At 69.6% G+C, this 57671-nt stretch carries 47 protein-coding genes and 4 pseudogenes (1 of these 51 running past the window's edge); 18 read left to right on the top strand and 33 right to left on the bottom strand.

Annotated elements, in window-relative coordinates:
• Positions 1–890: 890 nt before the first annotated feature.
• Positions 891–3500, top strand: a complete 2610-nt coding sequence (locus tag N8I84_RS31990; RefSeq protein WP_263232877.1) for an ATP-dependent Clp protease ATP-binding subunit — start codon at positions 891–893, stop codon at positions 3498–3500.
• A 22-nt stretch (positions 3501–3522) separates the two neighbouring features.
• Here N8I84_RS31990 and ggt read toward each other — a convergent pair whose 3' ends face one another.
• Positions 3523–5334, bottom strand: coding sequence for a gamma-glutamyltransferase (gene ggt, locus N8I84_RS31985; RefSeq protein WP_263232876.1), 1812 nt, complete (start codon positions 5332–5334; stop codon positions 3523–3525).
• Between the two features lie 297 nt (positions 5335–5631).
• Between ggt and N8I84_RS31980 the strand changes: the two genes are divergently transcribed.
• The 3 genes and pseudogenes from N8I84_RS31980 (at position 5632) to N8I84_RS31970 (ending at position 8538) form a co-directional block, all read left to right on the top strand.
• Complete coding sequence (locus N8I84_RS31980; RefSeq protein WP_263232875.1) at positions 5632–6381, top strand: hypothetical protein; 750 nt, start codon at positions 5632–5634, stop codon at positions 6379–6381.
• A gap of 108 nt (positions 6382–6489) precedes the next feature.
• A pseudogene (locus N8I84_RS31975) lies at positions 6490–8051 on the top strand (CocE/NonD family hydrolase).
• A gap of 331 nt (positions 8052–8382) precedes the next feature.
• Positions 8383–8538 carry a DUF6131 family protein gene (locus N8I84_RS31970; RefSeq protein WP_263232874.1) on the top strand — a complete coding sequence of 52 codons (156 nt, stop codon included), beginning with the start codon at positions 8383–8385 and terminating at the stop codon, positions 8536–8538.
• An 82-nt stretch (positions 8539–8620) separates the two neighbouring features.
• Here the strand turns inward: N8I84_RS31970 and N8I84_RS31965 are convergent, their stop codons facing one another.
• Entirely contained in the window at positions 8621–9397 is a 777-nt protein-coding gene (locus tag N8I84_RS31965; RefSeq protein WP_263232873.1) for an HAD family hydrolase, read from the bottom strand.
• Between the two features lie 278 nt (positions 9398–9675).
• Entirely contained in the window at positions 9676–10545 is an 870-nt protein-coding gene (locus N8I84_RS31960) for a ScbA/BarX family gamma-butyrolactone biosynthesis protein (protein ID WP_263232872.1), read from the bottom strand.
• 137 nt (positions 10546–10682) lie between these two features.
• On the opposite strand from N8I84_RS31960, the gene N8I84_RS31955 reads away from it, so the two are divergent.
• Entirely contained in the window at positions 10683–11324 is a 642-nt protein-coding gene (locus N8I84_RS31955) for a ScbR family autoregulator-binding transcription factor (RefSeq protein ID WP_263232871.1), read from the top strand.
• A 39-nt stretch (positions 11325–11363) separates the two neighbouring features.
• Here N8I84_RS31955 and N8I84_RS31950 read toward each other — a convergent pair whose 3' ends face one another.
• The 5 genes from N8I84_RS31950 to N8I84_RS31930 form a co-directional block, all read right to left on the bottom strand.
• On the bottom strand, positions 11364–11804 hold the full coding sequence (locus tag N8I84_RS31950; RefSeq protein ID WP_200418057.1) for a DUF6278 family protein: 441 nt from the start codon (positions 11802–11804) through the stop codon (positions 11364–11366).
• A 71-nt stretch (positions 11805–11875) separates the two neighbouring features.
• Complete coding sequence (locus tag N8I84_RS31945; RefSeq protein WP_263232870.1) at positions 11876–12655, bottom strand: exodeoxyribonuclease III; 780 nt, start codon at positions 12653–12655, stop codon at positions 11876–11878.
• 67 nt (positions 12656–12722) lie between these two features.
• The gene (locus N8I84_RS31940) at positions 12723–13358 is read right to left on the bottom strand and encodes an MBL fold metallo-hydrolase (protein ID WP_263232869.1); all 636 of its coding nucleotides are present in this window, start codon (positions 13356–13358) and stop codon (positions 12723–12725) included.
• Between the two features lie 71 nt (positions 13359–13429).
• Positions 13430–14728, bottom strand: a complete 1299-nt coding sequence (gene pcaDC, locus N8I84_RS31935; protein WP_263232868.1) for a bifunctional 3-oxoadipate enol-lactonase/4-carboxymuconolactone decarboxylase PcaDC — start codon at positions 14726–14728, stop codon at positions 13430–13432.
• A 109-nt stretch (positions 14729–14837) separates the two neighbouring features.
• A complete protein-coding gene (locus N8I84_RS31930; protein ID WP_263232867.1) occupies positions 14838–15791 on the bottom strand; it encodes an IS110 family transposase in 954 nt (317 codons plus the stop codon).
• Positions 15792–16999: 1208 nt separating this feature from the next.
• On the opposite strand from N8I84_RS31930, the gene N8I84_RS31925 reads away from it, so the two are divergent.
• Positions 17000–17620 carry a hypothetical protein gene (locus N8I84_RS31925; protein ID WP_263232866.1) on the top strand — a complete coding sequence of 207 codons (621 nt, stop codon included), beginning with the start codon at positions 17000–17002 and terminating at the stop codon, positions 17618–17620.
• Between the two features lie 371 nt (positions 17621–17991).
• Here N8I84_RS31925 and N8I84_RS31920 read toward each other — a convergent pair whose 3' ends face one another.
• Entirely contained in the window at positions 17992–18120 is a 129-nt protein-coding gene (locus tag N8I84_RS31920; RefSeq protein WP_263232865.1) for a hypothetical protein, read from the bottom strand.
• Positions 18117–19256, bottom strand: a complete 1140-nt coding sequence (locus tag N8I84_RS31915) for a PucR family transcriptional regulator (protein WP_263232864.1) — start codon at positions 19254–19256, stop codon at positions 18117–18119. Before N8I84_RS31915 ends, N8I84_RS31920 begins: the two co-directional genes overlap by 4 nt.
• Positions 19257–19343: 87 nt before the next feature.
• Between N8I84_RS31915 and N8I84_RS31910 the strand changes: the two genes are divergently transcribed.
• Together N8I84_RS31910 and N8I84_RS31905 are read left to right on the top strand one after the other, a co-directional pair.
• The gene (locus N8I84_RS31910; protein WP_263232863.1) at positions 19344–20399 is read left to right on the top strand and encodes a ferredoxin reductase; all 1056 of its coding nucleotides are present in this window, start codon (positions 19344–19346) and stop codon (positions 20397–20399) included.
• A gap of 7 nt (positions 20400–20406) precedes the next feature.
• Entirely contained in the window at positions 20407–21525 is a 1119-nt protein-coding gene (locus tag N8I84_RS31905; protein WP_263232862.1) for a fatty acid desaturase family protein, read from the top strand.
• A gap of 456 nt (positions 21526–21981) precedes the next feature.
• Here N8I84_RS31905 and N8I84_RS31900 read toward each other — a convergent pair whose 3' ends face one another.
• From N8I84_RS31900 to N8I84_RS31880, 5 genes and pseudogenes are all read right to left on the bottom strand, one after another.
• Positions 21982–23667, bottom strand: a complete 1686-nt coding sequence (locus N8I84_RS31900) for a ribonuclease J (protein ID WP_263232861.1) — start codon at positions 23665–23667, stop codon at positions 21982–21984.
• Between the two features lie 191 nt (positions 23668–23858).
• A complete protein-coding gene (locus N8I84_RS31895) occupies positions 23859–24107 on the bottom strand; it encodes a hypothetical protein (protein WP_263232860.1) in 249 nt (82 codons plus the stop codon).
• A 415-nt stretch (positions 24108–24522) separates the two neighbouring features.
• Positions 24523–24867 (bottom strand): helix-turn-helix domain-containing protein, encoded by a 345-nt coding sequence (locus N8I84_RS31890; RefSeq protein ID WP_263232859.1) that lies wholly within the window; start codon positions 24865–24867, stop codon positions 24523–24525.
• A gap of 503 nt (positions 24868–25370) precedes the next feature.
• Positions 25371–25832: an ATP-binding protein gene (locus N8I84_RS31885; protein ID WP_263234946.1), complete on the bottom strand. Its 462-nt coding sequence runs from the start codon at positions 25830–25832 to the stop codon at positions 25371–25373.
• Positions 25833–26085: 253 nt separating this feature from the next.
• Positions 26086–26241, bottom strand: a pseudogene (locus tag N8I84_RS31880) (MerR family transcriptional regulator); the annotation flags it as partial.
• 207 nt (positions 26242–26448) lie between these two features.
• On the opposite strand from N8I84_RS31880, the gene N8I84_RS31875 reads away from it, so the two are divergent.
• Positions 26449–26808 (top strand): hypothetical protein, encoded by a 360-nt coding sequence (locus N8I84_RS31875; RefSeq protein WP_263232858.1) that lies wholly within the window; start codon positions 26449–26451, stop codon positions 26806–26808.
• An 83-nt stretch (positions 26809–26891) separates the two neighbouring features.
• A pseudogene (locus tag N8I84_RS31870) lies at positions 26892–28156 on the top strand (IS30 family transposase).
• Between the two features lie 72 nt (positions 28157–28228).
• On the opposite strand, the gene N8I84_RS31865 reads toward N8I84_RS31870, so the two are convergent.
• From N8I84_RS31865 to N8I84_RS31800, 13 genes and pseudogenes are all read right to left on the bottom strand, one after another.
• On the bottom strand, positions 28229–28555 hold the full coding sequence (locus N8I84_RS31865; RefSeq protein WP_263232857.1) for an SCO5918 family protein: 327 nt from the start codon (positions 28553–28555) through the stop codon (positions 28229–28231).
• A 50-nt stretch (positions 28556–28605) separates the two neighbouring features.
• A complete protein-coding gene (locus N8I84_RS31860) occupies positions 28606–29001 on the bottom strand; it encodes a CBS domain-containing protein (protein ID WP_263232856.1) in 396 nt (131 codons plus the stop codon).
• A gap of 45 nt (positions 29002–29046) precedes the next feature.
• A complete protein-coding gene (locus tag N8I84_RS31855) occupies positions 29047–30543 on the bottom strand; it encodes a DEAD/DEAH box helicase (RefSeq protein WP_263232855.1) in 1497 nt (498 codons plus the stop codon).
• A 346-nt stretch (positions 30544–30889) separates the two neighbouring features.
• Positions 30890–31093: a cold-shock protein gene (locus N8I84_RS31850; RefSeq protein WP_043505040.1), complete on the bottom strand. Its 204-nt coding sequence runs from the start codon at positions 31091–31093 to the stop codon at positions 30890–30892.
• 959 nt (positions 31094–32052) lie between these two features.
• The gene (locus N8I84_RS31845) at positions 32053–32295 is read right to left on the bottom strand and encodes a DUF5302 domain-containing protein (RefSeq protein WP_263232854.1); all 243 of its coding nucleotides are present in this window, start codon (positions 32293–32295) and stop codon (positions 32053–32055) included.
• 212 nt (positions 32296–32507) lie between these two features.
• Positions 32508–32879 (bottom strand): annotated as a pseudogene (locus N8I84_RS31840) (DEAD/DEAH box helicase); the annotation flags it as partial.
• A gap of 1116 nt (positions 32880–33995) precedes the next feature.
• Positions 33996–36434: an ATP-binding SpoIIE family protein phosphatase gene (locus N8I84_RS31830; RefSeq protein WP_263232853.1), complete on the bottom strand. Its 2439-nt coding sequence runs from the start codon at positions 36432–36434 to the stop codon at positions 33996–33998.
• Positions 36435–36501: 67 nt separating this feature from the next.
• Positions 36502–38964, bottom strand: a complete 2463-nt coding sequence (locus N8I84_RS31825) for a SpoIIE family protein phosphatase (RefSeq protein ID WP_263232852.1) — start codon at positions 38962–38964, stop codon at positions 36502–36504.
• Between the two features lie 321 nt (positions 38965–39285).
• Positions 39286–39759 carry a diacylglycerol kinase family protein gene (locus N8I84_RS31820; protein ID WP_263232851.1) on the bottom strand — a complete coding sequence of 158 codons (474 nt, stop codon included), beginning with the start codon at positions 39757–39759 and terminating at the stop codon, positions 39286–39288.
• Positions 39760–39870: 111 nt separating this feature from the next.
• Complete coding sequence (locus tag N8I84_RS31815; protein ID WP_263232850.1) at positions 39871–40914, bottom strand: NAD(P)-dependent alcohol dehydrogenase; 1044 nt, start codon at positions 40912–40914, stop codon at positions 39871–39873.
• A gap of 23 nt (positions 40915–40937) precedes the next feature.
• The gene (locus tag N8I84_RS31810) at positions 40938–42212 is read right to left on the bottom strand and encodes a cytochrome P450 (protein ID WP_263232849.1); all 1275 of its coding nucleotides are present in this window, start codon (positions 42210–42212) and stop codon (positions 40938–40940) included.
• Positions 42213–42274: 62 nt separating this feature from the next.
• Positions 42275–43678, bottom strand: coding sequence for an NAD(P)/FAD-dependent oxidoreductase (locus tag N8I84_RS31805; RefSeq protein ID WP_263232848.1), 1404 nt, complete (start codon positions 43676–43678; stop codon positions 42275–42277).
• Positions 43675–43893 (bottom strand): ferredoxin, encoded by a 219-nt coding sequence (locus tag N8I84_RS31800; protein WP_263232847.1) that lies wholly within the window; start codon positions 43891–43893, stop codon positions 43675–43677. Before N8I84_RS31800 ends, N8I84_RS31805 begins: the two co-directional genes overlap by 4 nt.
• 642 nt (positions 43894–44535) lie before the next feature.
• On the opposite strand from N8I84_RS31800, the gene N8I84_RS31795 reads away from it, so the two are divergent.
• The 3 genes from N8I84_RS31795 to N8I84_RS31785 all read left to right on the top strand — a co-directional run bounded on the left by N8I84_RS31795 (position 44536) and on the right by N8I84_RS31785 (position 45985).
• Entirely contained in the window at positions 44536–44949 is a 414-nt protein-coding gene (locus tag N8I84_RS31795; protein WP_263232846.1) for a hypothetical protein, read from the top strand.
• Between the two features lie 243 nt (positions 44950–45192).
• The gene (locus N8I84_RS31790) at positions 45193–45615 is read left to right on the top strand and encodes an SsgA family sporulation/cell division regulator (RefSeq protein WP_263232845.1); all 423 of its coding nucleotides are present in this window, start codon (positions 45193–45195) and stop codon (positions 45613–45615) included.
• A gap of 40 nt (positions 45616–45655) precedes the next feature.
• Positions 45656–45985 carry an NIPSNAP family protein gene (locus N8I84_RS31785; RefSeq protein WP_263232844.1) on the top strand — a complete coding sequence of 110 codons (330 nt, stop codon included), beginning with the start codon at positions 45656–45658 and terminating at the stop codon, positions 45983–45985.
• Positions 45986–46681: 696 nt separating this feature from the next.
• Here the strand turns inward: N8I84_RS31785 and N8I84_RS31780 are convergent.
• The 4 genes from N8I84_RS31780 to N8I84_RS31765 all read right to left on the bottom strand — a co-directional run bounded on the left by N8I84_RS31780 (position 46682) and on the right by N8I84_RS31765 (position 50164).
• A complete protein-coding gene (locus N8I84_RS31780; protein WP_263232843.1) occupies positions 46682–47461 on the bottom strand; it encodes a D-Ala-D-Ala carboxypeptidase family metallohydrolase in 780 nt (259 codons plus the stop codon).
• A gap of 23 nt (positions 47462–47484) precedes the next feature.
• Complete coding sequence (locus N8I84_RS31775) at positions 47485–47712, bottom strand: hypothetical protein (RefSeq protein WP_263232842.1); 228 nt, start codon at positions 47710–47712, stop codon at positions 47485–47487.
• A gap of 72 nt (positions 47713–47784) precedes the next feature.
• Positions 47785–48852: a S1 family peptidase gene (locus tag N8I84_RS31770; RefSeq protein ID WP_263232841.1), complete on the bottom strand. Its 1068-nt coding sequence runs from the start codon at positions 48850–48852 to the stop codon at positions 47785–47787.
• Between the two features lie 658 nt (positions 48853–49510).
• A complete protein-coding gene (locus tag N8I84_RS31765; protein ID WP_263232840.1) occupies positions 49511–50164 on the bottom strand; it encodes a TetR/AcrR family transcriptional regulator in 654 nt (217 codons plus the stop codon).
• Positions 50165–50402: 238 nt separating this feature from the next.
• Between N8I84_RS31765 and N8I84_RS31760 the strand changes: the two genes are divergently transcribed.
• The 3 genes from N8I84_RS31760 (at position 50403) to N8I84_RS31750 (ending at position 55586) form a co-directional block, all read left to right on the top strand.
• Positions 50403–53621, top strand: a complete 3219-nt coding sequence (locus tag N8I84_RS31760) for a bifunctional cytochrome P450/NADPH--P450 reductase (RefSeq protein WP_263232839.1) — start codon at positions 50403–50405, stop codon at positions 53619–53621.
• A gap of 159 nt (positions 53622–53780) precedes the next feature.
• Complete coding sequence (locus N8I84_RS31755; RefSeq protein WP_263232838.1) at positions 53781–54827, top strand: zinc-binding dehydrogenase; 1047 nt, start codon at positions 53781–53783, stop codon at positions 54825–54827.
• 108 nt (positions 54828–54935) lie between these two features.
• Positions 54936–55586, top strand: coding sequence for a TetR/AcrR family transcriptional regulator (locus N8I84_RS31750; protein WP_263232837.1), 651 nt, complete (start codon positions 54936–54938; stop codon positions 55584–55586).
• On the opposite strand, the gene N8I84_RS31745 is transcribed toward N8I84_RS31750, so the two are convergent.
• Entirely contained in the window at positions 55552–56190 is a 639-nt protein-coding gene (locus tag N8I84_RS31745) for a TetR/AcrR family transcriptional regulator (protein ID WP_263232836.1), read from the bottom strand. The genes N8I84_RS31750 and N8I84_RS31745 overlap by 35 nt on opposite strands.
• A 137-nt stretch (positions 56191–56327) precedes the next feature.
• On the opposite strand from N8I84_RS31745, the gene N8I84_RS31740 reads away from it, so the two are divergent.
• Complete coding sequence (locus N8I84_RS31740; RefSeq protein WP_263232835.1) at positions 56328–57473, top strand: VOC family protein; 1146 nt, start codon at positions 56328–56330, stop codon at positions 57471–57473.
• On the top strand, positions 57470–57671 hold the 5' portion of the coding sequence (locus tag N8I84_RS31735; RefSeq protein WP_263232834.1) for a fumarylacetoacetate hydrolase family protein. The gene runs 776 nt beyond the window's last position; the window shows 202 of its 978 coding nt (coding positions 1–202); it begins with the start codon at positions 57470–57472; the stop codon falls past the right edge of the window. Before N8I84_RS31740 ends, N8I84_RS31735 begins: the two co-directional genes overlap by 4 nt.

Raw genomic sequence — 57671 nt, 5'->3', positions numbered from 1 at the left:
ACGCAGTTCCGCACAGCGGGCCGTGGCGCGGTCGTGGTCGTCCCGCGCCCAGGCCAGGTCGATCCGGAGCGACGCGGCCTCCTCCCGGGTGGCGGCCGATCCCAGCCTGCGCGTGAGGTCCGCCCTGCGCTCCGCCGCGAAGCGCTTCTCCCGCAGCATCACGTCGAGCCGGTCGCCGAGCGCCTCCCGGGCGCCCGGCCGGGCGTCGTACGCGGCGAGTGAGGCTCCGTGCAGCGCCCGCGCCCGCTCGGCCTCCGGCGCGGCGACCGCGGGCCCGTATGCGGCGGCGAGGTCCTGCAGCAGCGCCTCCACCACGTCCCAGGGCGGCACCTCCCGGCCCTCCAGGCAGGCCCGCATGCCGTCGGGGTCGCGCTGCCAGAAGACTCCGCACCAGCCGCCGCCCTGGTCGAGCCGCGCCAGCAGCCCGTTCAGGTAGCTCGCGTACTCCCGCACGGCTCCCGGGAGTTGATCCACCGCCATTCTCAGCTCCCGCCCCGAGTGGAGTCCTCCGGTCCGGTAGAAAACACCAGTCGTGTTACGGAAGGGCTACAGGCGGTTTTCAGAGGGGACGCAGTGCGCTCCGCGGGGACATTGGCACCCTGTGCGCGCCCCGCCCCGCCCCGCCGCGCCGGCGCCGCCGCTCGAGGGTCGGCCACCCGCCCGCCCGAGGGCGTCCGTCTTGCTGAACATGCCCCTGAACAACGATCGTGCGATGGTGTTCTAAGCGTCAGGGCACGCACCGCACGTGCACGTACGCACCGCAGACGAGAGCGCACGCAGCGCAGGTGCGCGCACGCACCACAGGTGCAAACGCACGCACCGCAGGTGTAACTCGGACAACCCCGGGCACCCGCGACGGACCGGCATGTACATCAGCGGAACGGAAGGCCATGACCAGCGGATTCACGGGTCCGCAGGGCTACGGCTCGGACCCCTTCGCAGAGTTCTTCGCACGTATCTTCGGTGGGCAGCGTCCCGGTCCCCGGCAGATCGACCTGGGGCGGCTCCTGAGCGAGCCGGCCCGGCAACTGGTCGCCGGTGCCGCGCGCTACGCCGCCGAGCACGGCAGTCGCGACCTGGACACCCAGCATCTGCTGCGCGCCGCGCTCGCCACCGAACCGACCCGGAGTCTGCTCAGCCGCGCCGGAGCGGACCCCGACTCGCTGGCCTCGGAGATCGACGAACGCTCCGGCCCGGTCCAGCAGAGTTCGGGCGACGCGCCGCCGCCCACCTCGCTCTCCCTGACGCCCGCCGTCAAGCGCGCCCTGCTGGACGCGCACGAACTGGCCCGGGCCAGCGGCACCGGCTACATCGGCCCCGAGCACGTGCTCAGCGCGCTCGCCGCGAACCCCGACTCGGCCGCCGGGCACATCCTCCACTCCCACCGCTTCACCCCCTCTCCCCTGCCCCCGGAGGCAGGGGACCACGTGGCGCAGCGGCCCGAACGGCCGCGCCCCACGTCGACGCCGACCCTGGACAAGTACGGTCGCGATCTCACCGACCTGGCGCGGCAGGGCCGTATCGACCCGGTGATCGGGCGGGAGGAGGAGATCGAGCAGACCATCGAGGTGCTCTCCCGACGCGGCAAGAACAACCCGGTGCTCATCGGTGACGCGGGCGTCGGCAAGACCGCCATCGTCGAGGGGCTCGCGCAGCGCATCGCCGACGGCGACGTGCCCGACGTCCTGCTCAGCCGCCGGGTCATCTCCCTGGACCTGACCGGCGTGGTGGCCGGCACACGCTACCGGGGCGACTTCGAGGAGCGGCTGAACAACATCGTCGGCGAGATCCGCGCGCACTCGGAAGAGCTGATCGTCTTCATCGACGAGCTGCACACCGTGGTCGGCGCCGGTGGCGGTGGCGCGGAGGGCGGCTCCATGGACGCGGGCAACATCCTCAAGCCCGCCCTGGCCCGCGGTGAACTGCACGTGGTGGGCGCCACCACGCTGGAGGAGTACCGCCGGATCGAGAAGGACGCGGCGCTGGCGCGCCGGTTCCAGCCGATCCTGGTGCCCGAGCCGTCCGTGCAGGACGCCATCGAGATCCTGCGCGGGCTGCGCGACCGCTACGAGGCCCACCACCAGGTCCGCTACACCGACGAGGCGCTGGTGGCCGCAGTGGAGCTGTCCGACCGCTATCTCACCGACCGGCACCTGCCGGACAAGGCGATCGACCTGATCGACCAGGCGGGCGCCCGGGTGCGGCTGCGGGCCAAGACCAAGGGCACGGACGTACGGGCGCTGGAACGGGAGGTCGAGCGGCTGACCCGGGACAAGGACCAAGCGGTGGCCGACGAACAGTACGAGCAGGCCACGCGGCTGCGCGACCGCATCGTCGAGCTGAAGCAGCGGATCGAGGAGGCGAGCGGCGAGCCCGAGGCCGACGAGGGGCAGCACCTGGAGGTCACCACGGAGGCCATCGCCGAGGTGGTGTCCCGGCAGACCGGCATCCCGGTGAGCCGGCTCACCGAGGAGGAGAAGGAACGGCTGCTCGGCCTCGAGGAGCACCTGCACCAGCGGGTCGTCGGGCAGGACGAGGCTGTCGCCGTGGTCGCCGACGCGGTGCTGCGCTCGCGGGCCGGGCTGTCCAGTCCCGACCGGCCGATCGGCAGCTTCCTGTTCCTCGGCCCGACCGGTGTCGGCAAGACGGAGCTGGCGCGGGCGCTCGCGGAGGCGCTGTTCGGCAGCGAGGAGCGCATGGTCCGGCTCGACATGAGCGAGTACCAGGAGCGGCACACCGTCAGCCGGCTGGTGGGCGCCCCGCCCGGGTACGTGGGCCACGAGGAGGCCGGGCAGCTCACCGAGGTCGTACGGCGCCACCCGTACTCGCTGCTGCTGCTCGACGAGGTGGAGAAGGCTCACCCGGACGTCTTCAACATCCTGCTGCAGGTCCTCGACGACGGGCGGCTGACCGACTCCCAGGGCCGGACCGTGGACTTCACGAACACGGTCATCGTGATGACGAGCAACCTTGGCTCCGAGGCGATCACCCGGCGCGGCGCGGGCATCGGGTTCGGTGCGGGCGGTGCCGAGGCGGACGAGGACGCGCGGCGGGAGCGGATCCTGCGTCCGCTGCGCCAGCACTTCCGGCCGGAGTTCCTCAACCGCATCGACGAGATCGTCGTCTTCCGCCAGCTGACGCCCGAGCAACTGCGGCAGATCACCGACCTGCTGCTGGACAGGACGCGGCGCCAACTGCGCGCCCAGGACATCGACGTGGTGTTCAGCGAGCGGGCCGTCCAGTGGCTGGCGCAGCGCGGCTACCAGCCGGAGTACGGCGCCCGCCCGCTGCGCCGCACGATCCAGCGGGAGCTGGACAACCGGCTCTCCCGTCTGCTCCTGGACGGCCGGATCGAACGCGGCAGCCGGGTCGAGGTCGACGTGGAGGACGACCGACTCGCGTTCCACCCGCGGCCGCGGGCCTCGGCGCGGGCTACCGCCAACGGGGATCCGGGTGGCGGTGCGGCCCGCGCCCCGGAAGGCGGGACCGCACCCTGGTGAGGGGTGAGCCTCCTGGCGGCCGTCAGGGCGCCGGGGTCACCACCATCGCCGAGCCGCCGCCGCGTCGCACCTTCTCGGCGGCGGCCAGCCACTTGCCCCCTGGCAGGCGCTGCACGCCCGTCGCCGCACCGATCTCGGGGTTCAGCGTGAAGGAGTGCCCGATGGCCTCCAGTTGGGCGCGCAGAGAGCTGTTGTAGAGGGCGGGTTCGAGTTCCGTCTTCGCCGCGTTGCGCTGGCTGGCGCGCGGCGCGGCGATCGCGTCGACCAGCGGCAGGTGCCGGTCCAGGAACTCGGTGAGGGTCTGCAGCACGGTCGTGATGATGGTCGCGCCGCCGGGCGAACCGAGCGCGACGACCGGGCGGCCCTGCTTGTCGAGGACGATGGTCGGGGAGATCGAGGAGCGCGGACGCTTGCCCGGGCCCGGCAGGTTCGGGTCGTGCACGGCCGGGTTGGCGGGCGTGAAGGAGAAGTCCGTGAGTTCGTTGTTGAGCAGGAAGCCTCGGTGCGGGACGGTGATGCCGCTGCCGCCGGTCTGCTCGATGGTGAGGGTGTAGGAGACGACGTTGCCCCACTTGTCGGCGACCGTGAGGTGCGTGGTGTTCTCGCCCTCGTACGTCGTCGGGGCCGCCGTGCCGCCGGTCGTGCAGGGCGCCGGGTGGCGCGGGTCTCCCGGCGCGAGTGGGCTGGTGAGCACCGCGTCGTCCTTGATCAGGCACGCGCGTGAGTCGGCGTACTTCTGCGACAGCAGGTCCTTGGTCGGCACGTCCTCGAAGGCGGGGTCACCGACCCAGCGACCGCGGTCTGCGAACGCGATGCGGCCGGCCTCGATGAAGTGGTGCAGGTACTGCACCTCGCTCGCCTTCGAAAGGTCCGTCCTCTCCAGGATGTTGAGCGCCTCGCCGACGGTCGTGCCGCCGGAGGACGAGGGCGCGATGGAGTAGACGTCGAGGCCGCGGTAGGACGTCTTCGTGGGCGCCTGGAGCTTGGCGCCGTAGACCGCGAGGTCCTTCTCCGACAGCTTGCCCGGGCGGGCGTTCCAGCCCGAGGCCGGGTCCACCGGGGGCTTGTCGACCGTGGCGACGATGTCCTTGCCGAGGTCGCCGTGGTAGATCGCGCCTATGCCCTTGCGGCCCAGCTCCTCGTAGGTGCGGGCGAGGTCGGGGTTCTTGAAGGTGGAGCCCACGACGGGGAGTCGGCCGCCCGGCAGGAACAGCTCGGCGGTGTCCGGGAAGTACCGGAAGCGGGTCTCGTTGGACGCGGTCTGGGAGCGGAAGGTGTGGTCGACGGTGAAGCCGTCGCGGGCGATCCGCTCGGCCGGCTTCAGCACCGACCCCAGCCGCTTGGTGCCCCACTCGTCCAGCGCCTTCTGCCAAGTGGCGGGCGTGCCGGGGGTGCCTACGCTCAGGCCGCTGCTGACGGCGTCGGCGAAGGCGAGCGGCTTGCCGTTCTCCACGAACAGGTTCGAGTCGGCGGTCAGCGGTGCCGTCTCACGGCCGTCGATGGTGTGCACCGTACGGGACTTGGCGTCGTAGTAGACGAAGTAGCCGCCTCCGCCGACGCCCGCGGAGTACGGCTCGGTGACGCCGAGCGCGGCGGCGGTGGCGACGGCCGCGTCGACCGCGTTGCCGCCCTTCTTGAGGACCTCGATGCCGGCGGCGGACGCGTCGGCGTCGACACTGGCCACGGCCCCGCCGTAGCCCACGGCCACGGGCACTTTCGCCGGAGTCGACTTCTCCGGCGCCGAGGCGGCGTGCGGCGGCGCCGCCGCTCCCACCGACACCAGGGCGGCCGAGACCGCCGAAACCGCCAGTTTCCGCGCGACAGGGCGACGCATTCGTACCTCCAGTGACGTGCGTCCACGCAGGGTAACCACATTGCCATGGCCCCGTCAGTACCGCCTCGGCCAGTGGTCCGAATGGGGGACCAGTGCCCCGGCAGGCAACGTTTGCCCATCAAGGAGCGGCGTCCGGTGCGTTCTCCGGGGGTACCCCCTGCTCGAAGAGCTTGGGGGAGTGCCGGCCGGAAGCCCTCGTACTGGACGCACTTGGGCTTTCGGTCGGTGCGGCGAGAGGGCGTGCCCGGCGTCGCGACGGGGCCAACGTCGCCTGTCGGGGGACTAGCATGCGCGGCCATGAACGACGACGTGCGCAACATCGTCCTCGGGGTGATAGCCGCCGGTATCAGTGCCTCGCTGGGCTGGCTCGCCCGAACGTACCTGTGGAGGCGCAGGCTGCGGCGCAAGCAGGCGTTCTTCGGGCTGCCGGACCACTCCGAGTCGCTGCTGGTGGTCAACCGCGCGGCAGGTGGACCGGAGCTGTCGGTGAAGCGCTACGACGTGTTCGCCCTGCTCGAACTCTCCGCTCTGATCAAGGACTGCCACGCGCGCGCCCAGGTCTTGGCGCACGACGCCACTCAGCAGGGCTTCGGCGAGCGGACGGAGTTCTGCGTCGGCGGCCCGTACTCCAACCGCCGGATGGCGGCCCATCTTTCGTCGCTGCTACCGGGTGTGCGGATCGACACGGACCCCGAACCTGCGGCGGAACGGGGCACCTTCCGGATCGGCGGGGAGGACTACCGCATGGAGCGCGGCCGGAGCGAGTACGTCCTGCTCGCCCGGCTCACCGCGGACGGGCAGGAGGAGTCCCGCCCGGTGTTCCTCTTCTGCGGTCAGCGGGCCGTCGACAACCAGGCCGCCACCCGCTATCTCGCCCGTCACCACGAGCGGCTGCACCGCAAGTACGGCACCGGATCCTTCGTGTTGCTGCTGAAGGTGGTCAATTCGCAGGCGTACGGGCCGGATGTGGTCGAGCTGGTCGCGGACGTCACGCGGGCGGCGCGGACGCCGCTGCCCGAGCCGACCTCGGCCGACACGACCGCTTAGCGGTTCAACAAACGTTACTGGTACGTAACTTACCGACGGGTTACCACTGGTAAGGGCGCACGGTTACCGTCGGGTCACTTTGCACTGACACGAGTGAAGGAGTGACCCATGGGACACGGTCGCACCCCTCTGCGCACCGCCGCCGTAGGAGCCGTGTCGGCGGCGCTTGCTGCCGGTGCCGTCGTCGGCCTCGCGCCCGCCGCCCAGGCCGGCAGCGTCCGCTTCGTCGACATCTCCGGCGACGGCGGCACCGTGCTGAAGGCGAACGTCGTCACACCCGCCGGCGCCGACGGCTCGCGCCGCTACCCGCTCGTCGTGCTGCCCACGAGCTGGGGCCTGCCGCAGGTGGAGTACCTGACGCAGGCCCAGAAGCTCGCGGACACCGGCTATGTGGTGCTCACCTACAACGTGCGCGGCTTCTGGCAGTCCGGCGGACAGATAGAAGTGGCCGGTCCGCCGGACATAGCGGACGCCTCCAAGGTCATCGACTGGGCCCTCGCGCACACCCCGGCCGATCCGGCGCACGTCGGCATGGCCGGGGTGTCGTACGGCGCCGGGATCAGCCTGCTGGCCGCGGCGCACGACAAGCGCATCAAGGCGGTGGCCGCCCTCAGCGGCTGGGCCGATCTCATCGACTCGATCTACTCGGGCCGCACCCAGCATGTGCAGGCGGCGGCCGTCCTGGACGGCGCGGCCACCCTCACGGGCCGGGAGAGCCCCGAACTGCGCGAGATCTTCGACAACCTGTACTCCTCGAACCTGTCGAAGGAGCAGCAGATGATCGACTGGGGGCGGAAACGTTCCCCGCGACCTACGTCGACCAGCTGAACAAGAACGGCGCGGCCGTCATGCTCGCCAACGCCTGGGGCGACACGGTCTTCCCGGCCAACCAGTACGCCGACTTCTATCAGAAGCTGACCGTTCCCAAGCGGCTCGAACTGCGCCCCGGCGACCACGCGACCGCCGAACTGACCGGCCTGTTCGGGCTCCCCAACGACGTCTGGACGGATACCGAACGCTGGCTGGACCACTATCTCAAGGGCGTCGACAACGGCATCGACCGCGAGCAGCCGGTCCAGTTGGAGTCCCGTAGCGCGGGGGGATACGAGGGCTACCCGGACTGGAAGTCGATCGCGGCGACCCGCCGGAAGATCGCGCTCGCCGGCTCCACCACCATCCACGCCAACGTCGACTCCGGCGCCGACGGCGGGATCGTCTTCCTCTCCAGCATCCTCGACCAGGTGGGCCGGCTCCCGCCGATCGCGTCGATCCCGCTGCTTCCGCGTCGCTGGGCCGCCGTGTGGCAGTCGGAGAAGTACGGCAGCGTCCAGCACGTGCGCGGCACGGCGAAGCTGCACACCACGCTCACGCCCACCAAGGAGAGCGGAACCCTCGTCGCGTACCTGTACGACGTGGGCCCGCTCGGCCTCGGCAAGCTGGTCAGCAACGCGCCGTACACCTGGCACGGGCGAACGCCCGGCACGCCGTTCGGCGTCGACCTGGAGCTGTTCTCCACGGCCTACGACGTCCCGGCCGGGCACCGCCTCGCGCTGGTCGTCGACACGGTCGACCCGCTGTACATCGAGCACAACCCGTCCGGCGCACAGCTGACCTTCTCCTCGCCCGCGAACGACCCGTCCTACGTGTCGATTCCGCTGCGCGAGCAGTGATCTTCGGCTGCCGCCTTCCGGGCCCGGCCCTCTGAGCTGCTGCTCCCCTTCCCCTCGCGGTCGACGGACCGCGGGGGGATCCCCACGGCCGCCAACACCACGGGGATGAACGGCACATCGTAGTCGAGACCCGGGCCGGCGCATCCGGCAGGCATCAGAGTGGCACCCGGTGCCGGTCCCCTGCCGTCACCGGTGCCGAACAGTCGGTCACCACGACGAGGTGGCCCCCCGTCGTGTTTGGCGCCCAAGGGGCCGGGAACTCCGGAATTAGGATTTATCGGGCGTAACTCAATGGGTCACGTCCCGACGGCAGCCAGCGTCGGGAGGCGTCATGGTCATCCTGGGGATCATTCTCCTCATCATCGGGTTCGTCGCGAACATCGCCATCCTCTGGACGATCGGGATCATCCTCGTCGTCATCGGAGCCGTGCTGTGGCTGCTCGGCTCTCTCGGGCACGCGGTCTTCGGGCGACGGCACTATTGGTAGCGCCGGTGTGTTGTCGGGGCGCCGCCACTACCGGTGGCATGCGGCAGGCCCCGCCGTCCGCACGGACGGCGGGGCCGCGTCGTCAGGGAACGGCCCTGGTACCGGACTGGGTCGGGCCGCCCTGCCGGGGAATCCTCGGCCGGGGTGTGACGGTCCGCGTGGGGTCGGCCGTCTCCCGCGGGACCTCGGACCGACTGCGCGCCCAGGCCAGCAACCCCGGGTCCTCCAGCGTGTCCACCCACAGGTCGGCCAGGGCCACGGCCTCCCCACCGGGCCTCCGCCCCACTCCGACGGCCCGCAGGCCCGCCGCGCCGGCGGCCCTCAGCCCGTTGACCGAGTCCTCGACGGCCAGGACCCTGCCGCACTCCACGCCCAGGCGCCGCGCGGCCTCGGCGTAGGTGTCGGGGTGCGGTTTGGGACGCACCCCCTCGCCCGGCACGACGATGTGCCGGAAGTGGTGCCGCATTCCCACGGACTCCAGGGAGAACTCCACCACGTCTGCGGGGCAGTTGCTGGCCACGGCCAGCGGTAACGCCCGGCTCAGGGCCGTCACCAGGGCCCGCGCCCCGGGCATCGGCACGGGATCCCCGGCGACGAGAGCGCGGAACGCCGCCAGGAGTTGCCGGGTCATCTCCTCGGCTCTCTCGGGTCTGCCGGCGAGACGGGCCATGAGGGCGCCGCACTCGCTGTAGTGCAGGCCCTTGCTGCGGTGCGTGAACTCCGCGTCGGGTACGACGCCGTGGCCGCGCAGGACCGCGTCGCGCGCTTGCTGCCAGTGCCGTTCGGAGTCCACCAGTGTGCCGTCGCAATCGAAGACGACGGCCGCTGGAGTCCAGTCGAAAATACGATGGGTCGTCATGTGTGTGCCGTTCTTGGCGCAGGACGGAACGGCCGGAAGGCGGCACGATCCGCCGGTGGGAATGCCGGTGTGTGCCTGCTGCGCTTTCTTCGCTTCGGGAAAGCGTCGGGAAAGCGTGACATCACAGGCGGAGATGACTGGTTCACGCATGCATGGGTCACACATCGCGGTCTGCGGTGGTCCTGACCGCATCCGGAACCAGAAACATAATGAACGCTACGCTCTTTTGGAGCAGTCGTGAAGATTTGCCACCGCAATACCCACGTGTGGGTGACGCCTCATCGATAACGCAGCACACCCTCGGCCGTACGCTCGCCTCCCTGCCGAATGCAGAAGAAGCCGGTACGGCCGTACGGGAAGCAGTGAATGACCGCGGGCGGTGCGTGTTCGGTGAACTTCAGGGCCGTCATACGGCCGGAGACCGGGCGGAGCAGAAGTCCTCCGCTGCGCAGGGCGATGGCCTGTCTCGCCGACTCCAGCAGGGCCATCCCGGGCACATGGTCGGTGCCGTGGTCGAAATAGTAGGGGTGGCGTGGATCGGCCGGGTCCACCAGGATGTCGCCCTCCTGACGGGAGATGAGGACGTCGGCCCTCGACTCGAGCCCGAGGACGGCCGCTTGCGGCCGGGGGCGCCCGCTCGGCGCCGGGGCCGCCGTAGCGGACTCGGAGCGGATCTCCGCGTACCGCCGGGAGCCGAGAATCCGTGCCCCGCCCGCCGCGTGTGCGAACGTGCGGCCCCCGGCGAGGAATTCGGCCCGCATGCGCAGCGCGGTCACCCCATTCCCGCTGCGGCCGGTACGGAGGTCACCGACCGACACCCGGCAGATGATCTCACTGGCGCCGTGCGGTGCCGTGGGTTCCGCGGTCGCATCGAGCCGGAAGGAGACGTCGTCGATCAGGAAGCGCGCCGTGGCCGGCACGCCGAAGTGGCGCAGCGGAACGCAGATGCCGAGCTGGCGCAGGGTCTCGACGAGCATCCAGGGGCTGTGCCGGTCGTCACGACCGCGGGGGAACGTGGGGTGCGAGCGTGTCCACGCGGCGGCGGCGCAGAAGGTGAGCGGCCCGCACGAGCGGACGTCCGTCAGCAGCACCTCGGCCACCGAGATCCGGTGCACCGCCTCGCGTTCGACGGTCCTGGACCAGCTCAAGGACGAACAACAGAAGCGGGAATCCATGAAAAAAGCTAATAAGACTATTGCTGCTTTCGCATGCGCGACTCTCCTGACTTTCCGGCGGGACGGCTACATTCCTCCTCGCGACCCATCGACGGACAGGGGGCAACGGCGTGCAGGATCGGGCGGAAGAAACCCGCAAAGCCGTATTACTGGCCGCGGCTCACCTGTTCTTCGAACGTGGGTACGTGGCGACCAGTATCAGTGACATCAGCGAACGGTCCGGCCGCACCAGCGGAGCCATCTACTTCCACTACACCAACAAGGAACATCTCGCCCTTGCCGTGGTGAAGGCACATTTCGCGACCTGGCCGGCCATGGTCGCGCGCCATGAGGCCGCCGCGGAACCGGCCCTGGAGAAGCTCGTCGGCCTCAGCTTCGCGGTCGCGCGGGCCTTCCGCGACGACGTCCTCGTCCGCGCGGGCGCCCGGCTGTGGGCCGAGCGGAAGTCCATCGACGTCGAGATGCCTCCGCCCTTCGTGGACTGGATCGCCACGGTCGAGCGGATGCTCACCCAGGCACGCGCCGACGGGGACCTCGCGCCCGGGGCGGATCCCAGCCGCGACGCCCCCACCCTGGTCGCCGCGTTCTTCGGGCTGCACACGCTCTCCGACGCCCTCGACGACCGCCTGCTGATCGAGGACCGCCTGACCGACCTGTGGCTGCTGCTCCTTCCGGGCCTCCAGGCCGAGCCCGCGCCACGGACGCTGCTGGCCACGGTGGGCGCCCCTGCGGCCGCCGACGTCTCCGGTTAGGGCCCGTCTTCCGGATCAGGCCGGCCGCAAGGAACAGTCCTAGAGCTCCGCCACCTCGGCATACACCTGGGACAGCTCGGGGGCGCCCGTGGAGGCCCAGGTGTGGCCGTCGGTGACCACGTCGATCTCGCGGCCGGAGGCCAGCCGGACCACGGGGTGGCCGTTCGGCCAGATCTCCCACGCGGCGCCGGGGACCGTGCGCACGATGACCGTGCCCAGGTAGAGGCCCGCGTCGTTCCCGAGCCAGGGCAGGACCTCCTCGTCGTCGCGCCAGCGCGGCAGGAGCTGGTCAAGCGCCTCCAACGACGCGGTGGAGTCGTCGAGTTCGACGCCCGCCTGCTCGGCGTGGGAACGCAGCAGCTCGCATTCGGACAGGAGTCCGGTGACAGCGTCCGCGTCGGCGTCACCGTCGGAGAACACCGCGACGCCCAAGGCGGGACCGCGTTTCTTGCGCCAGTTGCCCAGGAAGGAGATGTTCATACGCCCAGCGTGACACCGGCGCGCTCCGAGACACCACAGGCGCGCAGAGGCCGCCGTCACGCCCCCGGCGGCTACGGCTCCAGGTCCACCACCACCGGCGCGTGGTCCGAGGCGCCCTTGCCCTTGCGCTCCTCGCGGTCCACGTAGGCGTCCTTGACCGCCTTCGCGAACGGCTTGTTGCCGTACACCAGGTCGATGCGCATACCGCGGTTCTTGGGGAAGCACAGCTGGCGGTAGTCCCAGTACGTGAACGGGTGCTCGTACTTCAGCGGGCGCGGCACCACGTCCTCCAGGCCCGCCTCGCGCAGGGAGGCCAGGGCCGCGCGCTCGGCCGGGGTGACATGGGTCGAGCCCTCGAAGGCCGCGATGTCGTAGACGTCGTCGTCCGTCGGCGCCACGTTGTAGTCGCCCAGCACCGCGAACGGGCGGCTGCCCGCGGCGTCGCCCGCGACGGCCGCCTTCAGCGCCTCGAACCACTGCAGCTTGTACGCGTAGTGCGGGTGGTCCACCTCGCGGCCGTTCGGCACGTACACCGACCAGACGCGGACCGGGCCGCAGGTCGCGGAGATGGCGCGGGGCTCCTCCACCCCGTCGTAGCCGGGGTCGCCGGGCAGGCCCTTGACCACGTCCTCCAGGCCGACGCGGGAGAGCACCGCGACGCCGTTCCACCGGCCGTCCGCGTGGACCGCGGCCTCGTAGCCCAGCTCGCGCAGCTGGTCGTACGGGAACTGCTCCTCGGCGATCTTGGCTTCCTGGAGGCAGAGCACGTCCGTGCCGCTGCTCTCCAGCCAGGCCAGGAGCCTCGGGAGGCGGGCGGTGATCGAGTTCACGTTCCAGGTCGCGATGCGCATGCCTCACAACCTACCCGGCGGGTACGACAACCGGCCCCCGCCCCGTCTCCCGGGGCTTGCGCCCGCCTCAGACCTCCGCCGACGAGCCCGGCGTCAGCCTCAGGTGCTCGGCTCCGCCCAGGGCGCCGATCTGGTTGTCGTAGATCGGGCGCGCCAGGTCGGTCAGGAGCGCGTCGTGGATGTCGTACGCGCGCTGCGGCTTGAGCTCACGGACGTACTCGATCACCTCGGCGATCTTGTTCCAGGGCGCCATCACCGGGAGCATCAGCGTCTCGACGGGGCGGTCGGGGACGGTGAGGGCGTCGCCGGGGTGGAAGACCTTGCCGCCGTCGATCAGATAGCCGACGTTCGTGATGCGCGGGATGTCCGGGTGGATCACGGCGTGCAGTTCGCCGTGCACCTGGACGTCGAAGCCCGCGGCGGTGAAGGTGTCGCCGTGGCCGACGGTGTGCACGCGGCCCGGGAAGGCCGCCGAGATCTGCTCGGCGACCGACTTCAGGGTCCAGATCTCGGCGCCCGGACTGGCCTCCATACCGGCCCGCAGCCGGTCCTCGTTGAAGTGGTCGAGGTGCTCGTGCGTGACCAGGATGGCGTCCGCGCCGACCGCGGCGTCCTCCTCGCTGAACGTCCCGGGGTCGATGACGAGCGTCCGCCCGTCCTTCTCGAGCCGGATGCAGGCATGCGACTTCTTCGTGAGCTTCATGGGTCCATCCTGCCCTCGCCCCCGAGGGCGTGGGTCTGCGAAGCATGGTGTTCCTGGTACCCGGCTGGTGATCACTCCTGCGGGGTCGTCTCCTCCCGGATGACCTGCTGCGCCACCTTGAACGCACTGTTCGCGGCCGGTACGCCGCAGTAGACCGCGGCCTGGAGCAACACTTCCCCGATCTCGGCGGGGGTCAGGCCGTTGCGCAGGGCCGCCCGGGTGTGCGCGGCGAGCTCGTCCAGGTGGCCGCCCGCGACCAGCGCGGTGAGGGTGACACAGCTGCGGGTGCGCCGGTCGAGGCCGGGCCGGTTCCAGATCTCGCCCCACGCGTAGCGGGTGAGGAACTCCTGGAAGTCGCCGGAGAAGTCGTCCGCGGAGGCCAGGGCCCGGTCGACGTGCGCGTCGCCGAGCACCTCGCGGCGGATCTTGATCCCGGTGTCGTACGGATCGGGCGGGACCGAGGGCTGGGGCGGGGCCGCGGCCGGGGCGATCTCGGCCACGGGGGCCACCGGCGGCGGCGCGACCGGCACCGGCTTCGCCGGGGGCGTCGCGATCACCGCCATCTGACCGGTGGTCGCGTCGAAGGCGGGCTGCCACACGGTGGCGAAGTGGTGGACGAGCAGGTCGGTGACCGCCGCGGGCTGTTCCACGGGCACCAGGTGGGAGGCGCCGGGTACGACCGCGAGCCGGGCGTCCGGGATCCCGGCGACCAGGGTGCGCGCCTCGGCGGGTCCGGTGACCTGGTCCTCGGAGCCGACGAGGACGAGGGTGGGCACGCCGATACGGCCGAGTTCGGCCCGTACGTCGAAGGCGGCGAGCGCCTCGCAGGACGCGATGTAGCAGCCGGGGTCGGTGGTGCGGACCATCTGCACGGCCCACTCGGTGATCGCGGGCTGCGCTGCGGCGAACCCTCCGGTGAACCAGCGCTCCGGGGACGTGCGGGCGATCGGGTCCAGTCCGTTCGTCCGCACGATCACACCGCGCTGGCGGAACTCGTCCGCCGTGCCGAAGCGGGGCGAGGCGGCGATCAGCACGAGCGAGGCGAGCCGCTCGGGGTGGCGCAGGGCCAGTTCGATACCCACGGCGCCGCCGAGGGCGCAGCCCGCGTAGCCGAAGCGCTGCACACCGAGCGCGTCGAGGGTGGCGAGCAGGCGGGTGGTGAGGTCGGCGACGGAACCCGCCGGGTGGGCGGGTGCGCCGCCGTGACCGGGCAGGTCGAAGCGGAAGACGCGCCACTGCTTGGCGAGCTCCGGAACCTGCCGGTCCCACATGTGCCAGGTGGTACCCAGTGAGGGACCCAAGATCAGGACGGGAGCCTCTTCCGGCCCGTCAAAGCGGTATTGCAGGGTGTTCGACGGTGTCTCACTCACACCTCAGACCCTCTCACGTATCACGACTGCCCCTATGACGGGGGTTGCGACTGCACAGGTCTGACCAGGTGGAAGACCTCCCTGGCCACGTAGCGCTTGAGGCTTCGGACTATCTCGCGCCGGGTTTTGCCCTCCTTGCTGCGGCGTTCGTAGTAGTCCTGGGTACGCGGGTCAACGCGCAGGCGGGTCTGCACGATCCGGTGCAGACCGCGTTCGCTTGCCGGTCGCCGCGGTTGAGGCGACGGTATTGCCGACTGCCCGAGGAACGCTCGACCGGGCTGACCCCGCACAGCGCCGCGAACGACGCCTCACTGCCCAGGCGTTCCGGGTTGTCCCCCACCGTGATCAGCAAAGTGACGGCCGTGTCCGGACCGATGCCCACCACCTCGAGCAGCTGCGGAGCGTGGCGCTCCGTCAGCCGGGTCAGGCGGCCTTCCAGCTCCTGGACCTCTTCGCTGAGCTGCCCGATGCGCCGGGCCAGGAATCCCAGGGTCACGTGGGTGGCATAGAGCACCGATCCCTCGCCGGCCTCGAGGTTCAGGCTGTCGTCGACGAGCCCTGCGCAGGTGCGGAAGAGCTCTGCGTTGCCCAGCCCGGCCAGTTCCTCCCTCAGCTGGGGATCGGCACGGATGAGGACGGCCTTGAGCTGGTTGATCATCTGGGTGCGGGCCTTGACCGCCGAGTCCTTGGCCAGCTTGTACATCCGGGCGATCTCCACCGGCCCGTCGCCCGCCTTGGCCTGAGCGCGCGCCCGCCCGCTCAGCACCGCCCGGGCTGCGTTCTCGGCATCGAGCGGGTCCGACTTGCCGCGCCGACGGCGGTCGGCCCGGTCGAACCGGTGCACATCGAAAACGTCCACGCCCGGGGCCAGCAGGTAGCGGGACAGGGCCGCCCCGAAGGAACCGGTACCTTCCACTCCGGCCCGCCGGACCATACCCGACGCCCTGGTCCACCCCAGCAGGTTGCGGTAGCCGGCCGCGCTGGCCGGGAACTCCTTGGTGCCGATCACCTCCCCCACCAGGGAGAGCACAGCGGCCACATGGGCATCCCGGTCCGTGTCCACTCCCAGGACCACCTCCCCCGCCGGCGAGGACGCGAAGCGGAGGACGTGTCGGTCATGCTCGTTCCCTTTCAGGCCCGACGGCTTGTCCCGTAGCCAGCAGCGGGCCGTGCGGACGGTCAGAATCGTGATGACGCCTTTCCGGCAAGCCCCTGTCGAGACACGTCCATCAGCCCGAGACCAACAGTGCGCTGTCCCCTGGCCGGCGGTCGACACAGTGTGATCAGGACACCTCGGCCAGAGATCTCAGGAGTCAGACCCCGCCGTAGGACAGGCACCCATCTACGGTTCTCGGCCCAACCGGCTTCCAGCCACGTCAGCCCGCTCGTTCGAGCGAATTGACTCGAAGCACCGGTCGCCTACCACCGGAACTGGCACCATGCCGCCGTCGTGCGTCACTTCGAGTCGAAGGCGGACCATTGGAACGGCGGGTCAATGAGCGGCAGCTGTCGGTGTTGCAGTGGGTGGGAGCCGGGTGCCCTGCAGGCGTATGGAACACCAGCTCCTACAAGACCACCTGCCAGGCACTCCACAACCGTGGCCTGGTGACGGTCTCCCGGAAGAGCGGGCAGTGGAGCGTCGCCCTGACAAGCGCCGGTCGGCACTACCTGGCACACGGCACGTACCCTCCCCGCGGATCACGCCCACGGAAGACCCAGGCCGCCGGTCCACGACCTAAGTCCACCCGAGCGCAGGAAAATCCGGCCACCGAGCGGAAGCCAAGCCCTCCCTCACATCCTCGTGTGACGCTCACGGAGCAGCTATTACAGGAGCTCGCGGAGGCCGGCGGCAGGATCGTCAAGAGCGGCAGGGGTCCCCGACTTGGAGAAGTGGCCGCCCCGCGTCGCCGCGGCACGCAGATCCGGAAGGATTCCGGAAACGAAGGAGCTGTACGGAAACCGGTGCCGTGACGGGTACGAGATCAAGCTCGTCGACATCCCCGCCTGGCGCCTTGCCGTCCTCGACCCCGTCCCCGTGCCCTCGCGGCTCACTCGGCCGCACACCGTTATCCGGGCCATGCAGAACGAACGCCAGCCGCTCGGCCTGACCAAGGCCGTCCAAGGACGCGCTCTCCGACTCATCCAGGCACTGATCACCGCCGCCGAGGCCAAAGGACACACCTGCTCGGCGGGGCACACCGGCTTCGCACCCCGTCTCATCGCCGCCGCACGGCAAACCCCCACTTCACCATCACCGTACAGGGCCAGCCAGTGGGGTTTCTCGTCCTCCAGGAACAGGACCGGGCCGAGCACGTCGCCACCGAGAAGGAACTCGCCGAGACCGAAAAGCACTCCTGGGTCAGAATTCCCCGCTTCGACTACACCCCGTCCGAACGCCTCCGTATCATCCTCAGCGGCGGCCAGCCACACCGGGCGAGCGAATGGGCCGACGCTCCCGGCCGCACCCTCGAAGAGCAGCTTGCCGAGATCGCACAGGAGGTCACACTTCGCGGCGACGCCGCCGAACGCAGACGCCAGGACGAGGCCGAAGCGGCACGCCAGAAGCGCATCCGCTGGGAAGCCGCCATGGAACAAGCCCGCATCCGGTACGCGGAGGCGTACCGCGTCAGGCACCTCGAAGCTCAGGAAGCGGCATGGCGCCACGCCACCCGACTGACCCAATACGTGAGCACCGTACGCACGCGAGTCGAGGCCATGCCTCCGGGTCAGGCCAGAACCGAAGCCGAGGAATGGATCAGCTGGGCAGCGGCCACCGTTGAGCGCCTCGACCCATTGAACACACCGCCCCGGCTGCCCGACATTCCCAAGCCACAAGCCGACGACCTGAAACCCTTCCTCGGGCACTGGAGCCCTTACGGTCCCACCTACTGAACGCCCGCACCGCACATCGTGCGCCCACAACCGCAGTTCAGGAGTTCTTCGCGACCGGTTCAATCGCGGCACACCGACCTGGTGGGTGATCGGAAAGATGTCGACCTGAGCGGTCTTCGGAAAACCCGAGGTGAGATCCCATTTCCTGGCCCATCGCCATGCATGTGGGTGCCCAGGGAGTCAAAACGGGCGTCACGGCCGACAGTCCGCCCTTCCAACCCGGTCGCTCCAGCCTTCGCCAACACCCTGCTCGACGCGACCGGCGTCCTCCTCGGCCAACTCCCGCTCAGTCGCGACCGGGTGTGGCTGGTCGTGCCAGACGCGGGCCTGACGGATCGGCAGGTGGGCGACTCGTGGTGGAACGCTCCCTGTCAGCCGACCTGCTGCACCTTGATCGCGTCGCTCACCCGAACCGTCCCGGCTGCAAGGACGTCCAGGTAGACACCGAGCATGATGCCGGGATCCGCCGGGAGTTCGTGGACGGTCGAAGTACGCGTCAACTGGCCCGAAGACCGACCGCCAGCGTCAGTTCAAGGACCCGGTGTGGCGATGCGAGATCCGGAAACAGCTCCCGCAGCTGCGACATCCGGTACCGGACTGTCTGGGGATGGACGAACAACGCCGCCGCCACCTCGTCCCGCCTACCCTGGTGCAGCAACCACGCCCGCAACGTCTCCTCCAGCCGCCGCGCGGTAGCGACAGGCAAGGTCCGCAACGGTGCGAGGGCTCGGGCACGCAAGTCCGCGAACGCGTCCACGTCGGCGCTCAGCACCAGCTCGGGCAGGTGGTCCTCGGTGTCGCGGATATCAGAGGAGAGGGAGCGCGCGCGTAGAGCTCGTGCGTACGAGGCGGACGCACGGGTCCATGGCCGGGCCGGGCCGACCACTGCGGTGCGGTCGGTCAGCTGCCGCAAGAGATGTGATCGGTCGGCATCGGGGACGAGCAGCACACCGGTGGCGTCCTGCAGATCGTCGAGGACGAGGGTGCTCGGGTCGAGCGCGCGGTAGGCAGGCCGGGCCTGGGCGGCGGGCAGCAGGACCGCCGTCAGCGTAACCGGAGGCTGCCATCCGGCCCGTTGAGCAGAGGCCAGCAGCACGTCCGGGCTCGCGCCGGCGAGGAGGTCGCGGGCCAGGTGTTCCAGGTGGCGCTCGTGGGCCCTGCCCCGGGCGGCCAGTTCGTCGGCGTGGCCCGCGGCGCTCGCGGCGGAGAGCTCGTCGATGTAGGCGAAGGTCAGCTCGGCGAACTTGGCGACCTCGGCGGCGGGCAGACCTGCGGACACGGCGCCCGCTGCCAGGCATCGCCAGGCCACGCGGGCGCCGACGCGGTAGGCGCTGAGCAGGGCGTCCATCGAACGGCCGTCGCGCACCTCGCCGCGGCCCAGCTCGTAGGCTGCGTCACCGGCGTCGCCGCCCGTGGCGTTCCCGCTCGCGAGGTCCAGGTAGTGCCCCAGAGCGGTGCGGACGGCTCGGCGGATGGTGGCGCCCATATGGCCCGACAGGGCGTTGGCGTAGGAGGGGACTTCGTCGATGATCGCCTGGACGACTTCGTCGGCGGTGGTCTTCAACGCGGCCCTCAGTGCGGTGACCGTCGTCTCATCCAGGGCCAGTTCGCTGGCCCTCCGGATTGCATGGCTCACGTCTTTGTTCCCTGCGAACAATTCCACCCACCAGATTCACGTCCTGCGGTCAGGACTTTACGCCCTGAGGCGCAGCAAGCTGGAGTAATGACGAGTGCGGCCCTCCGCAGCAGGGCGTGGAAACTGCTGGAAATGGTCACGACGCCGCTGCTGCCGTCGGACTACCTCGACCTGGTCAGCCCATTGCGTGCGGGCGCTGACCTGCGTGGGCGCATCGAGGCGGTGCACCCCGAGACGGATGACGCCGCGACTGTCGTGATCAGGCCGGGACGGGGCTGGCGCGGCCACACAGCCGGTCAGTACGTGCGGATCGGGGTCGACGTCGACGGGGTGCGCCTGTGGCGTGCCTACTCCCTCACCTCGCCGACGAACCGCCAGGACGGCCGCGTCACGATCACCGTGAAGGCGATCCCGGACGGCAAGGTCAGCAACCACCTGGTCCGCAGGGCGAAACCGGGCACGCTGATCCAACTCGACCAGGCGACCGGTGACTTCGTGCTGCCGCAGGCCAAGCCCGTCAAGGTGCTCTACCTGACGGCCGGCAGCGGCATCACACCCGTGATGGGCATGCTGCGCGACACCGAGTTCGACGACGTCGTCATGGTCCACTGCGCGCCACGGCCGCAAGATGTGATCTTCCGCAACGAACTGCACGACCTGGTCGCGGACAAGAAGCTGCGGCTCACCGAGGTGCACACCGCCACAGACGGCATGCTCGACATCGCCCGTCTCGACGAACTCGTGCCCGACTGGGCCGAGCGCGAGACCTGGGCTTGCGGACCCGCGGGCCTGCTCGACGCCGCCGAAGAGCACTGGAGCAAGCACGGCGTCCAAGAGCGCCTGCACACCGAACGCTTCCGCCCCAGCATCGCCGTCGCCGGCGACGGCGGCGAGGTCACGTTCAGCGCCACCGGCAAGACCGTCGACGCGGACGGCGCCACGCCGTTGCTGGACATCGGCGAGGAGGCCGGCGTGCTCATGCCCTCCGGGTGCCGCATGGGCATCTGCTTCGGCTGCGTCACGCCGCTCAGGGGTGGCGCCGTCCGCGACCTGCGCACCGGCGAGATCACCGAGGCCGAGCCGGGCGTCCTCATCCAGACCTGCGTGTCCGCCGCGGCGGGCCCCTGCGACATCGAACGGTAGGAGCACCTTGACCGCCATCGACCCCACCGCCCACCTGACCGCGGAGCAGATCGAGGAGCTCGGCCGCGAGCTGGACGCGATCCGCGACGAGGTGATCGCCGGCCGCGGCGAGAAAGACGCCGCCTACATCCGTAAGGTCATCTCGGCGCAGCGCAAGCTCGAGCTGGTCAGCAGGGGCGTGCTGCTGTTCTCCATCTTCCCGCCCGCGTGGCTGCTCGGCACCGCCGGGCTGTCCGTGGCGAAGATCATGGACAACATGGAGATCGGCCACAACATCCTGCACGGCCAGTGGGACTGGATGCGGGACCCGAAGATCCACTCCACGACCTGGGAGTGGGATCACGTCTCGCCGGCCGACCAGTGGAAGCACTCCCACAACGAGCTGCACCACACGTACACCAACGTGATCGGCAAGGACAACGACCTCGGCTACGGCATCATGCGCGTCGACGAGGACCAGAAGTGGCACCCGTTCCACCTCGGCCAGCCGCTGTGGAACTTCATCAACGCCTGCTTCTTCGAGTACGGCATCGCAGCGTACGACCTGGAGCTCGGCAAGAACCTGCACAAGCGCCGCCGCAACAACCCGGAGTTCCGCGCGCGGGCCAAGGCCGTGGGCCGCAAGATCCGCAAGCAGGTACTCAAGGACTACGTGATCCACCCGCTGCTGTCGGGCCCCTCCTTCCTCACCACGCTCGCCGCCACGTTCACCGCGAACCTGGTCCGCAACATCTGGTCCCACTCGGTGATCATGTGCGGACACTTCCCGGAGGGCGTACAGGTCTTCGAGCGCCGGTCGATCAAGGACGAGACGCGCGGCCAGTGGTACCTGCGCCAGATGATGGGCTCGGCGAACATCAGCGGCAGCAGGGCCATGCACTTCATGACCGGCAACCTGTCGCACCAGATCGAGCACCACCTGTTCCCGGACCTGCCGAGCAACCGGTACGCCGAGGTCGCGGTGAAGGTGCGCGCGCTGTTCGAGAAGTACGAGCTGGAGTACGTCACCGGACCGCTGCCCAAACAGGTGTTCTCCGCGTGGCGCAAGGTCTTCCGGCTCTCGCTGCCGAACAAGAAGCCCGAGGTCAAGACGCCGGACCGTCAGCAGGAGCTCGTCGCCGCCTGATTGTTACAAGCGCCTGGCTCACGAACCCGAGGTCAGGCGCCCTTGTCCGCAGGCTCCAGAATCGCCACGCACTCCTCGTGATGCGTCATCGGAAACACGTCACAAGGTGTGTGGACGGGAGGAGAATCTGCAGGTCACATGGGGTTTTCCTGCCTTGGGCGCGGCCTGTGAGGCGGCCGGAGCGTCAAATGGGCGTCATGTCTGACGGGCTTTCTCTCCTCCTTTGGCCGGTACACCGGGCTGTCCGCGCTTCTGATGCCCGTGGCCGTCATGTTGCTGCTCGGGCGGCAGGTCAGCTGCTGGAGGTGCTGCGGGATGCCCGGCGCAGCGCTCGCCACCGGGCCGCCCGGGCCGACCCGGTGGGCCGGTGATGAGGCTGGCCATCAGGACCGACTCGTCGCCGGGTTTCACCTCGTGCACATCGGCGTCCGCCCCCGACGCCTGCCCGGGTGTGGCTCAGGCGTCGATGATGACGGGGATGATGAGGGGCTTGCGGCGGTGGGTGCGGAACGCCCAGTTCGCCACGGCGCGGGCGAGGAGTTGTTCGAGTTGGCGCGCGTCCCCGACGCCTTCCTCGGCTGCGGTGGCCAGGGTCTTCTCGATGACGGGGATGACCGGCTCGAAGGTGGCGTCGTCGTGGACGAAGCCCCGGGCCAGGAAGTCGGGGGCCTCGGCGAGGGCGCCGGTGTCCGCGTCGACGATCGCCACCACCGTGACCACGCCTTCGGCGGCGAGGGTGAGGCGGTCCTTGAGGGACGCTTCGGTGGCGCCGCCGACTTCCATGCCGTCCACGTAGACGTTGCCGGCGGCGACCTTGCCGGTGATGGATGCGCGTCCGTCGATCAGGTCGACGACGACGCCGTCTTCGGCGATGACGACCCGTTCGGGATCGACACCGGTACGGATGGCGAGGTCGGCATTGGCCCGCAGGTGGCGCCACTCGCCGTGCACGGGCATGACGTTGCGGGGCTTGACGATGTTGTAGCAGTAGACGAGTTCGCCGGCGCTGGCATGCCCGGAGACGTGCACCTTGGCGTTGCCCTTGTGGACGACGTGGGCGCCCCACCGGGTGAGTCCGTTGATCACCCGGTAGATGGCGTTCTCGTTGCCGGGGATGAGGGAGCTGGCGAGCAGGACGGTGTCGCCCTTGCCGATGCGGATCATGTGGTCGCGGTTGGCCATCCGTGACAGCGCGGCCATCGGTTCGCCCTGGGAGCCGGTGCACACCAGCGTGATCTTGTGGTCCGGGAGCTTCTCCAGCTCCTTCGTGCTCACGACCAGACCGGAGGGGACCTTCAAATAGCCCAGGTCACGGGCGATGCCCATGTTGCGGACCATCGACCGGCCGACGAAGGCGACCTTGCGGCCGTGCTGGTGGGCGGCGTCCAGGACCTGCTGGATGCGGTGCACGTGGCTGGCGAAGCTGGAGACGATGACCCGGCGCGGCGCGGTGCGCATCACCTGCTCGATCGCCGGGTTCAGCTCTCGCTCGGAGGTGGTGAAGCCGGGTACTTCGGCGTTGGTGGAGTCGGTGAGGAACAGGTCCACGCCCTCCTCGCCGAGGCGGGCGAAGGCGCGCAGATCGGTGATGCGGTCGTCGAGAGGGAACTGGTCCATCTTGAAGTCGCCGGTGTGCAGCACCATCCCGGCCCGGGTGCGGATCGCGACCGCGAGGCTGTCGGGGATGGAGTGGTTGACCGCCACGAACTCGCAGTCGAAGGGCCCGAAGCCACGCCGGTCGCCCTCCCGCACCCGCACCGTGCGCGGCCGGATGCCGTGTTCCTTGAGCTTGGCCTCCAGGAACGCCAGCGTCAGCTTGGAGCCGACGACCGGAATGTCGGACCGCTCGCGCAGCAGGTAAGGCACGCCGCCGATGTGGTCCTCGTGGCCGTGGGTGAGTACCACGGCCACGATGTCGTCCAGCCGGTCCCGGATCGAGGTGAAGTCCGGCAGGATCACGTCCACGCCGGGCTGGGTCTCCTCGGGGAACAGCACGCCGCAGTCGACGATGAGCAGCTTGCCCCCGTGTTCGAAGACGGTCATGTTGCGGCCGATCTCGCCCAGGCCGCCCAGGGCGATGACCCGCAGCCCTCCTTCAGGCAGGGGAGGGGCGGCTTTCAGCTCGGGGTGCGGATGACTCATACCCTGACGTTACCCGGAGAGCGGGACAGGTGATCCATTACCTCCTCCCGACAGGATCGGGGCACCACAACGGGTGTCCGGGGACGATCCGATGACGCCGGCGGCCGAACAGGGAGGGGTCGAGGCGGGGTCCAGCCAAGGTGAGCTCAAAAGCCGCCACGAGATGATCTTGAAGTCCTGAAGGCGGCTGGTCACGATGCGGTAGGCATCCTGCGGGCGAGCGGCGCCCGGTTTCCGTACAGGGCGGCGTGCAGAGCGGCTGCGAGTTCGCGGGCCCGGCTCTCGGCTGCCACGTTGTGCAGTACGAAGTAGACCGGCCCCGCGGAGGAGTCCGAGCGGATCTCGCCGGCGCGGATCATCTGGATGACCGCGGCGCGGATGGCGTCGTACACCGAGTCGGCGACGGCGCGCTGCGGGGCGGTGATCATGTCGGCCTTCACCGTCCAGTGCTCCCAGAGACTCGATGGCGACGAAGACGGCGCCCTGCTCCTTGGCCTGCCGGTACGCCGCTTCGAAGGCCGCCATGCCCGTCGCGTCGGGAATGAGGTCGGCGGGGCAGGGAGCCGGCAGCGGCTGCATGAGAACCATCGTGCCAGGCGCGCGGGTCGGCACGGACGTCGACACGGCAAGCATGTGCCTCACTGGGCCTGGCAGGCCGCCGATCGGCAACCGGCACGCTGGCAGGGCTCCGGCCCGGGACTGGGGGAACCGTCTTGGACAGAGAAGGACCCCAGCGTGATGATCGCCGGGGTCCTTGCCCTGTGGTAGTCAGGGGCGAGTGTTTCAGGAGCCGATGGTGGGGTCCAGTCGGTGGCGCGCCGGGAGCGTCGTCCGTGTCTTCGTGCCGGCGTCCGGTCAGGCTGAGGTCTTCGACTGCGGCTGGCCGCCTTGGGTGCGCAGTTGTTCGTTGATGCGCTGCGCTTCTTCGAGCTGGTCTTCGAGGATGACGATGCGGCAGGCGGCCTCGATGGGGGTGCCCTGGTCGACGAGTTCGCGGGCGCGGGCGGCGATGCGCAGCTGGTAGCGGGAGTAGCGGCGGTGGCCGCCTTCGGAGCGCAAGGGGGTGATCAGGCGGTGTTCGCCGAGGGCGCGGAGGAAGGCGGGGGTGGTGCCGAGCATCTCGGCGGCCCGGCCCATGGTGTAGGCGGGGTAGTCGTCGTCATCGAGAGGGGTGACGGCGCGGGAACTGCCAGGGGGCATAGACCTCTTCTTCCGGGGGACGCGTCGGGGGCCCGAGTGCCGTGTCGGCACCCGGGCCCCGAGCTTGCAACACCATCTACCGGCGAACTGCGCCGGCCCTCTTTGTCCGCAGGGTCCGCCTGGGAGGGCGGGGCTGCGGGGATCGCGGATGCGTGACCGGGGACCACCTTCCAATCCGGGGCCTGCGGTACCCGGGCGGACTTCTTCCTCGCCCGGGCGATCCTGATGGCGTCTCGCTCCTTACCGATCCACAGGGTTCCGGTGCGCGCGGAGGCTGGCTGGCCTGCATCCATGAACGACGGCGGGAGGCTCGCCGCAGCAGGGGGCCGCGGCGGCGGTCGTTGGAGGAGACTGCTCAGCGGGCGGCCGACGACCTGGAGGGCGTTGGCTGGCGGGATCGGCCACCGGCCCGGCGGCGGACTCTCCATGAGGTAGCCGAGCAGGGCGTCGGCTACCTGGCGGGCCGGTAGACACCTGCGGCAGGTTCCGGCGCCCAGGGACGGTCACAGCAGGCGGCCGGCCGGATCTCCGCCGGGGCCGTCGGCCAGCACGATGGCGGCCCTGACTAGCTTGCCCACCGGCTCGCGGCGCACCTCGAAGCTCTGGCACACGGCCATGACGATCTCCAAGCCGTGCTGCCCGACCCGGCCCGGGTCTGCGGGGCAGGCCGCGGGCAGTGTCGGGTCGGTGTCCCAGACGCTGATCTGGACGGTGCCTTCGCTGACCTCCAGGTCCAGCAGGCAGGGGCCTGGCGCGTACTTGTAGGCGTTGGTGACCAGCTCGCTGACGGCCAGCTGCACGGTGCCCATCGCGCGGTCGGAGACCGGGATGCCGTGTACTGCCTGTACGTCGGTCAGGAAGCGGCGGGCCGCGCAGCGGGCCTCGGTGATCGGTTCGCTGCCCTCGAAGGCGAGGGCCGACAGTATCGGGCGGCGGGCCAGCGGCTGGTCCTCGTTTTCGTGCACCACTGGGCCCACACCGCCACCCTCGTCCTGAGCAACCCGGTTAAGGCGCACGAATACCCAGGAAACGACATGGCACGCATCCACACGACCGGCCCCCCGCCCGGCGTGACTTTCCTGTGGCGGCCACCGCAGGCCCAGTTGGTGGCGAGACCGACCTCGACGGACGCTGTCACGGGCAGGCTCTTAGCATGATCGGATGGTTGCCGATGATGCCCAGAAGAACGGGACAGGACGGGAAGTTGTGTCTGGGGACGCGGTGTCCGCCCTCGGAGCGCAGTGGTGTGATCAGTCGCGCTGCGCCGATGGCGCGGAGAAAGCCGGGAGTGGTACCGAGCAACTCGGCGGCCCGGCCCATCGTGTAGGCGGGGTAGTCGTCGTCGAGACGGCTTAGCGACTCGTCTGCTGCCATCTCACCTCTCTGTGGGCGTTCATCGAAGACCTGCGGCAGCCGAACGGCAGCAGACCAATGCCTCGAAGCACGCCCCTGGCTCCGCAGCCGCCGCAATGCGCACCCCCGGCCTGTAGTGCGGCACCAGGGGAGCCGTATGCGCCCGTCTCGCCCGGTTGCGCCATCGTCCAAGCCGCCCGGGCGGGCCGGTGCATAGAATCCGACCCCATGCCGAAGCTTGATGAGCTGCTCGTTGCGATAGCTGCCCTTGTGGAGTCCGGGCAGAGCAATCAGATGTCCCTGACCGTGGTCACCAGTGGTGCTGTCATCACCGGTCGGCTGGCTCCGGAAGCCATGTGGAGGCAGAGGGTGTCTGAGGTGCTGACGGACTCCGCCGACCTGGGCGAGTTCTCCGCCGTCTTCGACAACCCCGCGAGGAAGGACGGACCGCCCACGCATCTGCATTTCCACGTGGCCCGGATCCTGCAGGGTACGGTGGGGATCCCGGAGACAGGCGGGATGTACCGCGTCGCGATCGAGGACGTCAGTGCCTGGACCGTGGGCGACTTCAGCTACTCCGACCATTGACTCACCGACCCACGGCCCACAGAGGCCCCACCGGCACGCTTCCGTTCTAGTGGTCGTCGCAACACCCCAGTCCAAGGGGTGCGATGGACTTCGAGATCCGGAAGGATCGACGGCCTCAGGGGCTCAGGAGGTCGGACCCTGAGCGGGAGGAACACCTTCGGCTCGTGGATCTTGGAATAGGGAACACGGAAGCCTGCCGGATCATCGGCATCAACCGCGCACCGGCAAGCGTTGGCTCTACGGCCGGCAGGCATCCGGGAGGTACAGGGTAGCCCCGCCCATCGTGGACGGGCTGCCCTGGCAAGCGCCCGAACCCCCGGCTAACCCTGAACCCGTCGGCCCGTCGCGCTACCTCACCGAGGCCGACCGCATCCACATCGCGGACCGGCTCCGGGAGACGGCGTCCGTCCGGGCCATCGCGGCGGAACTTGGCCGCAGTCCCTCCAGCGTAAGCCGGGAGATCGCCACAACCGCACGCTCATGCCCAACGGCGGCTGGTCCTACCGTCCGCACGCCGCCCAGCGCCGCGCGGACGCCCGCAAACCGCGCCCCAAGCCCGGCAAGATCGGCCAGAACCCCAGGCTGCGGGACTTCCTCCAGGACCACGTGACCCGGCGGGGGAGCCCGGAGCAGATCTGCCACGCTCTACGGGCACGCTTCCCCGACCAGCCGGAGATGCACGTGGTCCACGAGACGATCTACCAGGCGCTTTACGTCCAAGGCCGCGGGGAACTGAGGCGCGAGCTGACCCGGGCCCTGCGGACCGGACACGCGATACGCCGCCCGCACCGGCACTCGGCGGCTCGCCGATCGCGGTTCGTGCACCCCATGGCCATGATCAGCGAACGGCCCGCCGAGGCCGCCGACCGGGCTGTCCCCGGCCACTGGGAAGGCGACCTGATCGTCGGCAAGAACAACGGCTCCGCCATCCGCACCCTGGTCGAACGCAGTCCACCCGCCAGCACCCGCTACCTGACGCTCGGCACCTCCCGCGCGACCACGGCGCCGCCGCTGTCCGCAACGCGCTCACCGAGACCGTCCAGACCCTCCCGCCTCACCTGATGCGGTCCCTGACCTGGGACCAGGGCATCGACATGGCCTCCCACCGCGCCTTCACCATCACCACGAACATCCCGGTCTACTTCTGCGCCCCGGCCAGCCCCTGGCCGCGCGGCTCGAACGAGAACACCAACGGCCTGCTGCGGCAGTACTTCCCCAAAGGCACCGACCTATCCCGCCGCCCCGCGAGGACCTGGACGCCGCCGCCACCGAACCCAACAGCCGCCCACGCAAAACGCTCGACTGGGAGACCCCAGCCGAGCGTCTGTCTGAACTGCTCGCCGCTTGATCAACTCACCGCAGTGTTGCTACGCCCCCCGGAATTCGCCCACGCCGGTGGGGCCTCACTGCTCGGTTCGGCTCACACCTGTCCGTACGTCAGGCGGACAGGGGGAGCGCCGAGCGTTGCGGAAGCCGGCCCGTACGGGTCGGCCAGGGGCGCAGATGCGGCGGTAGGGCGGGTGCGGCAGGTGAAGCCGAGTTGGGTCATGGCCCTGAGGACTTCGGCGGTGCTGAAATCACGCCGGTCCTGGCGGGTGACGACCTGGCCGACCTGCTTGACGGGGTAGTGGCGTCGTCCGATGATGACGAACTCACCGGTGACCAGCTCAGGTGTGACGCCCTTCATCGATTCCACCACGCCGCTCTTGGTCAGGTCGAACGGGAAGCGAGCGATGACACAGCGCACGATACCTCCAGGGAGAAGAGAAGACGGGCCCGGATAGGGGTGACGGCGGTTCAGCGGGAGAGGACGCCCAGAGCGTTGCCGTGTCCGTCGACCACGGGCGGGGCCCCGAGCCGGCGGCAGCGCATCGCACGCTCGGCTTCGGCCCTCGTGGCCAGCGGCGAGGTGAAGGGCCCGATGACGTCGGCGATGTCACGCAGGCGGATCCGATCCGTGTATCCGGAACCGTCACGAACGGCCGTGAGCCGGTCCCGGGTGACCAGGCCGGTGCACATACCGTCCTCGTCGCAGACGACCAGCTGACCTGTACGGGCGGCGGCCATCACGGACAGTGCCACCTCCACGGTCATGTCCTCCCAGACCTGGGGTCCGGCCGCGTCCGCGGGATCGGCCGCCGTCTGCACGGCGTTGGTACGTGTTGAGCGGAACTGCGTCTGGTCCAGCGTCAAAGGGTGCCTCCTGCGAAGTTGGGCGGGCTTCCTGACACGAAGGTTCTATGCCGCTGCACCGGGGGTGGACTGCCGTACGGGCGCGCGGCGGGCCGCCGAGACGGGGCGGCGCCGACCTCGTGAGGTGGCGCCGCGCTTCTTGGGGCGTTCGACCACCGGTGCGGTGATGACGACCGGGATGCCGGAGGGGGCCTGGGCGCCGGTGATGCGGTGCAGGGCTTCTTCGCCGACGCGGACCTGGGTGGTCTGCGGAATGATGCCGGCCGCTGCCATGAGGCGGGTCATGCCGCGGCGCTGGTTGGGGGTGACCAGGGTGACGACGCTGCCGGACTCGCCGGCGCGGGCGGTACGGCCACCGCGGTGGAGGTAGTCCTTGTGGTCGGTCGGCGGGTCGACGTTGACGACGAGGTCGAGGTTGTCGACGTGGATGCCGCGCGCCGCGACGTTGGTCGCCACCAGCACGTTGACGTGCCCGGTCTTGAACTGTGCCAGCGTGCGGGTGCGCTGTGGCTGCGACTTCCCGCCGTGCAGGGCGGCGGCCCGTACCCCGCTGTTCAGGAGGTGTTCGGTGAGGCCGTCGACGGCGTGCTTGGTGTCGAGGAACATGATCACGCGGCCGTCGCGTGCGGCGATCTGGGTGGTTGCCGTGTGCTTGTCGGCGCCGTGAATGTGGAGCACGTGGTGCTCCATCGTCGTGACCGCGCCGGCCGAGGGATCGACGGAGTGCACGACGGGGTCGCTGAGGTAGCGGCGCACGAGCAGGTCGACGTTGCGGTCGAGAGTGGCGGAGAACAGCATGCGCTGGCCTTCGGGGCGGACCTGGTCGAGGAGGGCGGTGACCTGCGGCATGAAGCCCATGTCGGCCATCTGGTCGGCCTCGTCGAGGACGGTGATGGAAACCTGGTTCAGCCGGCAGTCGCCACGGTCGATGAGGTCTTTGAGGCGTCCGGGTGTGGCGACGACGATCTCGGCGCCGGCGCGCAGCGCGCTCGCCTGCCGACCGATCGGCATTCCGCCCACCACCGTGGCCAGCCGCAGCCTCACGGAGCGGGCGTACGGGGCGAGCGCGTCGGTGACCTGCTGCGCCAGCTCACGCGTGGGTACGAGGATCAGCGCCAGCGGCTGCCCCGCCTCGGCACGCTGCCCGGCCGTACGGGCCAGCAGCGCCAGCCCGAAGGCGAGGGTCTTGCCGGAGCCGGTGCGGCCACGGCCCAGTACGTCCCGGCCGGCGAGGGAATTCGGCAGGGTCGCGGCCTGGATCGGGAAGGGTACGGTCACGCCTTGCGAGCTGAGCGCGCCCAGCAGTGCCCCGGGCATGTCGAGATCGGCGAAGCCCTCCACGGCGGGGAGCGCGGGAGTGATCGTCTTGGGGAGGGCGAACTCCCCCTGGACCGCGGCGGGCCGGCGGCCGTGACCACCGGAACGGCTCGGCCCGCCGGAGCGGCTCCTGGCCGACGAGCCGAATCGGCTGCCGCCCCTGCCGGAGTCGGTACTGCCGTTACGGGTGCGGGTGAAGCGGTCGTTCGTGCGTGTGCGGTTCATGCGGAACCTTCCTCGATGCGGCACATATCAAGGAATTCCCGCAGCGATCAGCAGCACAGAGAATTGCAAGAATGGACCGGTGGAATGCGACAGCGAATCTGACCGACGGAAAATCCGTGCGGGCACAGGCGCTGGAATGAGTGGCGCGAAGCGGACGCAATGTTCGGGCGTCCGCCGCTATGAAGCTATGAAGGATGCGTGCACCCCTGAAGGATGCCCCGTATGCGCTGAGCCTACGGGTTTCCTGGTTGTCGTCCGCAGGTGCAACCACTGCGGAAAATGCGAGCAGCTGGGGCCCGCACCCCGAAGGACGCGGGCCCCAGCTGCAAGTACGCGACAGTCAGCGTCAGGCGAGAACGATGTTCTCGGCCGTCGGGCCCTTCTGGCCCTGCGCGATGTCGAAGGTCACCTTCTGGCCCTCGATCAGCTCACGGAAGCCCTGGGCGGCAATGTTCGAGTAGTGGGCGAACACATCAGCGCCGCCACCGTCCTGCTCGATGAAGCCGAAGCCCTTTTCCGCGTTGAACCACTTGACAGTACCAGAAGCCATGTCACTTCTCCTTTGGGGCAGTGCATCGGGATCCGCACTGCACGGACCCCGTGTCGCCGCGATGATCACCCCGCCGGGAAAAAAGACCGGATAACAAAAGTGCTTCCAGTGGCACAGGCGCCGCCTGGAGGGCACTTGAAGTTTTGGGAACCACAACGCAACCGAGATCGACAGTAGCACGCCGAAGCGGCCTGTGTACGGTGAAGAATCCCACCCCACTTAATACGGTAGAGAATCTGTCTGCCTGTCCCGTTGAAACCTCAGCTCGCGGGCACAGATTTTGCCCCAGCCGGAGAGCAACGTTTCGGGAAGCTTTGGGGGCGCGCCCAGCGTAAGGGCTGCTCCCCCAAAAGATGGTGCGGGCGGGCGTGGAGATCAGCCTGGCTCCGGCAAGCGTCACGGCCCGTCTCCGGCGCACGCACGGGAGCGGCCATATCGAAGACCATCAAGGACCAGACAGTCGATCAGCTCGGTGGAAACAGCAGCATCCTGGTGCGGCAACGCCGTGAGCACGAGGAAACGGCGGCTGACGGATCAGTACCTGACCCTCGACGACCTTCACCAGCGGGAACGCGTTCTGAAGCAGGCGGTGCAGCTGGTTTTCAGCCATGCCTTCGTGGAAGAGACGGTGCTGTGGGCCGCCCTACGAGCCTCAGGCCCGGACGGCGAGGAACTGACGACAGCCGCAGTCGTTTTTCACAGCGGTACAGGGGCACGCAAGGCGCCCAACACCGGCCGCGTACCCTCGGACAAGGCAGTGCCCTCATCCCGGAATTCCAGTTCGGCGGCACCACCGACCCGAGCCAACCGCATCTGGGCCATTCCCCCTGGCGAGTCCCCCGGCTACGCCCCGCCCGCAACGCGCACACGGGCATGCGCACGTCGCGGGCCACTGGACGGGACGCGCGAGTGGATAGCGCGAGTGCCGGTGAAGCGGTTAGATCGCGGGACTCATCGACTCAGCCGCCGCTCTTGCGCCTGAACGACCGCTGGCTCGCAGCCGGGCCGTGCGCCGAACGCACCTTCGACGCATCGGGGTTTGCGGCAACATCGGCGGCGTCCGCCTGCGCACCGCGCTTACGCGCCAAGGCTTCGCGGAACTTGCGCTTGAGGTCATAATTGCCGTCGCTGTCCGGCGCCAGAGGGGACGTCTCGGAGGCAGTCGGCTCCGAACCTTCCGTAGATACGGGCTCTGCGGTCATGGTGACCTCCTGGGTTCGGGGGTGGGCAAGCACAGCTTGTCATGCCGGGCGCAGTGCGGGGCGCCGGCAACATCATTCTGCTCCGTTTCGGCGGGTATCCCTCTCGCGGCCAAAGGCGTTGACTTCGTAGGTGAGGCGCACATGACGGCTTCGGGCCTGGCCGAGGGTCGCCGATCCCGTGGCCAGGAGATTCGCCGCCAGGGCAACGGCTCTCAGCCGTTGCGACACACGAGGGCGGCCTTGCGGGCCTCGGCGAGCTTGCGGGCCTCGCCGGCCTTTCGGGACTTGCCGCCGGCGCCGCAGGAGGTGCCCTTGCTGGTGCCGAGGCCGCGGAAGGGAGCGTTGCTGTTCCTGGGTCGGGGGACGGCGGGCCCGCCGTCGAGCAGGATCCCGGAGGGAGCCTTGGCGTCGGTGATCCGGCTCAGCTCCGCCTCGCCCGAGCGCACCTTGGTGACGGTCGGCTCGATGCCGGCCCCGGCCGTCATGCGGCTCGTCTCGCGGCGCTGGCCCGCCAGCACGAGCGTGACCACGCTGCCGGACTCACCGGCCCGGGCGGTGCGCCCCGCCCGGTGCACATAGTCCTGTCGCAGCTTCCGCGACCATGAACAGCCTGCGGACGAGAAGCCCGTGCGCCCCTCGGCGGGGGCAGGCATCGCCTCAGACGCCTCCCGGAGCGTTCGACTTCGCACGGGCGAAGGCTATGACTGTTGGTCGCCAAGGGCCCCGGCCGGATTTGCCGAGCACTCGACGCGAGGGCGCAGGGAGGAGGACCCGGGGGCAGCAATGCCGACGCCGGAGCTGCAGCACACCCGCCCGGAAGCCCCCGCCGGCCGCGCCTGTAGGAGCTTGCCGTCGAACGAGCTCTCACCGACGCTCTCACACGTCTGTCACCAACTACGTCGACTCCCCCGGACCGCAGTGCCTGACCTGCCGTTACGCGCCCGCCCTGGACTGACGTGGACGCCCGAAGACGGTCTCTACAACCTGTGCCATGTGGTACCCAGTGAGGGACCCAAGATCAGGACCGGAGCGTCTTCTGGCCCGTCAAAGCGGTATTGCAGGGTGTTCGGTGGTGTCTCACTCACGCCCCAGACCCTCTCACGTATCACGGACGCCCCCATAACGAGGGGACGCCAGGTACCGTCCTGACCAGGTTGAAGACCTCTCGAGCGGCATATCGCTCGGGCCATACTCCAGGGCCAGGCGGTTCTTCAAGTCGTGGATCGGCTCGTGAGCTATCCGATTCGCTGAGCCAGCAGACGCAGTGTGATGCGGGTGGCCTGCACAACCGCGTCTTCACCGCCTCCGCCGTTCTTGCCGTCGTCGGCGAGCCCTGCGCAGACACGAAAGCCTGCGGGTGTGGCCCCGCCACGGGACAGCACCCGCCAAGTCTCCCCACACCCACGGCATCTCCCGAGACCGCAGACTTTGCTCAGTCCCGCCTCCGGAGTAGTTCCGGCGGCATCTGCCGGAGTCGCCTGAACGAGTTGCACGGCCTGACCCAGGTGATCGCGGTACTGCCGTTGCACACGGCCTGGTCGGGGATGGCGTCGTACGACATGGGCAAGCCGCGCCCACGCATGGGCCCGTGCCGCGCCTTCCTGCATCCCAACTCGCCTCCCGCGCCCGGGCGGCCGCGTGACAGACATGCCGGAGCCGCCTACGCGGCTGCAACGGAGTGAGATGGCCACAGGGCGTGATCAGTGGGCGCGCGCGATGGGCTGTTCGGACCAGATGGTCTTGTGGTTCTGGCCGTGGCGGCAGCCCCAGCGCTCGGCGAGTTGGGCAACGAGGAACAGTCCGCGTCCACCCTCGTCGGTGGTGCGAGCGCGGCGCAGACGGGGTTGGGCGGTGTTGGAGTCGGTGACCTCGCAGACCAGAACCTGGTGCCGAATCAGTCGCAGCTCCGCCGGCGGACGACCGTAGCGGATCGCGTTGGTGACCAGTTCACTGACGATGAGCTCGGTGGGGAGGACGAGGTCGTCCAACCCCCACGCGGTGAGTTGGCGGATCGCCCATCCCCGGGCGTCCGAGACAGCAGCCGGATCGGCCGGTATCCGCCAGCGGGCGGTGTCCTCGACCGGTACCGCGCGGGTGCGCGCCAGCAGCAGGGTCGCGTCGTCACGTGGTGCTTCGTCCACCAGATTGTCAATGAGGGTCCTGCCGGTCTCCTCCAGCGCGCGGTCCGGGTGGCAGGAGGTGGCGAGAGCACGGGTCAGCCGCTGAAGCCCGTCGCACACGTCGTGTGTGGCTTGCTGGACCAGGCCGTCGGTGTAGAGCACGAGGACGCTGCCCGGCTCGACGTCGATCGTGGTTGTCTCGTACGGCATGCCGCAGACGGCGAGGGGCGGCCCCGGGAGTATGCCGACGGCTTCGGCACTCCCGTCGGGCCGCACGAGCACCGGCGACGGGTGCCCGGCACTGGCCATGGCGCAGCGTCGGGTGACCGGGTCGTAGACCGCGTACAGACAGGTGGCGCCCATGACGTCATGGTCGCCAGAGGGTGCTTCCGCCGCGAGACGCTGGACCAGGTCAGCGAGACGCGTGAGCAACTCGTCCGGCTCCGGTTCGAGGTCGGCGAGGGTCTGGATGGCGGCGCGCAGACGGCCCATGGTGGCACTGGCGGGTATGCCGTGGCCGATCACGTCTCCGGCGACGAGGGCCAGCCGGAGAGAGGGCAGGGGTATGGCGTCGTACCAGTCGCCGCTGGTGCCCGCGCCACGGCCTGTGGGCAGGTAGACGCCGGCGGTCTCGGCTGCCGGAGTGTCGGTCGTGGCCGGGGGAAGGAGCCTTCGCTGCAGGGCCATGGCGGCTCTGTGCTCGCGCGTGTAGCGGCGGGCGTTGTCGATGCCCAGTGCTCCGCGTGAGGCGATCTGCTTCATGAGTTCCGCCTCGTCCTCGGTGAACGGTTCGGACGGGCCCGTGCGCCAGACCACGATCGCGCCGAGGGTGAGGCCGCGGGCGTGCAGCGGTGCCACCATCACCGCGTGGGTGTCGTGCGGCAGGAGCTGCTCGGCCTGCTGCGGGTCGCCGATCAGGGTGATGAAGTCGTCCCGGCCGTAGACGACCGTCTCGCCGTGCTGGAAGCGGCGCAGAAGGGGGTGGTCGCACAGGGATGGGACGAGGTTGCCACGCTGGATGCCGGGCGGCCAGACCGCGGTGGCCGGCGCCAGAGCCGCGTTGCGCAGATGCAGATCTCCTCCGCCCAGCCGCTCGGCGGGTTCGTCACCGTCGAAGACGGCTTCCGCAAGGTCGACTGCGGCGAGATCACCGAAGGCGGGTACAAGGACGTCCGCGAGATCATGCGCGGTCCGCACGACATCCAGGGAGCCCCCCACCCGCTCGGCGACCGCATGGGCAAGATCCAGGTGGCGGCGGGCACGCAGTCGTTCGGTGTCGTCTATGTACAGGGCTGCGACCCCCGCGGGGCGTCCTAGTGCGTCCTCCAGGCGGAAGGCGGACAGCGACAGCGCGTGTCGCCGCGCCGGATGGTGTCGCCAGCTCACTCGCTGGCTTCTGTGCATCACCGGGACACCGGTCTCGAGCACCTGCCGAAGTACCGCCTCGATGCTCTCCGCGTCCTCGGCGCACAGCACGTCGCCCAGCCGGGCGCCCGGCTGTATGGGACGGCCGTCGGGAGTGTCCGGCATGGCGTTCGTCTGCACGGTGGTGAGATCCGTGTCGTGCAGGGCGATCGTGATCCGGCTCTGTGCGGACAGTGCGCGCAGGAGGGCTGCGCCGTGCCGGTGGTCGGCGACGTGAGGAGTGGGGGCTGCGAGCACGAGGAAGTCCGCCGAGCCGCTCACCCGTGTGGTCCGGAATGTGACGTCGATCGCGTCGCCGCACTGGTGACGCAGTCGTACCCGGCCGGTCGCCGGCACTTGTGCGGCCCTGCGCGGGTCGTGCGGGAGGTCGGCCACGAGCTCCTGCACGGGGCGGCCGTGGACCTCGTCGGCGCAGAACCCGGTCAGGTCCTGTGCTGTGCTGGTCCACCCCACCACCGTGCCCCGATCGTCGAGCACGGCCGCGGCCAGACCGTCGAAGGCGGGCGGCCGGCCGCCGGGGCCGGCGCCGGAGACGCTCGTCGCACCCTGAAAGGCGCCTGCCGGGTCGGTGTTTTCAACATCCGAGTTGTGCATGTCTCTGGCTTTCATTACGAGGTTCCGCGGCTACGGGAGATGGGGATCCTGTGGCGGCTGTCGGCGCTCAGCGGGCGCCTGTTGGGGATGGCAGGTCCTGTTCGGCCCAGACGACCTTGCCGTCTGTCACGGAGCGGGAACCGCATCTGCGCGACAGCCGACCGACGAGGTAAAGGCCGCGGCCGTGCTCGTCGAGATTGCCGGGATGGCGGGGGCGTGGTTGACCGGTGTTGGTGTCGGAGACTTCGCAGGTAAGCACCCGGTGCTGAATGAGCCGTAGGCGGATCGGGCCGTCGCCGTGGCGGATCGCATTGGTGACCAGTTCACTGACGAGCGACTCCACGGCCGTCACCAGCGGCTCCAGACCCCATTCACGGAGTTGACGGGCGGCCAGACGCCGGGCCGTCGGGACGGTGACGAGTTCGTTCGGCAGATCCCAGGACCCGACTTGGGCGGGTGGCAGGGCGCGCGTCCGCGCAAGGAGGAGGGTGACGTCGTCGGCCGGTGCCTGCGCCGACAAGGTCTCCATCGCCCGTGAGCACAGGTCCTCCAGGGCGGCACCGGGCTGTGCCAGGGCGGCGCCCAGACGCCGCAAACCGACGTCGATGTCCTCGCCGCGGGACTCCACCAGGCCGTCGGAGTAGAGGGCGAGCACGCTTCCTTCGGGCAGTTCCAGTTCCACGGACTCGAAAGGCACCAGGCCGAGACCGAGGCCGAGCGGGGCTCCGGCCGGCAGGTCGGGGATGGTGACCCTGCCCTGTGCGTCGACGACCAGGGGCGGCGGATGCCCGGCCCGTGCCAGCGTGCACCGTCGGGAGACCGGGTCGTAGACGGCGTACAGGCAGGTGGCACCGACGACCGCGGGAACCCGGTCGGTGTCGTCGGCGTCCTCGTCGTTCAGTCGCCGGACCGTGTCGTCGAGGTGCGTCAGCAGTTCGTCCGGGGGGAGGTCGAGGTCCGCGAGCGTGCGCACGGCGGTGCGCAGCCTGCCCATGGTCGCCGCGGCGTTGATGCCGTGTCCCACCACATCGCCGACGACCAGGGCCACCCGGGCGCCGGACAGCTCGATCACGTCGAACCAGTCGCCCCCCACTCCGTGGTCCATGTCGGCGGGCACATAGCGCGAGGCGACCTCGAGGGCAGCACCGCCCTGCACCCGGTGAGGGAGCAGGTCGCGTTGCAGCGTGAGAGCGGCGGTGCGCTCGCGCGCGTACTGGAGCGCGTTGTACAGACAGAGCGCGGCCCGGGTGACCAGTTCCTCGGCGAGGAGCAGGTCGTCCTCCTGGAACGGCGTCTGTTCCGTGGAACGGCCGAACAGCGCCAGTCCCAGCACGCAGTGCCGGGCACGGATGGGGACGACCATCAAGGAGTGGACGCCGCTGTCGCGTACCTTCTGCGCACGCGTCGGATCGTGGTCGACCCAGGGGCCGGCATGGGTGTCCAGCACCGGTTCCAGGTGAGACCTGCCCGTGCGCAGGACGGCGGCGAACGACGAGGTCGGGGGGACGTGGATCACCTCTTCACGCACCGCTGGCATCTCCAGGACACCCTGGTCGACGGAAGACACCCCGGCACGGCGCAACACAGGGCGGCGTCCGCTCGTCGTGCCGATCCGTGCGGCGGGCTCGAGTCCGAACGGAACCGACTCCACCAGGTCGACGACGGCGTGGTCGGCCAGCAGGGGCACGGTGAGCTCTGCCAGTTCCTGGGCGGTCTGCATCACGTCGAGGGTGCTGCCGATGTGCGTGCTGGCCTCGCTGAGGATGGCGAGGCGCTCGCGCGCCCGCTTGTTTCCGGTGACGTCCACGGTCATGGAGCACACGCCCAGCGGCGTGCCGTCCGCGCCCTGGAGACAGAAGAAGGAGGCGGAGAACGCGTGCTCGCGGGGGCGGTCCGCAGGCGGCCACGCACGGTACTCGTGCACCGTCGTCGTGCCGCTCTGCAGTACCTGCCGCATCACCACCTTGAGCGCTTCGGCCTCGACGGCGGGCAGCGAGTCCTTCAGACCGCGCCCGAAGCGTCGGTGACGAGGCACGCCGTCGTGCCGCTCCATGGCGTCGTTCACCCAGACACACCGCAGCTGCGCGTCATAAACGACGATGCCGATCGGGGCTCGAGCAAGGAGCGACTCCCGCACCGGTCCCCCGGTCGCCCCCGAGGACAGAGATCCTATGTCCGTCACGGACACCAGCCACCGGGTGCCGGCGTCCTGCCCTCGCAGCAGCGAGACCCGCAGCGTCATCCTGAGCGTGTGGCCGTCGCGGTGGCGTATCGCGACAGTGCCGGACCAGCCGCCCCGCTCACGGCACTGCTCGGAGAACGCCGAAGCCCTCCGTGCGTCCTCGGGAGGCGGCAGCACGTGTACGGCGGACCGGCCCACGACCTCCCCGGCCGTATAGCCGACGAGCTGCTGGGCGGCGTGCGTCCACCCCACGACGACGCCCTCGGCATCGATCATCGCTATCGCGGCATCGGGCACCTCAGGGAGGCTCACGGGCTCGGCGAGGAGGGTGTGGTCAATGTTGGTCATTCGCGGTCCATCCCATCGGTGCGGAAGTAGGAGCGTCGGCCTGTGGCCCGGCGACCCTGTGTGCAGCGGTGGTGAACGACGATGTCCCGGTGACCGGCACACGGTGCGGTATGTGTCATATTGGAGCAAATTGCCCATTCCTGATGAAATCATCAGACGTAATGGCTTGGACGTCAAGACCTTCACAGGTGATCGAAAAATCAGACGCGTGGGCTCCAGCTCACGGCTCTCCAGGTGAACGGACGGGCAGCGGGTTCCGCGGAGCATGCACGGCGGGTGGGAAGGGCTCCCCGAGGCTCAGACCACCCGCCGGATGGCGGCTCACCCTGGTGGTCGCCCGGCAGACCGGGCGCCGGGACGATGCCGGGGAACCCATACCCGTAGTGCCCGAGGGCTGATGCGGCACCGCACGGGAGTCGGCAGGCTGACGGCTTCGCCGTCCAGCCCGGCAGGGAGGGCGGGGACGTCGGCGTAGACGACGACGTCGTCGGGCGTGGCGAGACGGGTGAGGCCGTGCGGTTGTCCGCTGCGCAGCCTCGTGGCCGTTTCGGCGGGCGTCTCCGCCCTGACGGCCAGTACTCCCAGGAGACCGGAGTCGAGGTGGGCCCGCCTGCCCGGCCCGGCCGGGTCATCCACTTGGTAGGGGTTGTTGCTCACCAGTACGGCATCCGGCCCGGCAACGGTGAGCAGCCCGGTACGGACCACCAGCTCCGGGCCCTCGTGGCGTGCCAGACATTCCGGAAGGATGTGCACTGCCGTGCCAAGCTTGTTGTCCCGATAAGCCGGGTCCTGCACCAGGGCGGCATAAGCACCGAACGAGACGGTCCTGCCCGCCGTTGCCGCCTGGGCATCCGATGCCGGCGGCCAGGAACAGTCGTGGTGTCCCGTTCGGGTGAACGACGGCATTCACGCTTGGGGGGTGATGACGGCACGTCCTTGGATCCTGCCGTCGTGCAGGAGCTGGTAAGCCTCGTTCGCCCGTTGCAGGGGGAAGTACTCGACCAGCACCTTGATCTTTTCCTGCTGGGCGAGCGTGATCACATCCATCAGTTCGGTGAGGGAGCCCCAGTAGGGCGAGGCGACCGAGCACTCGTGCGGCGGGCTGGAGAAGTCGACGGGCAGGGCTCCGCCGCCGAGTCCGACAATGGTCAGGTGCCCGAGCACCCTGGCCACCCGGGCAGCCATCCGCAGGGTCGCGTCCATGCCTACCATGTCCAGCACGAGCTGAGCGCCCTGCTGCTCCGTCATGTCCCTGATGCGCGCGATCGCCTCGTCGCCCGAGAGCAGAGCCTCCTCGGCGCCCAAGCGCTGGGCGGTCTCCAGCTTGCCGGCGTCACTGTCCACGGCGACGACGGTGGTCGCCGCGCTGAGCACACGCAGGATCTGAATGGTCATCTGGCCCAGACCGCCGGCCCCGATCACGACCGCGGTCGAGCCCGGCCCCAGCAGGTGGAGCGACCGCTTCACAGCGTGATAGCTGGTCAGTCCGGCGTCGCTGAGCGGGGCGGCCTGGCGGGGATCGAGGGTGCCGAGCGGAATCAGGTAGCGCGCCGCCGGGACCAGCAGGTACTCGGCCATGCCGCCATCGTGACCACCGCCCAGGCCCGGTCCTTCACCCGCGCGCTTCTGGCAGTAATTTTCCCTGCCCTCACGGCAGTTGGCGCACCCTCCGCAGCCCCAGGCGCCGTAGACGATCACAGGATCCCCGGGCGCGAACCCAGTGACGCCCGGTCCCAGCCGCTCCACCCACCCGGCGTTCTCGTGCCCGAGCGTGAAGGGCGGATTCGTGAAGCCGGCCAGCGGTCCGGGTGCCTGCATGATGTGCAGATCGGAGTGGCAGGCACCGGCACCCGCGACCTTCACCAGGACCTGTGCCGGCCCGGGCTCCGGTGTCGGCACCTCGCGCAGCTCGGGCGGCTGCCGCCAGCCGACGAGTTGAAAAGCCCGCATGGCGATCCTTTACGCGACGCTGGTCAGTCGCGGATGCCGTCGATGTCTACGAGGACGTGGCGGGGTCCGCGGAAGATCTGGTTGTGCCGGTACGGCGGCGGATCCTCGACGAGCCGGGGGTTCTGTACCCGGCGGACGAACTCGCCGACCGCGATCTGGACCTCGAGTCGCGCGAGCGGGGCGCCGAAGCAGAAGTGGATGCCCTGGCTGAACCCGAGGTGTTCGTTGTGGCGGCGTTCGAGGTCGAGCCGGTCGGGGTCGGTGAACCGTTCCGGGTCGCGGTTCGCCGACCCGTACGCCAGGAAGATCGGAGCCCCCTTGGGGATGGTGGTGCCGGCGATGTCGATGTCTTCCAGGGCGGACCGGGTGTGCCAGAACTGCACGGACGACTCGAAGCGCAGCAGTTCCTCCACCGCGGGCACGATCAGCTCCGGACGGCGGCGCAGCTCCTCCAGCGCTTCGCGGTGCCTCAGCAGCGTGAGCACGCTGTGGGCGATCAGGTTGACGGTGGTTTCGTGTCCCGCGAAGATCAGGAGCAGGGCGTTGCTGGCGAGCACGCCCTTGGACATCCGCCCCTCCGTGCCGTCCTCGTTCACCATGGCCGAAAGCATGCCCGGGCCGGGCTGGTCGGCGTACCGGTCGAGCAGGTCGGCTGCGAACTGCCCGAAGTCCTGCACGGCCCGCCGTCCGCCGGCCAGCCGGCTCCGGATCTCTTCGGACGCGGCCTCGGGGCCGAAGTCCAGGGCGTCCAGGGCGGCCTCGATCCAGTGGTGGAAGCGTGGCTCGTCCTCCAGCGGCACGCCCAGGACCTTGCAGATCACCGTCACCGGCAGGGGGTAGGCGAAGTCGTCGACGGCGTCGATCCGGTTCTTGCCCTTCATGCCGTCCAGGAGCCCGGCCACGATGCGATGGATCTCGGGCTCCAGGTCGGAGATCAGGTGAGGGGAACGGGGAGGCCCGACGAAATGCGGCATCATCGTCCGGCGGTCTCTATCGTGCTCGGGGGGATCCTGGGTGATGATGTTCGGCTCCAAGGAGATGACCGCCTCCGTGATCGGCTCGGCCTCCGCGTCCGCCGCTCCCTCGGCCGGGGTGGCGGCCGGAGCGGGGCACTTGCGTGGATCCGAGCTGACCCGGGGGTCGTGGAGCAGCGTGACGATCTCCCGGTAGGTGCTGACGACATAGGTTCCGTCCGGCTGCCGCGCCACCGGTGTCTTGCGCAGTTCCTCGTAGAAGGGGTACGGGTTGGCGCGGTTGGCGTAGCGCAGCGCCTGCTGCCAGGGGGTTTCCTCGGCCACGAGGCTCCCCTCCTTTTTCCTGTCGGTGCTGTCCGCTTGCACGCTCGGCCCGGCGGGCCGGGTCAGTGGCGCCGGGGCCGGAACTCGGCCGTCCGCTCGCTCGGGGCATGGCCGGTCAGGACGACGTCGGGGATCCCCGTCGGGACCCTGGGGTCCGGGAACTCGGCCGGCATCGGCTTCATGTCGGGCGGCTGGTCCCAGCCCGGCGGCGGAGGCGGGAATGAACCTGATTGCTCGATCAACTTCCCGTAGTACTCCAACCACTTGCCGTGATCGAAGGTGACGGCGGCGACGATGCGGCCTCGGTGGCCGTAGGCGGCGGCGAAACGGCGCTCCTCGACCGACCCCTGGGTGAAGACGATCTCGTCACCGAAAGGCGGCACGCCGACGGACTTGATGTTCACGCCGAACTGACCGGACCAGAAGCCGGGCAGCAGCAGATGCGGACGATAGTGGGGCTCCAGGTTCACCATGTTGTGCGCCGCTACCTCCGCACCGAAAACAGCGTTGTCCCAGTGCTCCATCGCCAGGAACTGGTACTCGTAGAGCACATGCGGCGCACGCGCCACGTCGCCTGCCACGTAGATGCTGTCGGTGACCACACCGTTGATGTCGAAGGCCCGGCCACCGGCGTCGCACCCCACGCCCCAGAAACCGGCCGCCAGCCCGGAGCCCTCCAGCCACTCCACGTTCCGGATCGACCCCAGCGAGGCCACCACCACATCGGCGTCGACAGTAGTTCCGTCGGACAGGCGCGCCCGCCGCACATGCCCTTCGGAGTCGCCCTCCAGCGACGACACGCCCAGCCCGCAGCGCAGGTCCACGCCGTGATCACGCTGCATCTGCGCGGCGATCTCCCCGATCACCCCGCCCAGCGCGCCGACCAGCGGCGCCGAACCCCGCTCGACGACGGTCACCGGGATGTCGAGTTCCCGGCAGACAGAAGCCACTTCGGACCCGATGAACCCGGCGCCGACGACCAGGACCCGCGACGGCGGCTCGGCCAGCGCCTTTTGCAACTGCTCCGCATCGTCACGCGAACGAATCGTGTGGACACCGTGCAGTGCGGCCTCGGCCGGGTTGGGCCACTGCCGCGCGCGGGTGCCCGTGGCGATCAGCAACCGGTCGTACGGAACCTGCTCCCCGTCGGCCAGGGACACCTGCTTGGTCACGCGGTCCAGCCCGACGGCGGCCACCCCGAGCCTCCAGTCCGCATCCACTTCTCGCATGCGGGGCAGCTTCGTGTGGTCGGCCGGCACCCAGCCCTTGAGCACCTGCTTGGACAGCGGCGGACGGTCGTAGGGCTCGTACGCCTCGTCCCCGATGACGGTCAGGGAACCGGTGAAGCCTTCCTCGCGCAGCGTCTCCGCGGCCCGCAGCCCGGCCAGGGAAGCGCCCACGATGACGATCCGGCCGCTGGCCCGGAACTCGCGCACCAGCTCTGCGACCGTTGCCCGCAGAGTCATGGCGTCTCGCCCCGCTTCGCGCCGTCCAAGCGGTCGATCACGATCGCCTGCACCGGGCACGCCGCAGCCGCTCGCTCGACCTGCAGGCGCCGGTCGTCGTCGGGGTTCGGCTCATAGGTGAGCGCCTCCTGGCCGTTCAATTTGAAGACCTCGTGCGCCAGATACACGCATTGCGCGTATCCCTGGCACCGATTCAGGTCCACGACGATCCGCATGGGCAGACTCCTTCCGCTCCGCCTCCGCCCCACGGCGACCATCGACCCGGTCACGCAGCCTCGGTCATGAAGCCATGGGCCGGTTTCTCAAGCCTCCCGTCAGGGCGACGGGGCCGGATGCCCCATCCGTCGTCGCCGCTTCCTTCACGGTGAGGCTTGTCGGCTGTGAGCGCGGGCGTAACCAGACGGGGGCGCTGCATCGACGGTGTCGGCATCAGAGGGTGCCCCGGTCGTCACGCCCTAAAAAAATACTCGTCCCGCCTTCCGGCGATCGCAAACCCGCCTCTGCGGCGTACTGGATGCATCCGTGACTTCGAGACCTCACTCCGCGGGCTACGGGGATCTCCGGGCCGGTGAAGCCACCGATCACCAGGACACACCGCCGCGGCCAAGGCGAGGAAGGCCGACGTGCCGAGGGGCCGGCAACGGGCAGCTCGCCCTGAAGAGCGACATCTGTTGGCGCTGGTGCCAGCCGGTCAACGGTTACCTTCGCCACTTCGACATTTCCATACGACGTATGGTAATAATGAAAGCGCGCTTCCATACGACGTATGGAACTGCCCGCTCGGACCACACCGGGCGTCATACATCGCCTGGCAGAACCGCCGTTGGCGCAGATCACCCCCTCGGGAAGGAAAGATCATGAACAAGCTCGCTAAGCGCATCGCCCTCACTGTCTCCTCCGTCGCGGTCGCCGGTGCCGCCGTCCTCGGTGCCGGTGGCACTGCTTCGGCCGCGCCCCTTGCGTCCGCGCACGCCCAGCACCCGACCGACGGGGCCGTGACCGCTGACTACAGCTGGGACCACGGTGTCGGCTACCTGCTCGAGCGGGGCTACTCCTGCGACGAGACCCGCGGCTGGCACCAGGACCGCCACGGCAGCGATTCGACCCGGCACGACTGCGACGGGCTCTACTACCGCGATGGCCACTTCTACCGCTGGGAGGGCGAGGGACACGGCTGGACGTCCGACAGGCCCCACCGCCACGACGGAAACCGCTGTGAGCACGACGGCTGGGGCAGGCACCACCATGACCTGAGCCGCGACGACCGGTGAGACGGGTATCGGCCATGCACGCAAGCAGTTCCCCTCGGCCCTGTCCCTGCCCGCGGCGGGGACCCGTCCGGCGGCCGGGGGGCAGCGTCCCCGACCGCCGGCCGAGTGAGTGCAACGCACTCACCATGCGGTGCGCCGGTGCCGTCCGGCGCCCGCGCCCCGCTGTACCGCCTCCGCCCGCGCTGCCTCTTCGCCACCGGCCGGTGTGAGGCACCGCCGAGCCCTACCCAGGAGCGCAAGCCGATGAAGAAGTCCTTGAAGGTCGTAGAACGGCAGGTGGCCGTGCAGCTGGTCGTCTCGCACGTCTACTCGTTGCCCCTCTGCGTACGTCTGCGCTACGAGCCCGCTGATCCCTATGTCGTCCGTGCCGCCTTCTTCGTCGACTGCGACGAGCCGGCCGAATGGATCCTGGGGCGGGATCTTCTGGCTGACGGGCTGAAGGGTTGCGCAGGCCACGCGGACGTCCGGATCTGGTCGGCCGCAGGGCGGGGTGACGAGTCGATCTACATCGCCCTCGGTTCTTCCGCAGGCACCGCCTTGCTCGAGGTCCCCATGCAGGACATCTCGTCCTTCCTTCAGGACACCCACGCTCTGGTGCCACGGGGTACCGAGTCCGGACTCATCGACTGGGATGCCGAACTGGCACACCTCCTCCCCCAAGGCTGACCGCCGACCATCCATGCTCAGATGTAAAGGAACCAGTGTCATGTCCCAGTACCAGCTTCGCGTCTACACCCTGCGCAGCTCCGATGCGCTCGCCGCCTACGAGAAGATCTGGGCCCATCACATTCCCGGTATGGTCAAGCACCGGATCACCACCCACGGCGTCTGGACGGTGCCCGCGGCGCCCGGAAGCGACACTCCCCGGCTGTACGCCCTCGTTTCCTACAAGGACGCCGACGACGTGCAGGAGCGGCTGGAGGCATACCTGTCGAGTCCTGAATTCCGCGCGGACATGGAGGGCTTCGACATCAGCCAGATCGTCGGCCTCGACGAGACCGTGCTGACGCCCACCGTGGACTCTCCCTTGCGCTGACGGTCGGCCTGCGACGAGTGACGCGGCCAGAAGGGCCGGTATCCGGCGGCCCTGCAATGGTGGTTCCGGTGTCGTCGATGGCGACCCAGCAGTGGTGGCCCTTGCCGGCATCGATACCGACCCATAAGCAGGGCACCTGTGTGGTCATGTGCGTCTCCTCGGACTCGGACAGCGCGCCGTTCCGGTCCAAGGACGGCTCTGCCCTGCGTGACCGGGCTCCGGCAACCACGGCCGGCGTCGAGGTGGGGACCGTGACGAGTCGGTTCACTACAACCACGATCGGTACAGCGTCGATCGCTGAGACCAAGGGCACCCTTTGTCCGGCAACCACCGTTGGCCACATCTCCGTGATGGTCCCGGCCGGCAGTGGTGGCCTTGCCTGCTCCCGTCGGCCGGGCGCCCTTGCGGCGCGCGAAGAACTGCTCCTGCGGGTGTCCTGGTGCCGACCGCCACCGGTCCTCGCAGTAACCGCTTCTCTGTGCAGCCCCTTTGTCGGCGCTCACCGCGGCGACGACGGCGGCCGCACGGCCGGCACGGAGTGCGGACATCCGCTTTCCTTTCCCCTGGCAGCGGACTGCTGCAGGGCAACCGCGGTGACCACGATGGCCGCCATGGTGAGGGCCTTGGCACGGAACTTCAAGAATCGTCAACTCCTCTGAAGAGCGGGGCGGGTCGACGCGTGTGGGCGGAGGGAGGTCACACGACGCCGCTCTCCCACCACCAGGAACCGGAGCCGTAGGAGGGGTACTGGACGCGGCTGTCCACATGTTGCCAGGAGTGGGTGTAGGCCTCGAGCCCGGAGAATCCGCAGGTCTCAGCGATCCTGTACACCTGGAGGGTGGTGTGTCCGGAGACGACGATGTCCGCGGCGACGCCGTAGACGTGCATGCTGTTGGACGCGCCGCCCACCGAGGCGTTGTAGGAGACGCTGCGGAAACCGGAGTTGATCGTGATCGCGCTGTTGCCGGCCTTCTTGCGTACGGCCTCGAGCTTGTACATCAGCCGACGCACGTTCTCCTTGACCTCGGCGGCGCCCACCTGCCCGCCGCTGAAGCCGGACCCGTCATGGGAGTAGAACTCGCTCCAGTCGAAGTGCGCGGTGGAACCGTCGCTGCTTTCGAGACTGTTGAGCACGCTCTGGGTCTGCGGGCCGACGACGCCGTCCGCCGTGAGGCCGTACGCGGACTGGAACCGCCTGACCGCGTTGTAAGTGGCCGCACCGAAGGCACCGTCCCAGGCGACGTAGGTCTGCTGCGCGCTGGATGCGGCCCAGCCGCCGACGCGGATCTGCAACTCCTTCACATCGGAGCCGCTGTCGCCCTGCTGAAGAGTGCGGATCCATCCGTAGGCCGAGGCGCGGGAGGCCGACCCGAGGCTTACGGTCGCCGCCGTACCGAGCGCGGCCGTCAGGCCCAGCGCGCCGCGGAGTATGGTACGCCGGTCCAGGCCTCGGCCGGAGTCTGCTGCAGTGTTCATGAGCCCTCTCTTAGGTGTGCCCGTCAGGACCGGTAGGCGTTGCGGGTGTAGGTGAGGCTGAGCAGAGCGGTGTTGGCGAAGTACTGCGAGATCAGGTACGCGGGGTCACGCGCGGTCGAGCCGTCCTGCAGATCGCTGCCGTCGTCCCCGTCGTCCCAGGCCCAGGGCGTGTGCGCGGCGTTGTCCTCACCGTTGTCGCCTGCGAACGTCCCCAGGAGGCGTAGGGCGGGTTGGCGGAACGGCGCACCCACAGGCCGCGTGTGACCGCCGCCTTCCGGGCGGCGGTCACGTGCGTCGTCAACGCTCGGGAGAGGGAGGAGGACCTAGTACACGCTGACGCCGTACGCGCTCAGCGCCTCGGTCACCGGCTGGAAGAAGGTCGTACCGCCGGAGGTGCAGTCGCCGCTGCCGCCGGAAGTCAGACCGATCGCCTTGGTGCCGTCGAACAGCGAACCGCCGGAGTCGCCGGGCTCGGCGCAGACGTTGGTCTGAATGAGGCCGTAGACGACGTCGCCGCCACCGTAGTTGACCGTGGCATTGAGGGCTTGGACGGTCCCGCCGTGCACGCCGGTGGTGGAACCGCTGCGCTTGACCGACTCGCCGACGTAGGCGTTGGCGGCGGACGTGATGTCCTGGCTGGTGCCGTTGTAGAGGTTGACGGTGCCGGGGTGGCTGACGCCGGTGTTGTCGTAGCGGACGATGCCGTAGTCGTTGGTGGGGAAGCTGGAGTCGATGGTCGGGCCGACGTAGGTGCTCAGGCCGGAGTTGGTGTACCAGCTCGGGTAACCGTCGGTGCAGTGACCGGCGGTCAGGAAGTAGTAGGCGCCGCCGCTGCTCCGGACGTTGAAACCGACGGAGCAGCGCCAGCCGGCGTCGGCGTAGATGGCGGTGCCGCCGTTGAGCAGCTTCCTGAAGGTGCCGCTGACTCGTTTGACGGTGACCGCGTCGCCGTAGGAGGCGGTGGCGGACTTGAGCTCGGCGATGTCGGCGTGCGAGACGTTGCTGTCGGCGCTCACCACAAGTTTGTTGCTCCTGGGGTCGACGGCCCAGGCGGTGCCGGGGATGTCGGCAGCCTTGGTGGCGGCGCCGGCCTTGGCCAGCTGCGCTGAGCTGTGGGTGACGAGCCTCGGCACGGCACCGGCCTCGCGGACGGCCTCCGCGGCCTTCCGCGTGGTGACGTTGACCACCACGGACTTGGTCTCGGCGTCGTAGTACGAGCCCGCCGTCGAGGTGGTGCCGAGGGTCTTGGTGAGCTTGGCCGCGGCCTCGGGCGAGGCCTTGGCGGAGGGGGCGGCCTGGGCGGTGGGCGTGGTGAGCGACACCGCGAGGAGCCCGGACGCCAAGGCGATCAGCCCGGAGCGTCTGGCGGTGCGGGGGGTCTTGACCTTCACTCGTTCCTCCTGGGTGGGGACAAGGGGACACCCGTCAGGGCGGCACAAGGGCCCTCGGGAACGGCGTGTCCCTGACAAGTTCCGGACGGGAGTATTCCGCGCCCCGCGGTCAGCGAACAAGAAGCCGGAGGCAGGATTTACGCGCGTAACACGTTGGTACGTACCTGTCGGCGAAGCGGCAAATGACCTGCTACCACCAGTAATTGAGGCACAGTCAGGAAACCGTCGGAGAGCTGAGCCGCGTACACGACGAGTCCGAGGAACTGGCGCTCGGTGACCTGTGGCGGCGACGACCGGGGGCAGGGGGGCCACGGTACCGTGTGCTCGTTTTCGGTCGTTGGCGTCGACTGTCGAATGTGCAGCCGGCCCCCGCAGGCCATCGCGACGCTCTGATCTCACGCCTTTTCGAAGTCCACCGACAGAAGTCTGGCCGGTCTCCCCTCCAGGAGGGAGACCAGGAACAAGCCAACGACCATGGTCATTTCACGGTTCAGCGTCGGCATACGGCTGCCGCGTAGAGGCTGGATGTGGAACCACCCCGCCGGGCGGCATCACCCGATGTGACGGGGTGGCTCCCGTGTGTCGCAGCCTGAGATCGCCCGACTGCGGGCGCGCCTCAGCCGCCAGTGCCTGGGGGCAGCGCCTCAGGCTGACTGGCTCAATGGCCGGCGTGCCGGCCGTCACGACCGGCGGTGAGGCGGCTTTCCAGGCCCGTGATCAGCGTGTCCATCACGAGGCGGAACATGTGGTCCTGGTCAGGGCCTTCGGGGGCCGCACCCGTAGAGCCAGGGTGTGCGTCCGCGGCCCCGTCTTCGTCGGCTTCAGGGCCGTGGGGCTTGAGGTTCGCCCACTGGTGGAGCGAGCCGTTGAGTTCGGCGGTGAGGACACCGACGACGACGGCGGCGATCAGCGCGGCGATCTCCGGGGCCTTCGACCGCGGTACCCCGGCGGCCGCCACGATCGCGGTGAGCGCGGTCCAGAACGGGTCGTCGGGCTGGATGAATTCCGGCTGGTGGCTGAACGAGTAGGCCATCAGCTTGGGGTGACGGTGTGCCAGTGTCCGGAAGTCCGTGGCGAGCAGACGGATGCGCTCCTGCCAGGGAGCATCCTCCAGCGTCACGGTGCGGAACTGGGCGCCGACCATTCTCGTCACGCCGCGCAGCACGGCTTCCTTGTTCGGCACGTGGTGGTACAGCGACATCGGGTTCGCGTCGAGCACGGTCGCGAGCTTGCGCATGGTGAGCGCCTCGACACCGTCCTCGTCGATCAGCCGCAGGGCGGCGGCATAGATCCCGGCCTCGGTCAGAGGCACGTCTCTCTTCCTTGTGCCCCGCGGGGGACGCCTCGGTTTTTCCATACCACGTACGGTACCAGTTCCATACGTCGTACGAAAATGAGCTCCCTCACAGCAGCCCTTGCCCACCCGGGTTGCACTCCGCTTTCCGTACCGCGTATGGTTTCAATTCCATACGACGTATGGTTCTGTCGTGCAGCGCGGCATCGACCGGCGCCCTTGCCCTTCCCCCTCTCTCCGTACAAAGGAGCAAGCCATGACCACGCACGCGAACGACCTTCGCCCCATCCGGTCCCCGCGCGGGATCCCCCTCCTCGGCAACACGCCGCAGATCCCCGACACCAATCCGGTGGAGTACTTCGGTGAGCTGTCCAAGCAGTTCCCCGAGGGCATCTACGGCATGGACATCGCAGGCGTCGAGCAGGTCTTCGTCTACGACCCTGACCTGGTGGCCGAGGTCTGCGACGAGACGCGGTTCTTCAAGCAGATCGAGAAGACGCCGCTGAGCCATGTGCGGGACTACACGGGGGCGGGCCTGTTCACGGCCCACCAGCACGAAGAGGAATGGGCCATGGCCCACCGGATCCTGCTGCCGGCCTTCAGCCAGCGGGCCATGAAGACCTACTTCGGTCAGATGCTGGAGATCGCCCAGAACCTCGTCGGCAAGTGGGAGAGCCGGGAGGGTCAGCCGGTCGCCATCACCGACGACTACACCCGGCTCACCCTGGACACCATCGCCCTGTCCGGCTTCGGCTACCGGTTCAAGTCCTTCGACAAGGAGGAACTGCACCCCTTCCTCAACTCGCTGCTGGAGGCGCTGATCGAGTCGATGCGGCGCTCCCAGGAGCTGCCGATGATGACCAAGCTCCGCAAGGCGGACGACAGGAAGTACCGCCAGAACATCCAGCTGATGCGCGACCTGGTCGAGAGCGTGATCAAGGAGCGCCGCGAGGGGAAGGGCACCGGCGAGGAGGACCTGCTCGGCCTGATGCTGGAGGCCACCGACCCTGAGACCGGCAAGCTGCTGGCGGACGACAACGTCCGCGACCAGGTGGTGACCTTCCTGATCGCCGGTCACGAGACCACCAGCGGTCTGCTGTCGTTCGCCACGTACTCGCTGATGCGCAACCCGCACGTGCTGGCCCAAGCCTACGCCGAGGTGGACCGGATGCTGCCGGGCGACACGGTGCCGGACTACGACACGATCATGCAGCTGGACGTGATCCCGCGGATCCTGGAGGAGACCCTGCGCCTGTGGGCTCCCATCCCGCTGATCGCCAAGGCGCCCATCGACGACACCGTCATCGGCGACCGGTACGAGCTGAAGAAGGGAACCAGGGCCAACATCCTCATGGGCGCGCTGCACTCCCACCCCAAGGCATGGGACCGGCCGGAGGAGTTCGACATCGACCGGTGGCTGCCGGAGAACCGCGCCCAGCAGCACCCGCACGCCTACAAGCCGTTCGGTAACGGTGTGCGTGCCTGCATCGGTCGGCAGTTCGCGCTCACCGAGGCCCGCCTGGCGCTTGCGCTCGTGCTGCAGAAGTTCAGGTTCTCCGACACCACCGACTACAAGATGGACGTCCGCGAGGCGCTGACGCGCAAGCCCGGCGACTTCCAGTTGGTCGTCCGTAAGCGTCAGGACCACCAGCGGACCGTCTTCGGCGCCGCGGACCTGCAGACCGGCGACACGCAGGCGCAGGCAGCGGTCAGTGGTGTCGGTGTGAACCTGACCGTCGCCTACGGCTCCAGCCTCGGCTCCTGCGAGGACCTGGCCCGCACCATCGCCGACCGCGGCGAGCGCTCCGGCTTCGGCACCACCCTCATCAGCCTGGACGAGCTGGGTGACAACCTGCCCTCCGAGGGCCTGCTCGCCGTCGTCGCCGCCAGCTACAACGGCAAGGCCCCCGACAACGCCCAGCGCTTCGACGACCTGCTGGCCGCCGGACTGCCTGAGGGTTCACTGTCGAACGTGCGGTTCGCGCTGCTGGGCGCCGGCAACACCCAGTGGGTGGCCACCTACCAGGCATTCCCCAAGCGGATCGAGGAAGGTCTGCTGGCCGCCGGCGCCACCCCGGTCGTCGAGCGCGGCATCGCGGACGCCGCCGGTGACTTCGACGGCATGGCCACGCGGTGGATGAACACCCTGTGGGCCACTCTGGCCGAGGAGTACGCCGCCGACACCTCCCAGGCGAGCGGCCCCCGCTACCAGGTCCAGCTGCTCACCGAGTCCGACGTGCGCCCCGCCATCGTCTCCGAGCAGGCGTACCCGCTCACCGTGGTCGCCAACGAGGAGCTCGTGGCCGACGCGACCGGACTGTGGGACTTCAGCATCGAGCCGCCGCGCCCGTCCGCGAAGTCCATCACCATCGAGCTGCCCGACGGCGTCACCTACGACACCGGCAACCACCTGGCCGTCTTCGCCAAGAACGAACTCGCCCTGGTGGAGCGCGCCCTGAGGCGGCTCGGCGTCGAGTACGACCAGGTGCTCCGGCTCGACCAGCCGGCCGGTGGCCGCACCCACCTGCCGGTCGGCACCCCGGTCACCGCCGGCATCCTGCTCACCGAGTTCCTGGAGCTGCAGGACGTGGCCACCCGCTCCCAGATCCAGACGCTCGCCGAGTACACCGAGTGCCCGTGGACCCGGCCGCAGCTCCAGGCGTACACCGCCGACACCCAGGAGGCCGAGGAGCGCTACCAGAAGGAGATCCTCGGCAAGCGCATCTCGGTGCTGGGCCTGCTGGAGCGCTTCCCGGCCGTCGAGCTGCCGCTGGCCATGTTCCTGGAGATGATGGGCCCCATCCGCCCGCGCTTCTACTCCATCTCCTCCGCCCCGTCCGCCAACCCGCGCCATGTGCGCCTGACCGTCGGCCTGCTGGAGGGCCCGGCCCTGTCCGGCGACGGCCAGTACCGCGGCACCTGCTCCTCCTACATCGCCGGCCTCGAGCCCGGAGACGTCGTCTACGGCTACGTCCGCGTGCCCTCCCCGACGTTCGCCCCGCCCGCCGACCCCGCCACGCCGCTGATCCTCATCGGCCCCGGCACCGGCATCGCACCGCTGCGCGGCTTCCTGGAGGAGCGGGCGACACAGCACGCGAACGGCACCCAGGTGGGCCTGTCCCAGGTGTTCGTCGGCTGCCGCCACCCGGAGCACGACTACTTCTACCGCCAGGAGATGGAGGACTGGGAGCAGGCCGGCATCGCCCAGGTGCACACCGCCTACTCGGCGGTGACCGGCCACCCGGCCCGGTTCGTGCAGAACGCCATCGCCAACGCCGCCGACACGGTGTGGCAGGCCATCCAGGACGGCGCGTACATCTACGTCTGCGGTGACGGCCGCCGCATGGCCCCCGCCGTCCGCGAGGCCCTCGCCGCCATCCACCGCCAGAAGACCGGCAGCGACGACGAGACCGCCCAGCAGTGGCTCGCCCAGCTCGAAGCCGACGAGCGATACCAGCAGGACGTCTTCGCCTGACCGTCGCACGCCGTCAAGGCGCGCTGACCCCCGGCCGCCGGGAGGCGTGCGGACGTCCTGCCTCCCCGCCCGCCTCCCGGCCCCACCGGCCATTCAGACACCCCATGGCACCCATGGCCCGAACCACCGGGCCGTGCCGCTCACAGAAAGCAGATCACCATGGACACCATGCTCGCCGGACGCTTCCACCTGGACAGCAAGAAGTTCGCCGTGGAAGAGGTCCCGATCCCCGTGCCGGGGCCGGGCGAGGTCCTCATCGAGGTCAAGGCCGCCGGCGTCTGCCTCTCCGACGTCCACCTGCTCGACGGCTCCCTCGTCCCGCTGTTCGCCACCTCCGACACCATCACCGTCGGCCACGAGGTCTCCGGGGTGATCCACACGCTCGGCCCCGACCTCAAGCGCGGCCTGTCCGTCGGCACCCGCGTCACCCTGGAGGCCGGCAAGACCTGCGGCAAGTGCGCCGGATGCGTGCGCCACCGCCCCTGCGCCCGGATGCTCACCGCCGGCATCGACTACGACGGCGGCTGGGCCGAGTACGTGATCGCCCGCGAGGACACCCTCATCCCCATCCCCGACAGCCTCCCCTTCGACCAGGCCGCGATCATCCCCGACGCGGTCTCCACCCCCTACGCCGCCGTCGTCGCCACCGCGGGCGTCCGTGCCGCCCAGTCCGTCGGGGTCTGGGGCGTGGGCGGAGTCGGCGCGCACAACGTACGCCTCGCCCGCCTGGTCGGCGCCGCCCCGATCATCGCCGTCGACCCGCTGCCCAGCGCTCGCGAGCGTGCCCTGGCGTTCGGCGCGGACCTCGCGCTCGACCCGGCAGCCCCCGACTTCGCCGACCAGGTCCGCGCAGCCACCGGCGGACGCGGCCTCGACTTCGCTTTCGACTGCGCCGGCGTCCCCGCCGTCCGCGACCAGGCCGCCTCCGTGCTCGGCCTGGGCGGCTCCCTGATCCTGGTCGGCATCACGCCCCGGCCACTGACCATCACCGAAGGACTGACCTTCAACTACCTGCAGAAGCAGGTGCGCGGCCACTACGGCGGCTTCCCCGAGTCCGTCTCCGAGCTGGTGCAGCTGACCGCGGCCGGCCGCCTCGACCTGGCCCCCTCCATCACCGACCACATCCCGCTCGCCGAGGCCGCCCACGCCGTCCACCGACTGGAGAACAAGATCGGCGACCCGATCCGCCTCATCCTCGTCCCCTGACGCCCGTCAGCAGGACAACAAGCCACCCTGGGCAGGGGTGAGTGGGCGCCGGTGCGTGAGGGAGCACCGGCGCCCACGGCTTTCCGGCAATCGTGGAGAGAAAGAACCATGCAGACGACCGACACCCCGGGCCGTACTGTGCAGCGCAAGGATGCTCACTCCAACCGCCGACGCATCCTCGCGACCGCCCGGCAGAAACTGCGGGACGACCCCGACGCGAGCCTCGACAGCATCTCTCAGGCGGCCGGCGTCGCCCGGCGCACCCTCTACGGACACTTCCCCAGCCGGCATGCGCTGATCGCCGACCTGGCGCGGGAAGCGGGCCATGAGCTCCGGCAGGCGTTCGCCGCGGCGCGGACCACGGATGCCGACCCGCTGGAAACGATGACACGGATGGTGCTGGCGGCATGGACGGTGGGCGACCACTACCGGATGCTCATCACCTTGGGACGGCGCCATCTGGGAGAGGACGAGATCCGCACCACCCTCGCACCGGCCCGCGCAGAAGCCGTCGCCACCCTACGGCGCGGTCAGCGCAAGGGCGTCTTCGCGGACCACCTTCCCGCACCTGTCCTCGCCCAAGCGCTGGAGGCACTGATGCTGGCCCTCGCCGAGGAGAACGCCGCATGCCCGTGGACCGACCCCACGGGCGAGGCCGCGGCGACCGCGTTCCTCGTCGCCGCCGGCGTAGCACCGCGGAGGGCCGCGCTTCAGGTGCAGGAGGTCATCGGGCGAGATCGGGCAGCGGGCGCCGGGTGACCTCGTGGGCGTCGTCCGCAGCGAGGCCGAGCATGCGCAGGACCATCTCGGCCAGGTCGGAGGCGGCCTCGTCGCCGTCGAGGTCCGGGCGGTCCAGCCGCAGAGCCACCAGGGACAGCAGGGTGCCGCCCAGGGCGGACAGGGCGATGGTCGCATCGCCGCAGGAGAAACGGCCCGAGGCGATGCCGATCTCCAGGTCGCGCAGGGCACGTGGGGCGAGGCCGCGGTCGGAGTGGATGTGGGACAGGCCGCGGTCGCGCAGGATTCGCATGAGTTCCGGGTGGGAGTCGGCCATCCGGGCGGTGAGCCGGAAGCCGGCCGCGACCAGCTCGGCCGGGTCGTCGATGCCTTCCACGCGCACGTCGATGACCTGCCCGAACTCCTCCAGGGCGTCCGTCACCGCCGCGTCGAACAGCTCCGTCTTCGACTCGAAGTGGTTGTAGAAGGACCCGAAGCCGACATCGGCGCGCTCGGCGATGGCCTGGATGCTCGCGCTCGTGTCCCCGGTTTCCGCGAGGATCTGCCGGGCCGCGCGGACGAGCGCCTGGCGGGTCTCGGCACGGCGTCGCTCGAAGCGGTTCTTGGGCGGGGCTGACGTCGGCATGCGGCCAGTGTAACCGTCGCAACGATGACGCTGCCATTACTGATGAGATCCTCAATTATTTGGGCTGCGCCTATTGACGACGAGAAACAGCAGAGTTGATGATTTCATCATTACGGCAGTGTTGCTTGGAGGACACCATGTCCCACATCCCCGTTAACAAGGGCGGTCCTCTGACGCCCCACCAAGACCTCCACAGTGAGCAGGGCGCCCTGCGCGGCGAACACCCCGGCCGAGCCCGGAATCCCGTGATCAAAGTGGCGGACCTGGCCTGGCTGGAGTTCGAGAAGCCCGACCTGGACCGGGCCGAGGTGTTCGCCCGTGACTTCGGCTTCGCGATCGCCGCACGCACCGAGCAGGAGCTGTGGCTGCGCGGCACGTTCGCGGGCTCGCCCTGCATGGTCATCCGGCGTGGGCGGGCGTCCCGCTTCCTCGGGCCGGCGTTCCGCGCGGCCGAGCGGGCCGATGTGGACCGGCTGGCCGCCGCCGTCGGACACACCGTCCGGGACATCGACGTCCCCGGCGGCGGCCGGTCGGTCGCCCTGTTCGATCCCTCGGGACTCCCGGTGCGGGTGGTGCACTGCGCCGAACCGCTGCCCGCGCTGCCCGGGCAGGTGCCGCTGATCCTCAACACCGGCATCGAAGGCCGTCGTACGAACACCACCCAGCGCCCGCCCCGTGAGCCGTCCCGCATCCAGCGCCTCGGGCATGTGGTGCTGGAGACGCGGACGTTCACCCGCACCCTGGACTGGTACCTGGACACCCTTGGCATGATCGTGTCCGACTTCCTGTTCCTGGACGGACAGCGCCAGCGCGGGCCGACCATGGCGTTCATCCGCTGCGACCAGGGCAGCCTGCCCGTGGACCACCACACCCTCGCCCTGCACCTCGGGCCGGGCACCGGCTACGTCCACTCGGCCTACCAGGTCACCGACCTCGACGCGATCGCCGCCGGCGGCGAGTACCTGGCCGAGCGCGGCTACCAGCGCAGCTGGGGCATCGGCCGACACATCCAGGGCAGCCAACTCTTCGACTACTGGCGCGACCCCGACCGCTTCATGCTGGAGCACTTCGCCGACGGCGACCTGTTCTCCTGCGACCTCGAACCCGGATGGGCACCGATGTCGGCGAGCGGCCTGGCCCAGTGGGGGCCGCCCGTCACCCGCGACTTCCTGGGCACCAGTCCCTCCCCCGCCAAGCTCCGCGAGGTCATGACGGCCCTGCGCGACGACAACGAACTCGACCCCGCACGCCTGCTGGGCCTGATGAAAGCGATGAGCTCATGAGCACCAACGTGCTGCGCACCCCCGACGGCTGGTGGGCCGTCCTCCCCCAGGCTCTCGACTCCGCTCGAGCAGGGGGGACCCCCACCGAGCGCGCCGTCCGCATCGAGACCAAGGCGGTCACCACCGCCGAACTGCTCGCCGACCGTGCCGCCGTCCGGGAGGCCGCCGCCTCCGGCGAGCGCGGCACACCCGTCGCCG

The organism is Streptomyces cynarae (genome assembly GCF_025642135.1).
In the GTDB taxonomy this organism is placed as follows: Bacteria; Actinomycetota; Actinomycetes; order Streptomycetales; family Streptomycetaceae; genus Streptomyces; species Streptomyces cynarae.
Note: the sequence above shows the minus strand (reverse complement) of the source record. Positions and strands in the feature narration are given on the sequence as shown.

What these genes read in the sequence shown, in the direction of transcription:
- N8I84_RS31875 (WP_263232858.1), top strand. Translation starts at nt 26,449, where the DNA reads ATGCCGAAGCTTGATGAGCTGCTCGTTGCGATAGCTGCCCTTGTGGAG.
- N8I84_RS31755 (WP_263232838.1), top strand. Translation starts at nt 53,781, where the DNA reads ATGGACACCATGCTCGCCGGACGCTTCCACCTGGACAGCAAGAAGTTC.
- N8I84_RS31970 (WP_263232874.1), top strand. Translation starts at nt 8,383, where the DNA reads ATGGTCATCCTGGGGATCATTCTCCTCATCATCGGGTTCGTCGCGAAC.
- N8I84_RS31815 (WP_263232850.1), bottom strand. Translation starts at nt 40,914, where the DNA reads ATGCGGGCTTTTCAACTCGTCGGCTGGCGGCAGCCGCCCGAGCTGCGC.
- N8I84_RS31805 (WP_263232848.1), bottom strand. Translation starts at nt 43,678, where the DNA reads ATGACTCTGCGGGCAACGGTCGCAGAGCTGGTGCGCGAGTTCCGGGCC.
- N8I84_RS31795 (WP_263232846.1), top strand. Translation starts at nt 44,536, where the DNA reads ATGAACAAGCTCGCTAAGCGCATCGCCCTCACTGTCTCCTCCGTCGCG.
- N8I84_RS31900 (WP_263232861.1), bottom strand. Translation starts at nt 23,667, where the DNA reads ATGAGTCATCCGCACCCCGAGCTGAAAGCCGCCCCTCCCCTGCCTGAA.
- N8I84_RS31800 (WP_263232847.1), bottom strand. Translation starts at nt 43,893, where the DNA reads ATGCGGATCGTCGTGGACCTGAATCGGTGCCAGGGATACGCGCAATGC.
- N8I84_RS31845 (WP_263232854.1), bottom strand. Translation starts at nt 32,295, where the DNA reads ATGACCGCAGAGCCCGTATCTACGGAAGGTTCGGAGCCGACTGCCTCC.
- N8I84_RS31790 (WP_263232845.1), top strand. Translation starts at nt 45,193, where the DNA reads ATGAAGAAGTCCTTGAAGGTCGTAGAACGGCAGGTGGCCGTGCAGCTG.
- N8I84_RS31825 (WP_263232852.1), bottom strand. Translation starts at nt 38,964, where the DNA reads ATGACCAACATTGACCACACCCTCCTCGCCGAGCCCGTGAGCCTCCCT.
- N8I84_RS31965 (WP_263232873.1), bottom strand. Translation starts at nt 9,397, where the DNA reads ATGACGACCCATCGTATTTTCGACTGGACTCCAGCGGCCGTCGTCTTC.
- N8I84_RS31750 (WP_263232837.1), top strand. Translation starts at nt 54,936, where the DNA reads ATGCAGACGACCGACACCCCGGGCCGTACTGTGCAGCGCAAGGATGCT.
- N8I84_RS31950 (WP_200418057.1), bottom strand. Translation starts at nt 11,804, where the DNA reads ATGAACATCTCCTTCCTGGGCAACTGGCGCAAGAAACGCGGTCCCGCC.
- N8I84_RS31990 (WP_263232877.1), top strand. Translation starts at nt 891, where the DNA reads ATGACCAGCGGATTCACGGGTCCGCAGGGCTACGGCTCGGACCCCTTC.
- N8I84_RS31745 (WP_263232836.1), bottom strand. Translation starts at nt 56,190, where the DNA reads ATGCCGACGTCAGCCCCGCCCAAGAACCGCTTCGAGCGACGCCGTGCC.
- N8I84_RS31740 (WP_263232835.1), top strand. Translation starts at nt 56,328, where the DNA reads ATGTCCCACATCCCCGTTAACAAGGGCGGTCCTCTGACGCCCCACCAA.
- N8I84_RS31760 (WP_263232839.1), top strand. Translation starts at nt 50,403, where the DNA reads ATGACCACGCACGCGAACGACCTTCGCCCCATCCGGTCCCCGCGCGGG.
- N8I84_RS31940 (WP_263232869.1), bottom strand. Translation starts at nt 13,358, where the DNA reads ATGAAGCTCACGAAGAAGTCGCATGCCTGCATCCGGCTCGAGAAGGAC.
- N8I84_RS31980 (WP_263232875.1), top strand. Translation starts at nt 5,632, where the DNA reads ATGAACGACGACGTGCGCAACATCGTCCTCGGGGTGATAGCCGCCGGT.
- N8I84_RS31830 (WP_263232853.1), bottom strand. Translation starts at nt 36,434, where the DNA reads ATGCACAACTCGGATGTTGAAAACACCGACCCGGCAGGCGCCTTTCAG.
- N8I84_RS31850 (WP_043505040.1), bottom strand. Translation starts at nt 31,093, where the DNA reads ATGGCTTCTGGTACTGTCAAGTGGTTCAACGCGGAAAAGGGCTTCGGC.
- N8I84_RS31855 (WP_263232855.1), bottom strand. Translation starts at nt 30,543, where the DNA reads ATGAACCGCACACGCACGAACGACCGCTTCACCCGCACCCGTAACGGC.
- N8I84_RS31785 (WP_263232844.1), top strand. Translation starts at nt 45,656, where the DNA reads ATGTCCCAGTACCAGCTTCGCGTCTACACCCTGCGCAGCTCCGATGCG.
- N8I84_RS31945 (WP_263232870.1), bottom strand. Translation starts at nt 12,655, where the DNA reads ATGCGCATCGCGACCTGGAACGTGAACTCGATCACCGCCCGCCTCCCG.
- N8I84_RS31890 (WP_263232859.1), bottom strand. Translation starts at nt 24,867, where the DNA reads ATGCCCCCTGGCAGTTCCCGCGCCGTCACCCCTCTCGATGACGACGAC.
- ggt (WP_263232876.1), bottom strand. Translation starts at nt 5,334, where the DNA reads ATGCGTCGCCCTGTCGCGCGGAAACTGGCGGTTTCGGCGGTCTCGGCC.
- N8I84_RS31780 (WP_263232843.1), bottom strand. Translation starts at nt 47,461, where the DNA reads ATGAACACTGCAGCAGACTCCGGCCGAGGCCTGGACCGGCGTACCATA.
- N8I84_RS31910 (WP_263232863.1), top strand. Translation starts at nt 19,344, where the DNA reads ATGACGAGTGCGGCCCTCCGCAGCAGGGCGTGGAAACTGCTGGAAATG.